Source organism: Pectobacterium sp. F1-1 (assembly GCF_025643735.1).
Lineage (GTDB): Bacteria > Pseudomonadota > Gammaproteobacteria > Enterobacterales > Enterobacteriaceae > Pectobacterium > Pectobacterium colocasium.
In genome coordinates, this window is the sequence record NZ_CP104733.1 from 2,191,514 (window position 1) to 2,249,184 (window position 57,671).

A 57,671-nucleotide genomic window follows, 5' to 3' on the forward strand; every position below is an offset into this window, starting at 1 on the left:
GAGCTGTTTTTTGAAGAAGTTCGTCGCGCTTTGGAAAATGGCGAGCAGGTCAAGTTGTCAGGTTTTGGCAATTTTGATTTGCGAGACAAGAACCAACGTCCGGGACGTAACCCAAAAACTGGCGAAGATATTCCGATTACGGCGCGCCGTGTGGTCACGTTCCGTCCGGGGCAAAAGCTAAAAAGCAGGGTAGAGAACGCCTCTCCCAAAGAGTAATCGTGTCACCCAAAAAGGCCGCGCAAGCGGCCTTTTCCTATTGAATTCGTCTTCATTTTATCTCTTTCAACGTTGGGTCGGTATCCGCGGGGGCAGTTTGCTGTGCGGCTAAGCGGGTTGCCCGCTCGGTTGGCGTTTTTGACGCGGTTTCTTTTTTTGGATAATCCGGCACTGGTCGATGATCGTCAATCAAGTGGCGTATTGCCAGAATTGGGTGACGTAACAGCATCCGTGGCCCTGACCAGCGCATAATCGCTTTTATCGCCTCGCGTCTGGCGGGTTGATAGCAGTGGATAGGGCAATGCTTGCAGGCGGGTTTATCTTCACCGAAATGACAGCGTTCCAGACGCTTGATGGCGTAGTTGACTAAGTCTTTATACTGCACGTTATCACCAGTTTCAGGATGATGCTTTTCATACAACTCGATCATCAATCCGACGGTACGGATCTCCCGCTGTCGGTATTTTCCCAGGGGCTTTCTCGCCATGTGCGACATGTCCTGATGAAATCATAATAGATGTATTTTAAATGCAATTTATTGCAAGGGGAACCACTGAAGTCACATCTATGCGCAAAAGGCAGAGAGAGAAAAACGGAAAGAAAAAGGCGAGGGTAAACCTCGCCGAAGGAAGAGAAAAATCAGGCCTGACCGAACTGTGCCTGATGTAACCGGGCATAGATGCCGCTTTGTTCTAATAGTACCTGATGACTACCTTGCTCAATGATGGTGCCGTTATCTACCACCACAATGCGCCCGGCATTCTGTATGGTTGCCAACCGGTGAGCAATGACCAGTGTGGTACGCCCTGCGGAAAGTTCGCTGAGCGACTGTTGTATTGCCTGCTCCGTTGCCGTATCCAGCGCGGATGTGGCTTCGTCAAGAATCAGAATCGGCGGGTTTTTCAGGAAGATGCGCGCAATAGACAAACGCTGTTTTTGCCCGCCCGACAGTTTAACGCCGCGCTCACCCACCACGGTATCCAGCCCATCGGGCAGATTCTCGATCAGTTCATCTAACCGTGCGCGTCGCGCTGCGTCCATGATGTCGTCATCGCTGGCATCCAGTTTGCCGTAGGCGATATTTTCACGAATGGTGCCGCCGAACAGGAAGACATCCTGCTGTACGATGCCAATTTGGCTACGTAGCGACGCCTGTGTCATCTGGCGGATATCCGTGCCGTCAATGGTGATGGCTCCGCGGGTTAAATCGTAGAAGCGGGGAAGCAGAGAACAAAGCGTGGTTTTACCTGCGCCGGATGGGCCGACAAATGCCACGGTTTCCCCGGCGCGAATCGATAGATCGATATTACGGAGAATAGGGCGCTCGGCTGAATAGCCAAAGCTCACCTGATTGAACCGGATATCACCTTTCAACGGCCCGGCATCGCGCGCATCGGGAGCATCGGTAATCTCAGGAACGGTATCGAGCAATTGGGTAAAGCGTTTAAAGCCTGCAATGCCTTTGGGGTAACTTTCCAGCACCGAAGTAATCTTGGCTACCGGGCGGAAGAACACTTCAATTAGCAGCAGGAAGCCGATAAAACCGCCGTAGCTGAGTTCTCCCTGAATGACATACCAAATACCTGCCAGCATCACAATAAGCTGTATCAGACGCGTGCTGAGGTAGCTGAGCGTCATGCTGGCGGTCATGATGCGATAGGCTTGTAATTTGGTTCGACGGTAGTTTTCGTTATCGTGGGAGAACAGTTTCTTCTCATGTGCCTCATTAGCAAACGCTTTCACGACGCGAATGCCCCCAACACTCTCTTCAATGCGGGCGTTGAAGTTACCAACCTGACCGAAGAGCTGACGCCATGTCTCCGTCATGCGGGCGCCATAACGGCTGACGAGATACGTCATAAAAGGCACGATAATGATCGTCAACAGCGCCAGATTCAGGTGAACGGTTGCCATCAGGATGAAGGCACCGATAAACGTCATGATCGCGAGAAAGAGGTCTTCCGGGCCGTGGTGGGCGATTTCCCCGACTTCCTCCAGATCTTTGGTGACGTGGGTGATGATATGCCCGGTCTTCATATTGTCGTAGTAACGGAACGGCAAATTTTGCAGGTGCTCAAAGGCCTGCCGCCGCATATCGGTTTCAATACCCACACCCAGTGCATGTCCCCAATAGTTGACGATGGCCATCAGCGCGGTATTCAGCAAATAGACCGCCAATAACGCCACCGACGCTAACAGGATCAGCGACCAGTCCTGAGCCGGTAGCAGCTTGTCGATGAACGCTTTAATCGCCATCGGGAACCCTAACTCAAGCAGCCCAGCGATAATGGCACAGCCGAAATCGAGGACGAATAACCCTTTGTAAGGGGAATAGTAAGAAAAGAAACGCCTTAACATGTGTGACTTTTTTTAGGTAACGAAATGTGCAGGTGACTATAACAGGTTAGCGCGAAGAATGTGACCGTGCGCAGATTAGGGTTTTATTGACCTGGAAGCGCGATCGCACATCAGGGTGATACAGCCTTCAACCAGTAGAAGAACGCGTCGCATACCAGCAGAGTAGTGAGCCAGCGGTGACCATGGCGACGCCTTGCCAGAATGAAATAGCGGGCGTGATGTTGAGCCAGATCGCGGCCAGCAAGGTGGAAAGCACGGGCGTAAAGTAGGAGGCGGTTGCCAGCAGCGTCAGATTGCCATGCTGAATGCCGGCATTCCAGGCAGAATAGGCCAGAGCCGTTGAGGCGCCCATAAAGAGCAGTTGCAGTGAACTGGGTAACGTGAATGAAATGGCGCTTTCAGCGCTCAAGGCATATTTTATCCATAGCACGAGGGATGTGATGAAAAAGAACAACGATACGCCGCTTTTTCCCTGTCCGTAACGTTTGGTGATATTGCAGTAGAGCGCCCAGGTCAAAGCCGCAGAAAACGCCAGACTGTAGGCGAGTGGGTTGGCAAGAATGTTGTTCCATAGGAGTGCTGGCGTCCAGTTGTTGTCGCCTTTCATAATCCACACAATGCCGCCCAGCGAGAGTGCAAGACCCGGCCAGAGCAGAAAACGGCTTTTCTGCTGATTGATAAAAAGTGAGAAGAAAATGGTCAAGCTGGGCCACAAATAGTTAATCATCCCTATTTCTATCGCCTGCATGCGGCTATCCGCTAACCCGATGGAGAGCGACAGAAAAATCTCATAGCAGACAAACATTGCACCGCCTGCGAACAAATAAACGCGGGGCAACGTTGTAATGCGGGGAAGACCATAAAAAGCCAGTAGGCAGAGTGTGCTGGTGGAATAAATCATCGCCGTGCCGCCGATGGGGCCAAGCGCTTCTGTCAAGCTGCGGATCAGCCCGACGGAGGTGCTCCATAGCATGATGGCCAGCAAGCCCGTGAGTGTGGCGCGTTGTGGCGTCATCTTTATTCCTGTCATCCTTCAAATTGCCTGTGCAGAAAAAACCAAGGGCAAACCGGACGCTGTCATCCGCGTCCGGTGGTGCTTACCGTGATGGTTTACCGCCAAAAATCATCAAAAACGGTAATCGGCGGACGGCGCTTGTGCTCGGTTTTGCGATACCAGTTTTCAATAGTGGCGGCATCCTTCGCATCGACCTGTTTGCCTTCCAGATAGTCGTCGATCTTTTCATAGGTGACGCCTAGCGCAACCTCGTCGGGGAGGGACGGTCGATTGTCTTCCAGATCGGCGGTAGGGGCTTTTGTATAAAGATGAGAAGGGCAACCCAGTTCACGCAGTAGCGCTTTGCCCTGACGCTTGTTCAGTCGGAAAATTGGGTTGATATCAGTACCGCCATCACCGTATTTGGTGAAGAAGCCCGTTACCGCCTCTGCCGCATGATCGGTACCGACCACCAGCCCAGCGTTCATCCCCGCAATACTGTACTGCGCTTTCATCCGCTCTCTGGCTTTTTCGTTGCCTTTGACAAAATCGGACAGCTCTACGCCAATGGCGTGCAAGGTGGCTTCGCTGGCTTCGATGGCGGGCTTGATGTTGACGGTCAACACGCGGTCCGGTTGGATAAAGGCGATGGCGTCCTGACAGTCGGCTTCATCCGCTTGTACGCCGTAAGGCAGTCGAACGGCGATGAACTGATAGCGCGCGTTCCCCGTTTCATTGCGTAATTCCGTGATAGCCGTCTGACACAATTTGCCGGTCAGCGTGGAATCCTGACCGCCGCTGATGCCCAAAACTAACGACGTAACGAACGGGTGAGCATTCAGATAATTCTTTAAAAAATCAACGCTAACGCGGATTTCCTGTGCTGCATCGATGCTGCTTTTCACTCCCAACGCACGGATAATGTCGTTTTGTAATGACATGCCATCTCCCTCCTGAACTTATTGATACTGCAAAAGAATTATTACGATTACCTGAGTGTAAAACGAATTGGTGTGAAGAAAAAGAACAAGCTGTCAGGTAGTCATTTTCCTTATAGATAACCGGTTTTGACTATCGACCAATATGTTACATACCCGCGTTATGATTTGAAAAAGTGGTCGCTGCCTACTAGCCTTAGGGTGACCCATAATAATGAGGTGATGAAATGAAGAATAACAGATTACTGGTATGTATTGCGGCAGCGGGTGCTGTCATGCTGGCGGGATGTTCGGCTTATAACAAAGCAGAAAGTTATGTCAATGAGCCCGTGGTGAAAGATGTGAAAGTGGGAATGACGAAGCAGCAGGTTCACCAAATTGCCGGGAGTGGCGGTACCGAAAAACGTCTGGTGAATGCCAAAGGAACCTGTAGCGATTATCTGCTGAAAAATCGCGATGGCACCGCGCAGAACTATTTTGTGAGTTACAACGACACGGGACATGTTCTCAATAAAGGCTTCCAGAGCTGTCAGGCTTACGACACTAACCCACAGCGTTAAGTCACCTGACTGTACAATATCGTCATTAGAAAAGTGTCATAAAAAACGTAGGGAACGTTTTTCAACGTTGTATAGCAACGGCCCGTAGGGTGACGAACCAGGATGTCCGTCATAAAAAAACGCCGACAGCATCAGCCGTCGGCGTTTTCTTTTGTATGACAAACGTGGCCTAGCGGTGTGTCAATTCAGCGTCATCCTGCGCATTGAAAACCGTTTTATCTGTCTGCTTCATCAACTGACTGGTGACGGTACCGGCTGTCATCGAACCGCTGACGTTAAGTGCCGTACGGCCCATATCGATAAGCGGCTCAATGGAAATCAGCAGCGCAACCAGGGTTACCGGCAGCCCCATTGCAGGCAGGACGATTAACGCGGCAAAGGTCGCGCCGCCGCCCACACCGGCTACGCCAGCGGAACTGATGGTGACGATACCGACCAGCGTTGCGATCCAGACTGGATCCAACGGGTTAATGCCGACCGTTGGGGCGACCATGACGGCCAACATGGCTGGGTAAAGCCCCGCACAGCCGTTCTGACCTATGGTTGTACCGAAAGACGCGGCAAAGCTGGCGATAGATTGCGGCACGCCAATACGGCGCGTTTGTGCCTCAATGCTGAGTGGGATCGTCGCCGCGCTGGAACGGCTGGTAAACGCGAACGTCAGCACCGGCCAGACTTTGCGGTAAAAACGTGCTGGATTGATACCAGTGAAAGACAGAATCAGTGCATGGACCCCGAACATAATCGCCAGCCCCAGATAGGAGGCGACAACAAAGCTGCCCAGCTTGAGGATGTCTTGCAGGTTAGAACTGGCGACCATTTTGGTCATTAACGCCATGACGCCGTAAGGGGTCAATTTCATCACCAGACGAACGAGTTTCATCACCCAGGATTGCAGCGTGTCAATGGCGGTTAACACACGCTCGCCTTTCACCGCGTCATCTTTCAGCAGTTGCAGAGCCGCAACGCCCAGGAACGCCGCGAAGACGACGATGCTGATGATGGATGTCGGGTTCGCGCCAGTCAGCTCAGCAAACGGGTTTTTAGGAATGAATGACAGGATAAGTTGAGGCACGTTAAGGTCTGCAACTTTACCCGCATAGTTGTTTTCAATCGCCGTTAATCGCGCGGTTTCCTGCGCACCTTGTACCAGCCCGGTCGCCGTCAGGCCAAACAGGTTAGTCACAAAGACGCCGACCAGCGCAGAAATCAGCGTGGTGATCAATAGGGTGGAAAGGGTTAATAGACTGATTTTCCCTAATGACGACGCATTATGCAGCTTGGCAACGGAATTCAGGATGGAGATAAAGACCAGCGGCATGACGATCATCTGTAACAGCTGCACATAGCCATTACCGACGATATTAAACCATGAGATGGACTGCTTAATGACCGGGTTGTCTCCGCCATAAATCAGATGCAGCGCCAGGCCAAACAACACCCCGACAACCAAACCCAGCAACACTTTCTTTGCCAGACTCCAGGAGGCATTACGGTTGGCGTAACCAAGCCCGAGTAGTAATACGACAAATAGCAGAATATTTATGAGTAGCGGAAAATTCATCCGGCTTTGCTCCCTATCAGTGAATCGTGCCACATTGCCCGCAACCCAGCACGGCAGCGTAAGTCGGTAGGGGCAGTGTGATTTTTTGCGATAAAAAATAACAAACGCGCACAGGATAGCAGGTCTTTTGCCATCATGTTACAGAGATATGTCCGCCACCAGGCAACGCGGTTATTTCACGTATTGGAAGAGGTAGGTTTGCGCGGATTGCAAAAAGCGAAATGACTGCTCGTAGGTGCAGCAATTTAAATTCTTCTGCGGTTGATACAGTGAAAAACCGATACAGACAATACACAGGAAGCGCTCTAGTTGATTGCCTTTTTGGCTGTTTAAGAGCGGTAAGCGGAAACGCCAGCGACAGGGCCAGAGCAGAGGAACGCCGGAGGGTGTCAGCATATCGGCAAGAATGTGGCTCAGATAACCGACGATCATGGCATGGTAGGCATCCGTCGGAATCGGCCAATCTGGCGGTAGGCGCGTCTGGATAAAGAAAATACCGGCGACGATGGCAAGAAGGCTGTGGGTAAATCCACGATGACCAAAGAGGCGGGCAATAGGCGCGGAAAGCCACTTCAGGCGCTGCCCGAGGACGGACTTGGGGTGGTCGATATCGGGCAGTAGCGCAGTAAGGAGTGCACCGGGGATAATGTGCCACCAGTCTCCGGTAGCCAGCGCTGGCGATAGCTCAACTTTTTTAGCCAGAATCGCGCAGGCAACAGAAAACAGCAGGTGTCCTTCCGCAGTCATGAAACGTCTCAAATAAAACTGTTATTTTATACAGTATAAGAGATTATTCCTGCCTGCGGAAGCGGTGACGGCGTAACGATTTATTTCGGCTAGAGTGTGTGACGCCTTTTATGGCGCGGCTTTCGGCTGTTCGTTGTTTACCGGTAAAACACGTAGCCAGTTGTCCAGCAGTTGAGGCCAGGCAGCGGCGGGCAGCCCTTTGGTACCGCGCAGGCCGAAACCGTGCTTACCTTTCTCAAAGAGATGCATTTCAACCGGAATCTGTTTTGCCCGCAGCGCGCTGAACATCACCAGACTGTTATCAACCGACACTGATGGATCGTCAACCGCATGCACCAGAAACGTAGGGGGCGTTTGCGCGGTAACCTGTTTCTCTGGAGAGTAACGTAGCACCTGCGCTTCCGTCGGCTGTTCGCCGATTAACTGTTTGCGCGAGCCTGCATGCGCAATATCCGCCTGCATCGAAATTACGGGGTACATCAGCACCATAAAGTCAGGACGTGCACTTACGCTATCAATCGCATCCATCGCAGGGTAAACGGATTGCGCAAAACGGGTTCCAAGGCTGGCAGCAACATGACCACCGGCGGAGAATCCCATAATACCGATGCGCTGTGGATTAATGTGCCATTTCTCAGCGTTGGCTCTTAGTGTTCTGATGGCTCGCTGCGCATCGGCCAATGGGGCGTCAGCGCCTTCTTTATGGCCTTCACCGGGCATACGGTAGGTCATCACGAAAAGCGTATATCCCTGCTGATTAAAGAAAGGGGCCAGATCGCTGCCTTCCTTATCCAACACGACGCGTTGGTAAGAACCGCCGGGCGTGATGAGCAATGCCATGCCATTAGGCTTCTCTGCGGGATAAACGGTAATTTCGGGGCTGCGAATACCGGTTGCTGCCCGATCGGGGAGAGAAGGATCTTTACTGCGTTCGACCACTTGTGGCTGTACCGTTGACGAAGAGGCTCCTGGCGCTTCACCGTGTGGCCAGACAGGAAAAACAGGTTGGGCGTAACTGAATCCATTTACAGACATCATAATGGCCCCGACAAGCAGAGAACGAACAATCATGATAGATCACCTGACAAAGGGAAGGAGGGGAGAAATCGTTGGGCGGTGGTAAAAAAATAGGGTAGCCATCACATCGGAGAAAAAATGACCACCCTGAACCGCAAATTTTAATAAAGAAATAACATTCATACACGAAGAGGGTAAATCAGACACAGCAATTCCAACAGCTAAAACGTATGTAGCTAAATCGCATTTAACGACACCACATGTAACAACGAAACGTAACTAACCTGCTAATTTACGACGGACATCTTAATAAAGGGATGTTAATGATAAAAATAAAACCGGTGAATCCATTAACACTAACATCCCTTTTGCTACCTCATAACGCTTATTTAAATAATAAGACCGTTATTAGAAGCTGTATTGCACACCAACACGGTAACGGGTTTGACGATGGTCTGTAGTACCAGATTCTGCAACGTTACCTACAGCCATATAAGGCTTCCAGTTTTTATCCAATTTGTAGGACAATTTTACATCGTGATCGAAATTATATGTTTCATTGTCGTATTGGTACTGACCTGCTTTATTCGCTTTTTTGTAATCCAGCTCATAATCAACCTGGAAGTCTTTCAGGAATTTATAGCTAACAACAGCAGTCAGGTTATAACCATTCTCTTGTGTTGATGAAGAGCTGCCGATTTTATCGCTATTACGCTTGTAGTATGGGCGGTAGCGCAGAGAAGTGGATAGATCGTCAGTGATATTGACTTTACCGCGCAGGTATGGGCGGTAGTTGTTGGAAGTAGAGTTTGAATCTAAAGAGAAACCTGGTTCCAGAGAGAAGGTTTTGTTGATGTTGTAAACATAGCTGGCAACAACTTCTGTACCGTTACTGACGGTTTCATTAAAGGGTTTGTTAGGTTTACTGTCTTTACCCGATTGTGCCCATTTAGCTTCAACAGACAAACCAAAACCATTAGCAAAACGGTGTGATATTGAAAGACGATCTTTATGTTCGGCTTTCGGGGTGTCTTTCATTTCATGACGGTAATCAATTGTCACAGCCATTGTATTCACACTAATTAATGACGTAACTGCCAGAGCTAGTAATTTAACTTTCATTGTTATATTCCCTATTGGTTAGGATATCTCTAATAAAAAACACGCATTATGCTTTTTGGGACAAGTTCTATTTTATTTATTATTAAACTACGTTCTGTGATCGAGATCGTCTTGGGTAAGAAAAAGTAAAATGGGGTTTCAAATTGTGAGGGAGATCGAATTGAATATCGTGGTTGTTTTAATTTAAATGAAAAATCCCTGCCGTCAGTGCGGCAGGGATGAATTACAGTCTAAAACGGGTACAACATTATTTCATTGCGCGTTTCAGAATACGCTCAGATTGACGCTGGAAGTATTTCGCAGCATCTTCCACAGATTTCTGACCGTAATCGATAGACTGGATGGTATCACCAAACAGAGAAACGATTTGCGGGTCATCGAAATAAGGGGAAACAGCAACTTCATGCGGCAGAGACAGCGCCAGTTTTAACCCGGCAACCGCTGGTGCATCGTCTTTGATGACGCCATCAGCAGTCAGCTGAGCAACAGCCGCTTTACTCAACGGAACACCACGTTCCAGACCCAGAGCCTGAGCACCTTCTTTGCTGTTCAGCAGGAAGTTGATCAACTGAGCAGATTCTTTAGGATACTTAGTCGATTTACCGATAGACAGCATCTGTGCAGGTTTGAAGAACAAGCCGGCATCTTTCGCACCTGGCAGCATTGGGTAGCTACCCAATTCCAGTTTTGCTGGTGGTTGCAGGTTGTCAGAGTACTTGGTAATGGTGGAGTTCCACATGTAAGTACCAGACCATTCGCCTGTGATCCATGGCTTCATTTCATACATGTTGCTCTTGCCGAAAGAGGCGTAGTATTTCGCATCAGGCATGACATGGCTGTCGATCAATTTCTTATACATGCCAAAGAATTCAGCCCATTGCGCATCGCTGTAGGCGAATTTTTGAGCTTTTACATCAATCGCTGGAATGTTGTATTTCTGAACCATATAAGAGTTCAGCAGCGCCAGAGAATCCTGATGTTCCAACACGATAGGATAGTATTGGTCGCCCAGTTTTTCTTTGAACACTTTACCGGCGTTCAGCAACTCGTCCCACGTTTTCGGATATTCCAGACCGGCTTTTTTCCAGCTTTCGGTGTTGAAATAGAACACGCGAGCCGTAACGGAAATTGGAATACCGTTCAGTTTGCCGTTGACCGTGGTGTTTTGCAGCTCTTTGGTTTCGAACTGGGTCAGATCCAGAGAATCTTTCACTTTGTTCAGATCGTAAAAACCATCGCCGTTTTTAGAGAAAATCGGCAGCCAGTTCCAGTTGGTCTGCATCACGTCTGGCTCGGTATTACCAGCGATCTGTGTTGTCAGACGAGACAGGTGACCATCCCAGCCAGTGTATTCCGCTTTCACGGTGATGTTTGGGTGCTGCTTATGGAACTCTTCAATGGCCTTGAGCGTCTGTTGGTGACGGCTGTTGCCGCCCCACCATGACATTCTCAATTCCACATTATCAGCGGCCAAAGACGGCATTGCCACTAACGCCAGAGATGAAGCTATTAACGTGTGTAGGATCGCTTTTTTCATCGGTTACTACTCCTGTTAAAGAGAGATATTTTTTTCTGTTTTTGCATCAAAAATATGGCATTTTTCCATATCAAACTGGAAATATACCGGACGATGCAGTCCCTTCTCGATAATCAGCCGACCTTCGTCATAAGGAATACGGCTGGTTAATTCAAAGCCATCGACTTTAATGTACATAAAGAATTCGTGGCCCATGTTTTCTACGCGAACCAGCTCACCCTGTGAGTGGCTGCCTTCAAATGGCGTATCTGACACGGAAACGTAGTCTGGGCGAACGCCGAAGAATACGTCTTGTCCGATATAGCTGCGGACTTTATCTTGTTTTTCAGCACTTAACACCAGTGCGTTATTACCCACAACAACGCCAACCTGACCGTCTTTCTCAACCAGTTTGCATGGCTTGATGTTCATTTCTGGTGAACCAATGAAGCCAGCAACGAACATGTTGACAGGGTAGTGGTACAGGTTATCCGGCGTATCGACCTGCATGATGTGACCGAGTTTCATCACGCAGATACGGTCACCCATGGTCATGGCTTCAGTCTGATCGTGGGTAACATATACGCTGGTTGCCGCTTTACCGCTTTTCTTCAACTGTTTGTGCAGATCGGAAATACGGATACGCATGGAAGCACGCAGTTTGGCATCCAGGTTTGACAACGGTTCGTCAAACAGGAACACATCTGGCTTTTTAACGATGGCGCGGCCTACGGCCACACGCTGTGCCTGACCACCAGACAGCTGGCGCGGCAGACGATCCATCAGTTCTTCCAGCTCCAGAATTTTGGCCGCTTCTGCTACCTGCGCTTCGATTTGCTCTTTAGGAATTTTGCTCAGCTTCAGACCAAACGCCAGGTTCTCTTTTACCGTCATGTGAGGGTAGAGGGCGTAGTTCTGGAACACCATCGCAATCCCACGCTCTTTTGGCGCCAGATTGTTAACAACGCGTTCACCGATGCGAACTTCACCGCCGCTAATGGTTTCCAGGCCTGCCAGCATGCGCAGCGTGGTGGATTTCGCACAGCCAGACGGGCCGACGATAACCATGAATTCGCCGTCTTTAATCGTCAGGTCGATGCCGTGAACGGCTTTGAAACCGTTGGAGTACACTTTTTCCAGTTTATTGAAAATAACTTCAGCCATGATAAATCCTCTATTAACCTTTAATTCCGCTGCTGGTCACGCCTTGTACGAAGTAGCGCTGTGCCAGGAAGAAAACAATAATGGATGGCAGAATGGAGATGCTGGACATGGCCAGGATTTCATTCCACGGAGCGCCTTCAGTAACGTCGATAGACATTTTCAGCGCCAGCGCAATCGGATATTTATCCACGCTATAAACATAAATCAGTGGACCGATGAAGTCGTTCATTGACCACATGAACTGGAACAGCGCAACAGAGATGATGGCTGGTTTCAAAATCGGCACGACCACATACCACAGAACCTGGAAAGAGTTACAGCCATCAATCTGGGCCGCTTCTTCCATATCACGTGGTACACCACGCAGGAACTGGATCAGCATGAACACAAAGAACCCTTGTGTTGCAAACGCTACCGGCAAGTACAGTGGCAGATAGCTGTTCAGCATGCCCATTTCACGGAACATGAGGTACTGAGGAATCAGTAACACGGTGCTTGGCAGCAGCATGGTGGCAATCAGCGTGGCAAACCAGAAGTTCTTCCACGGAATGTCAAAGCGAGCGAAACCATAAGCCACAATCACCGAGGAGATGACGGTCAGAACCACTTTCGGAATCACATACTGGAAAGTGTTAATCATGTAGTGACCGAAATTGTATTCCGTACCGGTTTTCCAACCGTTAACGAAACCATCCCAGGTGGCGTGGGCAGGCCACAGACCCAACGTTGTGAAGATCTCGTGGTTCGGTTTGAACGACGCCGAAAACATCCACGCTAATGGATAAAGCATCAGTAAACCAACAAACAGCAGTATCACGTAACGGATAGCGGCACTGAGTTTTTCTTTACGCAGCGTGCGGCGTACTTCTGCAGCAGCAACTTCTTGTGCTGTCGTCAGGTTTGAATGCATGTCAGCCATTTTTTCCTCCTTTATCAGCGGAGTAGAACACCCAGTATTTCGACGACTTAAAGGAAATAGACGCAAATACCGCAACAACCAGGAACAGAACCCATGCCAAGGCAGCACCGTAGCCCATATCGAAATACTTGAACGCCGTATCGTAGATATAGAGCGAGAACAGGTAGGTGTAGTGCGTTGGACCGCCGCCAGTGATGACGTAAGGTGCCGTAAACTCCTGGAATGCCTGAGTGGTCTGCATGATAAAGTTAAAGAAAATAACCGGCGTAATCAGTGGTACCGTTACTTTCAGGAACATTTGCCATTTAGATGCACCGTCGATCATGGCCGCTTCATACTGTGATTGCGGAACGTTCTGCAATGCAGCCAGGAAGATAACCATCGCTGAACCAAACTGCCATACGCGCAGCAAGGTTACCGACATCAGTGCCAGCGACGGTTCTCCCAGCCAGTTGATAGCGTCAAAGCCAAACACGCCGAGGAAGCTGTTTAACAAGCCATCGATAGCGAACAGTGCACGCCACAGAACGGCGATTGCCACGCTGCTGCCCAGAATAGAAGGCACATAGTAAGCAGTACGGAAGAAGCCGATACCACGTAATTTGAAATTAAGTACAAACGCAATTAACAGTGCGAAGATTAATTTCAATGGAATGGTCAGAAATACATAGGCGAAGGTAACGCCCATTGATTTCCAAAAAAGGTCATCCTCCAGGAACATACGGTGATAGTTTTCTAGCCCCGTAAATTCAGGCGAATTTATCAAATCATACTCAGTAAAACTGAGGATAAATGACGAAACAAAGGGGAAAGCGGTAAAAACTATCAGCCCTATAATATAGGGGGAGATATAGGCTAACCCCAGCATTCTGTTTTCATTCATAATGCTTACCTATTGATTAATTGTGAACCATTAAAAAAAATATAAAATTAAGCTGTTAATAACTCTGGATAAATTAATTCCACGTCATAAACAATTCTATTTTCCCCGTTAACGTGAAAATCACCGTGAACATATCCACCCTGTGTCAGATACGGCGGGATATCGTTTAATTTGTTGCGACAAGCGGCAACGAAAGTCAGTAAAGCCAGCGGATAGGTATCATCCAGACGAACATAACGATGCTGTGAGGAGCGAACAAACAGCCCACGATGGAAATGTTGTTCAAACAGAACGCCCGCCAGTTGCGCGGCGTAATGTGCCCAGGATTCTGATTGCTTGTGATCGGCCAGTTCGATGACGGTCAACAGCAGTAACGGGCTGGCGATGGATTGAATATCTTCTTTATTCAGTCGCGTCAGCATGGTGTTAACCAGAGCATACAGATCCTCATCACCGCTCAGACGATAAGCACGAACCAGCGGTAATAAGTAATCACCTTCTAACGCAAACGGTTTTAATTCGGTTCCTGCTTTGCCGTAATAACCATCGCGTTTAAAACGATAGCCTGTCATGTCCTGACCGTTATTCCACATCGGACGCAGCGTATTGCTGGTGACATCATAGGCGTACTGGTAGTAATTCTTTAACCCTGAAATAACCCAGTTCAGCATTTCCGCGTCGGGTTGTGTGCGCAGGATATCCAGCATTGCCAGAGGATTATCAATCAGCAGTGGGCGCATATCGCGGAACAGCACGTTGGCTTCGCGCGCGATTTCACCAAACTCTGGGCCAAACTGACGTTGTGCGCGATCGCCAAACCAGGACTGCGTCTGGTTATCATCTTCCGGCACGGGTTGGCGCTGCTGTGGTGAACTGAACTGATATACAGGCATACCGGTTTCTGGGTTGCGCGCCAACACGTATTGGCGATAAAGGTGCTTACCCCAGGCCGCGGCGTGGCTATCGCCCGTGTATTCGGCATATTTAAACGCGGCATAAATCAGGTCTGTGCCAGCATTAACAAAAGTTAGTCCCTTTGTTAACGGCAAAACAGGCCACTGTGCCGGATCGACGACATCATGGCGAGCATGCAGGAAAACATTGGGATCGCGTTTCTTGTTGTAGTCGCCATGGCGACCCAGATCCAATGAATCCCAGTCTTCAACGTGCGCATTCCAGAAACCCTGAAAGAAATTCAGCGTCTTTTCCGCATTAACACGGTGCAATAGCGCGTAATAGGGCAGGTGGTGCTTTAATTCATGCACCTGAGCTTTGGATTCTGGTCCTTCGCCGTCCAACGTATCCAGATTAATAAAACGGTGACCGCCCCAGTAGAACAGGCCGCTGTTATCATCAACGAAGTGATCCAGGAAATATTCGCTTTGTGCGATAGCGTGCTGCTGATAACTATCATTACCGGTAACCACGCTCATGGCGCACAGCGTTCTTAACCAATTTTGCTGGCTGGCGAAATTAGAAATAGGCGCGCTGTGTCCATCAGGGAATTGCCACACCACGGGGGCATAATTTTCCACATCAAAACCGTCAGCCAATAATAACGTCGGCTGAGTTTGGCTGCGGCCTTTATCCTGAACGCAGGCAATGTGGTTATCAAGTGCAGCAACCCATTCGTCGAGCTGCGATTTCCTGCTGGTGTATAAGTTTTCAAAAATACTCATGGAGTACCTTCTTATGGAACCGTGGAACAGTTCCTTATAAATAGAAACACTGTTTTGATTGATTATATTGCGCTATTAACCTTGTCGTCATGCACGCAATATCGAAAGTGTGATCAAAGTCGGAACGTTGTTTTGATTTTTTTTAAGAAAGGATTTTAGCAGGAGAAAGAATCGTAAAAAGATAAATAAGAACTTGAAAAATAAATAAAAAGCACAACCGAAAATTGTGCTTTTTATCGAAAGTTGGCGAAATGCCGCTAAGAAAAACTGCGCTTAGCGAGCCAGCCAGCCACCATCAACAGCAATCGTGTAACCGTTGATGTAGTCAGATGCGCTGGAAGCCAGGAATACGGCTGGGCCCATCAGGTCCTGCGGTAAGCCCCAACGACCTGCTGGGATACGATCCAGGATTTCTTTACTGCGTTCTTCATCGGCGCGCAGCTGCTGGGTATTGTTGGTCGCCATATATCCCGGTGCAATTGCGTTGACGTTGATACCGTGTTTTGCCCATTCGTTCGCCATCAAGCGAGTAACACCCATAACGGCGCTTTTTGACGCGGTGTAAGACGGTACGCGGATACCACCCTGGAAGGACAGCATAGAAGCGATATTGATGATCTTACCGCCTTTGCCTTGTTTGATGAACTGGCGTGCAACGGTCTGAGACATGAAGAACACGCTCTTAATGTTCAGGTTCATTACGTCGTCCCAGTTTTTCTCACTGAAATCGATCGCATCTTCACGACGGATGATACCGGCGTTGTTGACCAGAATGTCAACGTGGCCAAATTCGGCAACGGCTTTCTCTACCAGCTCTGCATGACCAGAGACATTGCTCATGTCGGCGGTCAGGCTAAGGAAACGGCGTCCCAATGCAGTGACTTTTTCGATGGTGTCTTTTGGCTCAACGATGTTGACGCCGACGATATCACAACCTGCCTGTGCCAGACCGATAGCCATACCTTGACCCAAACCCGTATCACAACCTGTGATAAGAGCGACTTTACCTTGCAAATCAAAAGAATTTAAAATCATATCTGTAATCTCTCTATAAGCGACAATACTTAGTCGTTAGCTGTTACTGTAGGGAACACCGGTAATTCCGGTAGAAAGCGATTAACGTAACTCGCTAACCTTGACGTGATCCATGTCACCGAAAACCTGATTCTCGCCAACCATGCCCCAGATGAAGGTGTAGCATCTGGTGCCAACACCGGAATCAATCGACCAGCTCGGTGAAATCACCGTCTGCTCGTTTTTATAACCATTTCATTTTTATCACTCAGTGATGGGCTTCCTACGGTGCCCATCATGCTCTTGACGCCAAAATTGTGTCTGGCGAAAGCGCCGGGCGAAACAGATGATGTCGCGTGGCAGTGACAACGTCACCTGTTCCTCAACATGCCCGGTTCTTTCGTGTTATGCGGGATGATAGTTTGGATGGGATGTGAATTCAATAAAAATGAAATAATGTTTTATTTATTTCTTGAGGGCCGTCATGGTTTTGCTTATTTTATGTTTCTTCTGGTACTGATGTGGCTAAAATGTCGCAATCCATAGTCATACACTCGTTGTCGTGCACGGTTTGTTGACGCAATAGAAGGTATGGGCAATACAAGCGTTAGAGGAGAGATGATGATGAGAAGATACTTTATTGATGATGAAACGCCATGGGAAGAGTTGGGCGGTGGCATTAAACGCAAGATCATGACTTGGACTGATGAACTGATGATGGTGCTTGTCCATTTTGATAAAGGTGCGATTGGTACGCCTCACTTCCATGAGATTCACGATCAGATTGCTTATGTTGCCGCAGGCAGCTTTGAAGTGGTGATCGAGGGCGAGAAGCGTATTCTGAAAACTGGCGACGCTTATCTGGCGGTGAAAAACGAGATGCACGGTGTCGTTTCGCTGGAAGACGGCAGCGTCTTGATCGATACGTTTTCGCCTAAGCGCGCTGACTTCCTGTAATACCTCAAAGCGTGGCCAGTTGTTGGCTGGTCACGCTTTCGTACTCTCTCACCACATCCGCTTTTCTATTTTCCTGCTTTTTATGCCTGCACTAAATGCTTTTCGGTTAGCTGAGTCAGCGAGTCCAGCTTATGATCTGCCAGTACCCAACGTGCGTCAGCGCGGAACTCCGCCTGTGGAATAACGATTGAACGCATGCGTGCTGCCTTGGTAGCGATCATCCCGTTCACTGAATCTTCCAGCGTCACGCATTGCGTAGGGGAAACGCCAAGTGCATCCGCGGCATTCAAATAGACTTCGGGATGAGGTTTGCTATAGGGCAGCGTCTCGGCGGACATTAAGACATCAAAGTAGTGCTCCAGATTAAACATTTTCAGCACCTGCTGCTGCATGTGGAGCGGCGAAGCGGAAGCCAGACCAATTTTGAGATTCTGCGCACGGCACAATTTCAGAGCATGTTCGACGCCGGGCAGAAGCGGGCGCTGTTCGGCAACGAGCTCGATGGCGCGATCGATAATACGGCGGACAACTTCATCCCGACTGAGTGTTGCCCAGGGGGAGAGCTGATACCACAGTTCGACAACCATATCGATGCGCAGGCCTAGCGTATCTTTCATTGACTGCCGTAACGAAATATCTACGCCCAGCGAGGCGATCACTTCCAGTTCTGCTTGATCCCACAACGGTTCTGAATCAATCAGCAACCCATCCATATCGAAAATCGCCGCGCGTAGAGAAGAATCAAAGGACATACCACTGGCTCCGTCAGCAAAGAAAAAGAAGATTTAGTGGTAAACTATACCCTAAAGAAGGTGGCCGATCAGGCGGTGTGGGAGATAAAGAGTTGACTGCACGCAAACTTACAGTAGGCTACCCGTCGTACTAAAACGATATATTACCGATGTTGCGTCGCTAAGAAGGGGTTCTCATGACGTATCAACAGGCTGGCCGTATTGCCGTCGTTAAACGCATTGCCGGATGGATCCTTTTTATTCCCGCGCTGCTTTCAACGCTCGTCTCGCTGGCTAACTATCTTTACGCGTATACACAGAAAAAACAGGGTATTGACGCGGTTCTCCTGGATTTTCTGCATTTGATGGTCGACATGGTGCGTTTTAATACGCCTTTCCTGAATATTTTTTGGTTCAACTCGCCGGTACCGGATTTTACGCGCTTTTTCAGTGCCGCGACGCTGATGTTTTGGCTGATCTACATCCTGATTTTTATTGGTCTGGCATTGCAGGTTTCGGGTGCCCGGATGTCTCGTCAGGCGAAAGCAATAAAGGAAGGCATTGAAGATCAACTGATTCTGGAAAAGATGAAAGGGGATGGCGGGAACACGCGTGAGACGCTGGAGTCACGTGTCATTGTTCCCGGACACACGATTTTTGTGCAATTCTTTCCGCTTTATATCCTGCCGGTGATTATTGCTGGCGTTGGCTATCTGGTATTGCGCTTATTAGGATTGCCCGTCTGAGTAATCGTCTGGCGCAAAGTCTGCGCCAGACGCTGAAACATCCTTCCTACCGTAGATCCAACGGCTTGCATTAACTCAAGAGTTGTCGCTCGATGAGCTGTTGCGCCTCAACGATGTGTTTACCGCCGAAAAGATTGGCGCGGTTAAGCAGGTAATAAATTTGGTAAATGGGTTGGCGATCGATAAAGCCTTTATCCAATGGCCACACGTTTTGGTAGCCATCATAAATCTGTGCGGGCAGGGCTGGGTAGCGCGGCAGCATCGCTAAGTCACATTCCCTGTCCCCCCAATAGCAGGCCGGATCGAACAGATAAGCACCATCTTGACTATTCGCGCAGTTATCTGGCCACAAGTCACCGTGCAAGAGCGACGGTTGTGGCTGATGCCCCGCGAGGCGTTCCTCAACGCGTGCGATCAGTGTTTCAATGTGACCAAAGTGCATCCCTTTTTCCGCAGCCAACTGTAACTGCCACCCAATTCGCTGTTCGGCAAAAAAGGTCGCCCAGCGCCGCTGCCAGCTGTTTGGCTGAGGCGTTGTTGAGAGGTCGTTGTCGAAATCCAGCCCAAATTGCGGCTGGTCGCTCCACTGATGCAGGCGAGCTAACTGTTCGCCCAGACACCAGGCGCTGTGGGCATCCAACGGTTTAACGGGCAGGTATTGCAGAAGCAGGAAGCTGTGATCGCGTGAACTACCGACACCGTAAACAGCGGGCACTCGCACGGTATTGCTGCGGCTCAGCAGGTGAAGCTGATCGGCTTCAGCAGTGAATTTGGCCAGCATTTCACGACTATCGCATTTCACGAAAACATCGTGCTCGCCATAACGGACATACCAGGCTGGATGTATTTCACCACCGGACAACTCGCGGTGTTCCTGAATTTCTGCAGTACCGTGATGCTCTTCCAAAAGTCGGCTGATAGCTTGCCACATAAGGTCATCCTCCCGTTGATGTTGCCCGATACCCTGCTATTCACTGGGGTGATTCGCTTACGGTAACCCATTGAGCGTAATAAAAATGGAATCTACAGCACAGTGATAACCGATAGGCGGTGATAGCGAAAAACAAGTATAGACGGAATTAAAAATAACGGAGTTAGGATGACGCTCAATCCGCAGGATGAAGCAATAAATCGGTATGAATGACGTAACCGATGCTTGATTTCCGGTTACGTCATGTTAAGCAGAAGAAAAACAGCGGGGATTACAGTGCGTCAGTGACAACCTGAGAGCTAGCCTGGCGACGTAGTTTAAGCTGGTGGTACGTCAGCGCCAGCGTAAAGAACAGAGCCTGAACGATGACGATACAAGGGCCGGTCGCGCCATCGATATAGAAACTGATCAGGGTGCCAGCAATACAAGAAATGACGGAAACCAGCGTAGCGACAAGCACCATACGCTCGAAGCGCTTACAGACCATGAAGGCAATAATGCCCGGCGCAATCAGCATCGCGATCACCAGAATAACGCCGACGGCCTGCAATGATGCAACGATAGTCATTGCCAACAGGCTTAATAACCCGTAGTGCAGCAGCTTAACGGGCAGGCCAATGACGCGGGCATGATTGGGATCGAAGCAGTACAGCATGAAATCTCGCCGTTTTAGCAACATGATGGCTAACGTCACCCCGGCAATCAGTAAGATTTGCGTCAGCTCTTGTTGAGTGATGCCCAGCACATTACCAAACAGGATATGGTTCAGGTGCTGATCGGTATCGATGCGCGCAAACATGACGAGCCCCAGCGCAAACATACCGGAAAAGATGATCCCCATTACCGTGTCTTCTTTGACTCGACTGTGCTCTTTCACGTATCCCGTTGCTATCGCACAAAAAATGCCGGAAACAAAAGCCCCGATAACCAACGGGATCCCCAGTAAAAAGGCGACAACGATACCGGGCAGCACGGCGTGGGAAATGGCATCACCCATTAGCGACCAGCCTTTCAGCACCAGATAGCACGACAGCACCGCGCAAACCGTACCTGTGACGACGGCGGCGAGTAGAGCACGCTGCATGAACGGATAGGATAGGGGATCGATTAACCAGCTTATTAGCGTCATAACGCATCTCCTGATTGATCGCGTAGCCGCAGGCGGCGCGAGGCCAGTAGCCCATGTTTTGGCGCAAAAACAAACGCCAGCAAGAAGACAAGGGTTTGCAGCGTGACAATCACGCCACCGGTTGCGCCATCGATGAAAAAGCTCAGATACGCGCCCACGGCGCTGGTGATCGCCCCAAGTGCAATCGATATCACCACCAGACGCCCAAACCGATCGGTGAGTAAATACGCGGTGGCACCCGGTGTAATCACCATCGCGATCACCAAAATCGCCCCGACCGTTTGCAACGCCGCGACAGTACAAGCACTCAGCAGCGTAAAGAACAAAATTTTCAGCTTCAGCGGAGAAAGGCCAATCGAACGGGCGTGGTTCTCATCAAAAAATACGGCCAGAAGATCTTTCCATAGCAGGCAAAGAATTACGAACGTCACGCCGATGATGATTTCAACTTGCAGGATATCTTCTTCGGCAATGCCCAAGATATTGCCGAAAATGATGGACTGTACATTAACCGATGTCGGGTTGAGCGAAATAATCAGCAGGCCGACAGCGAAAAACGTTGAGAAAATAAAACCGATAATCGCATCTTCGCGCAATCGGGTTATGTGACGGATCAGCGTCATTGCCAGTGCGGCGAGCATACCGGTAAAAAATGCACCGGCAGCGTAGGGGAGGCCTAATGCATAGGCACCGGCGACACCCGGTACGACGGAGTGAGAGAGCGCATCGCCCATCAGCGACCAGCCTTTCAGCATCAGGTATGCTGAAAGAAAAGCGCATACGCCGCCGACAATGGCGCTGACCCAGATCGCTTTGACCATGTAGTTATAGCTGAATGGCTGCAACAGGATATCGATCATCAGGGCTTTTTCTCCTCCGGTATGGCGCGTGACGCCGGAGGGTCGCTCTTGGTCGAACCATAGAATACAGCTGGACGCTCATCGTCTGTTAACACCGTCACTGAGCGGACGTCATCGTCATCATGCAGATGAGAGCCTCCGAGGTTGATGTGTCGTAGAACGCCACCGAATGTTTTTTCCAAATTGCTCTGAGTAAAGGTGCTGTGCGTGGGGCCTGCGGCTAATACGGTACGATTGACTAAAATAACGTTGTCACAAAACTCTGGAACGCTACCGAGATTATGGGTTGCCACCAGTATCAAATGGCCTTCATCACGCAAGGTGCGCAGCAGATCGATAATCGCGTTCTCCGTTTTAACGTCGACGCCGGTGAAAGGCTCATCTAGCAGTAATACGCTGCCTTGCTGAGCCAGCGCCCGCGCCAGAAATACGCGTTTTTTCTGACCACCGGACAGTTCGCCGATCTGGCGATGTTGCAGCGTCGATAGCCCGACGCGCTCCAGCGATTCCGCTACAATGGCGCGGTCTTGCTTACTCGGGATGCGCAGAAAATTCATCCGTCCGTAGCGCCCCATCATGACGACGTCGGAAACCAGAACGGGAAAATTCCAGTCCACATCTTCTGTTTGGGGAACATAAGCAACCAGATTCTGTTTCAGCGCCTGATAGATAGGTTGCTGGTTGAGCAATACCTGCCCTGAGGTTGGCTTGACCAACCCCATGATGCTTTTGAACAACGTTGATTTCCCACTGCCGTTGACGCCAACCAGGGCGCAAATCGTACCGCCGGTCAGGGAAAACGAGGCGTGGCGAATAGCCTGATGCCCGTTGCTGTAAGTAACCGAAACATCATTGACGTCTAATGACTGTACTGCTCGATCGCTACTCATTGATTAAATCCTTTCGCGATGGTTTCCACCGTCACTTGTAACAGGTCGATATAGGTTGGCACAGGGCCTTTTTCTGTAGACAGCGAATCAACATACAGCACGCCACCATATTTCGCCCCCGTTTCTTTACTCACCTGTTTTGCTGGTTTATCGGAAACCGTGCTTTCGCTGAAGACCACAGGGATAGCCTTTTCACGCACGGTATCGATAACCCGACGTACCTGCTGCGGCGACCCTTGCTCGTCGGCATTGATTGGCCAGAGATAGACTTCACTGAACTGATAATCCTTCGCCAGATAGCTGAATGCGCCTTCACTGGTGACTAACCAGCGTTGCTGTTCTGGGATGCGGGAGAGACGTTCACGTAGCGGTTCGTCGAGAGCCTTAATTTTTTCTGCGTAGGCTTTGGCGTTACGGTTATACGTCTCGGCATTGGCGGGATCGGCTTGCACCAGGCCTTTTCGGATATTTTCAATATAGATTAATGCATTGGAGGGCGACATCCAGGCATGTGGGTTTGGGTTGCCATTATAGGCACCTTCACGGATCGGAAGTGGCGTGATGCCTTCGGTTACCACGACGGCAGGCACATTTTTTACGTTTTCGAAAAAGCGCGTAAACCAACGTTCAAGATTCATGCCGTTCCACAGCACCAACTGCGCAGACTGTGTTTTTACAATATCGCGCGGTGTCGGTTGATAATCATGAATCTCTGCACCGGGCTTGGTGATGGACTCGACCGTTGCGGCATCGCCAGCGATATTCTGTGCGATATCCTGAATGATGGTAAAGGTGGTGATGACTTTAAGCTTTTCAGCCGCCTGAGCGGAGGCGTTGGCTAAAAGCAGTAAGACGCACGGTAGCGCGATACGGCGGAACAGGGCAGGTAAACGGGCGTGAAAACCAATCATGCGGATATCCTTACAAACCGTAGAAGTGTTATTTGAGAATAATTATCAATATCATTTAAGTCAAGAGGCAGAGAAGGGCGGAGAGTCAATAGTGGAGGGTGTCTCATGACACAAGAAATCACTGTTCGCAGGCTCGTCATACGTGCTTGCGCGGGTAAGGAACGCATCATGCTCCTTTAGTAACATAAATGTTGCTTTAATTTAATGAATCCTACTTAAGGTTACAACGAAAGTCTAACGGTAACAGTGGTGAACTGTCGTTCAGCTATATTTGATCATACGCATGGCGAAATTTACGCCAAAAAAGAGAGAAATCTGATGCAGCCTTAAGAAAATATCAACAGCTGCCGATAAACCATAAAGAATGTGAGAGATGTCTCTCGTTTATACGAAAGGATCGTAAGTGATATGAGCACAAAATCAGAACGACGCTGGAAGTTGGCAAGTTTAGTATTATTGACTTTTCTGGTGGCATTATTGGTGTTACTGGTTAAAACCAGTTAATTTCTGGCGTAACGAAAAGTTAGTCAATAAATAATTTCTATTATGTAATGTATTAATGCAAAAGATATACATAGCATAAAAATGACAATCCATTTTAAACATTGATATAAGCGTGGCCGCTGTCGGGCACGCTTGTTGTTAATGTTCAATATCCCTTCATCGACGCACACTAATTATAGCTTTTTGTTATGATTGCTGGTGCATGTGTGTCAGAAATGCGACGGCTGTCGCGTATTTTTTTGCATGATAGAATCTTTCGTGCGCTTATTGTGTGGTGCCAGATGCCGCCAGTGAATATAGGCATCAGCGAACGTTATCGTGTATTAATGAATCAGGGATGATGTGAATTTGTGCGGCATGTCCACGACTGATAAAAAAGGCCTTGCCATCGATTACATAGTGTGTAATAACGCTTCTGGGTAAAACGAGGTACAGTTCTGTATATGAATGGCATTTTCAGTAAAGAAGACTTAAGTACAACCTTTAGCGTTGCATGCTGCTTCTCTGCCGATCCTTATCTTAGTGCCTCAAGCAGTAACGACTTTGGTTTGTCTGTATAACGCCTTTTGGCGGTTTAAACAATTAAAGGAAATATTTGAAATGGCAAAGATTAAAGGTCAGGTTAAGTGGTTCAACGAGTCTAAAGGCTTTGGTTTCATCACTCCTGCTGACGGCAGCAAAGATGTATTCGTACACTTCTCTGCAATTCAAGGCAACGGCTTCAAAACTCTGGCTGAAGGCCAGAACGTAGAATTCGAAATTCAGGATGGCCAGAAAGGTCCTTCCGCAGTAAACGTCACTGCGCTGTAATTTTACAGCTCTGTTGCAAAACCCGCCATGGTGCGGGTTTTTTGTTGTCTGCGTTTTATTTTACCCGTGACGTAATAAAGATGTTTTTAATGAGGAAAATGTGCCGATGAGTTATCAGTGTCCGCTATGCCAGTTACCTCTGGAGCGACACCCGCGGCAATGGACGTGTGGTAAACATAGCTTTGACTGTGCGAAAGAAGGGTACGTCAACCTGTTGCCAGTACAGTTTAAGCGTTCAAAACAGCCTGGTGATAGTGCCGAAATGATGCAGGCTCGGCGTAGTTTTTTGGAAGCCGGTCACTATCAGCCGCTACGCGACATGGTGGCGCAACGCGTTGAGGCTATTGTGGCTGATGAGGCTGCTGCGCTGTTGGATATCGGCTGTGGCGAGGGGTATTACACCGCGGAGCTGGCGCAGCGTCTTGCATCGCACAGAACGATGACGATCTACGGACTGGATGTGTCCAAAGCGGCGATTCAGCGTGCGGCAAAACGGTATGAAAATGTTGAGTTTTGCGTTGCATCCAGCCAGAGACTGCCTTTTCGCGACGAATCCCTTGATGCTGTGGTAAAAATCTACGCGCCGTGTAATGACGCGGAGCTACAGCGCACCATTAAGGTTGGCGGTTGGGTAGTGACGGTGTCCCCGGGGCCTCGACATCTTTATCAACTAAAGGCGGAAGTCTACGATGAGGTGTTATTACACCAGAGCAAAGATGAAGCGCTCGTCGGCTTTCAGCTTATGGATCAGCAAACGCTCGCGTACCCGATGCAGCTATCCGGGAACGAAGCTGCGGCGTTATTGCAGATGACGCCTTTTGCCTGGCGGGCCACGCCAGATGTTAGCGAGCGATTGCGTGCGGCTGCCGTATTTCGTTGTGAAACGGATTTTATTATCCGCTTACATCAGCGTATTGATAGCGACGTCGTCGCTTAATCAAGATCGAGAAGAATAAAACGGGCAGCACGATAGTCGGGCTGCCCGTTGAAGTAAGATGAGTTTATCAGGCGGCGTAGCCGAGGTGCTCGTACAGGATATTGCAGCCGATACCAATCAGAACCAACCCACCAATCACTTCCGCTTTCTTGCCGAGAATCGGGCCGATGTAGCGGCCAATCATCATACCGATTGTCACCATGAGCATGGTGGCAAAACCAATCACCATCGCGGTATGAAAAATATTCACCTGAAGGAAAGCCAGACCGACGCCGATTGCCATGGCATCCAGGCTGGTGGCGACAGCGGTGCAGATCAATAACGCCAGACTATGATTTTTGACTTTCTCACAACGGCAGTCGTCAGAGCCTTTGAGTCCCTCAACGACCATACGGCCGCCAAGAATCAATAGCAGTGTAAACGCAACCCAGTGATCCCATTTGAGAATATATTGGCTGGCGAAAAAGCCAAGTGCCCAACCAATGAGAGGGGTGATAGCCTCGATGACACCAAAAATGAGTCCGGTACGGATGGCATCGCGGAAACGAGGATTATGCAGGACGGCACCTTTACCGATTGACGCGGCGAAGGCATCCATTGACATACCAAATGCTAAGATAAGTGTTGCTGTCATATTCATTGTAAATAGCCTCGGCTGGACGATTAACCATATACACGCAGATCATCCCCAACCCGAATGACGATCTTACGTGTCTATGGTCTCGCCTACCAATCACGCTTGGCCGCCCGCACCACGCTTATGCTCCTATAACAAGAGATAAACGAGTATGTTGATACGAGCATTTCTGATCAGTTATCGTGAATATTACTTAATCAGAAATCGGCTACTCCCCAATGACGGCGCAACCTTACCATATTATTTATGCGGCAAACAACACTAAAAGTTTTACGTGTTAATAATGCAATTGATAATTATTTTCATTTGATTGTCGAAATTGATTAATTGTATAAAATAACGTCAAAGTTATTGAGGTTAAAATACCACCAGAAAATGAGGTGTATGTTCGTGGTTATTTAAAATAATTCGCCTGATAAGTTTACCTCATTGATTCTCAATCATAAATTTATATATTTTTTCTAAATCATCAAGCTGAATAACCTGTATTAATAAACGCCGTTTCTCGAGGTCGATGACTAATATGCCATCCTCAGATAAATTCATATTTTTAATTCTGGTATAAGGAATGAATATATTCGCATAAAAGAAGCCGGCTGATTTAAACACCAGTTTAGGACGACGAATATAAGCCAGATAACACGCCATGAAGGCCAGAGAAATCAAAAGATAGGTAGTAAGAATAGCGCCATGGCTCATCACATTCTGATAAATAAGAATCCCCACTAAGCCGATAAAAATCAGCGTATCGAGCCGATTCATCCGTTTCAGAGGGACGAGGAGCTGGGTTTTCCCTTTGAGTTTATCCATGATGAACTCATCATAGATGGCATAAACCAGCGCTAATGCAATCAACACGACCAGCGTGATATCTGTCATTGTCATCCGTATTACCCTTGCTCGTTAAGCATCCAGAACCGTCATAAAAAATGGCCGGGCGTATTAGTACCCGGCCATTGGCTATTACACGCCGAGCAGGCCGATCCAGTATCCGAAGATACCAATGGCGAAGAAGCCCATAATCAGCCACAGTGCGTTCACCTTGCGCCGTAACAACCACATACAGCCGAACGTTAGCAGCAGGGGAACGAGTCCCGGCATAAGCTGGTCAAGGATAGATTGAACGGTGGTCACCGTGGTTGTACCGTTTTGGTTCGTCACCGTCGACACCACCATCGGAATGTTAACGTGAGTCCATTTATTGACCAAGGCTCCCATGACGAACAGGCCGAGAATAGAGGCTGCCTCGGTCATTTTTTGCAGGAAACCGCCGCCCATATCGCTGACGATATCGATCCCTTTACGGTAGCCGTAGGCGACGCCGTAGTAGCGTACCAGCAGGCGAACCAGGTTAAACAGGACGAAGAAGAGGACGGGCCCTAACAGGCTGCCGCTCATGGCAATCCCCGCACCGAGTGCGGCGAATACCGGACGGGCGGTGCCCCAGAATATTGGATCGCCGACGCCAGCTAATGGCCCCATTAGCCCGACTTTCAGGCCGTTTATCGCCGCATCGTCAATGGGGGCGCCGTTAGCGCGCTGTTCTTCCATTGCCATCGTTACGCCAAGTACCGGGGCTGCAACAAATGGCTGTGTGTTGAAGAACTCCAGATGGCGCTTGATCGCCTGTTTGCGCTCTTCCGAATTTTCAGGATAAAGACGGCGAATCACCGGCACCATGGAAAAACAGAAGCCGAGTGCCTGCATACGTTCAAAGTTCCAGGAACCCTGAAACAGGTTGGAACGGATAAACACCGCGCGGATGTCGCTGTCAGTGAGTTTTTTGACATTCGTGTTTTCGATCATTTTGCTCACTCCTGTTAATCCAGTTCGTTATCAAGGTCGTTATTGCCTGATGAAACCGGCTGGCCTTGAACCTTGTTATATTTCGGGCTGAGCTGGATATACAGCACCGCCATCACAATACCGATTACGCCCAGCGCTACCAGGTTGAACTGGGTGAACGCGGCGGTCACGAAGCCAAGATAGAAGAACGGCATCAGGTAGCCTGCACGCATCATGTTGATGACCATCGCGTAACCTACGACGACAATCATGCCACCGGCGATATTCAGACCGTTGGTGACCACTTCCGGGATGGAGTTCAGCATGGCGTGTACGGCATCGGTGCCGACGGAAATGGCCACAATGACCGCAGGGATCGCGATACGCATGGCCTGTAGCAGCAGGGCGGAGACGTGAATCCAACTAATGGCTGTGAGGTTACCTCGCTCTGCTGCGCTATCTGCCGCATGTTGGAATGCGACTGTGATGGTACGAACGATGATGGTTAAGACTTGCCCGGCTGCTGCGAGTGGAATCGCCAGTGCAATCCCGGCGCCGATCCCCTGACCGCCGGCAATAACCAGAATGGTTGAAATAATGGAGGCCAGCGCCGCATCCGGGGCGACGGCCGCACCGATGTTCATCCAGCCTAACGCGATCATTTCCAGCGTACCGCCAATAATGATCCCGGTTTTTAAATCACCTAATACTGCGCCAATCAGCGTACAGGCGACGAGTGGACGGTGGAACTGGAATTCATCAAGAATTGAACCCATCCCCGAAACACACGCGACGAGAAATATCAGCACAATTTGAAGTGTGGTAATCTCCATCGTACTTCTCCTATAAAACGTGTCTGAGTAAAAATTAATCGCCATCCCCGTTGTTTTTCAATGTCAACGTAGAGCCTTCAATGTCAACGTAAAGCTTTCTATGTCGGCATAACGCTTTTCAATATCGACATAAATACCTATCTTGAAAATCGCCAGGTCTATAAAGCTATTATTGATGGTGACGTTCGCGTTAATCACATTCGCATTGCGATAGATATCAGCGCGGCATTTTGTTAATTAAATCCATCATTTTAAGTCGAGTATCGGTTGAGACTTTCCGAACCTCCAATTCAATGCCGCGTTTATCTAACTCCCGGAATGCAGCGATATCCTTCTCGTCGATGGAAACGGCATTATTGACCTGCGTTTTCCCCTGTTTAAATGCCATCCCGCCAATATTAACCGAGGTGATTTTTACGCCATTTTCGATCAGCGTTAATACATCGGTCGGATTGGTGAATAACAGCATCACCCGGTCAGCGGCATATTTTGGGTTGTCGTAAACACGGACGGCTTTTGCGACATCCACCACGTGAGCGGTAACGCCCGGCGGCGCAACCTGAGTCAGCAACGTTTTACGCACGTTATCGGCGGCGACTTCATCGCTGACGACAATAATGCGCGAAACATTGGTTTCTTTCGTCCAACGGGTGGCGACCTGGCCATGAATCAGACGGTCATCAATACGCGCCAATCCGATCTTCATGTGTTCACCGGAACCGGCTGGTGTGGGAATGGCCTTGGCTTTTGGCGGCGGTGGAGGAGAAGAGGGCGCGGCTTTGGGCGTATCCTGATACTTCAGCGCCTTGACGCCATCCCTGCCGGCTTCCAGAGCGATAGCAACCAAATCGGAAAAGGACGGATTATCATCCCGAGCCATAAAGGTTTCCGCCAGCATGGGGATATTCACGCCGGCGATAACATCATGGTTTTCTTTGTTGGTGACGAGACGACTGGCCGCGTTGAATGGGCTACCGCCCCAGGTATCAACAAGAAACAGCACGCCTTGCGATGTGTCTAACTGCGTGAGTTTTTCCTGATATTTTTCTATCAATGTTTCGGCGTTTTCTCTAGGAACGAAATCGATCCAGGCGATATTGCTTTGCTCGCCAAGGATCATTTCTGCTGTCTTTAACAGCGGTCCCGCAGTGGCGCCGTGAGTGCATAACATGATTGCAATACTCACTTGCTACCTCCTCACGTTCACGATCATAAAGAGTCAATGTGTCAGGAAACCGGGTTAACGTTCAGTCGCTCAACGTCACCGTCGCGGTATTAGTATGGCTGCAAGAAAAAAATTTACCGTGGATTCATGACATTCACTGTGTTCCTCCAGGTTGTCAGGCGAGAAATCGTGACTGACAGATTTATTTTAGTTATCGAAAAAATAAATAGTGTGATGATCCTCTAATGCTGACCAGTTAAACGGGCGGCTAAAAGGATGCAGAAGCGGAAAATTTGAGCGTGTTATCAATGCGAAGCCGATCGACGAAATTCTTTGTGAAAATTGGTAACAACCTGTTAGAGTAAACGTCCCTTAAATTGCTTAGGAGCACCGGGCATCAGCCCTTCCCATGGACTGTCACCGACAAAACGTTCTCTGTTTCCCCGCTAATGCTGGCGGTTTTCTGTACTCAACTGGTCACTCAGACCACATTCATAATCTCTCTGATTCACATCAACTCTTTTTATTACCATTCAATGCGGCTCATGCATTGATGTCATCTGCTCGTTCATTTTCTGGAGTCTGACATGGAATTTTTGCTAGATCCTTCAATCTGGGCAGGCTTATTGACGCTGGTGGTACTTGAAATTGTTCTGGGTATCGACAATTTGGTGTTTATCGCCATTTTGGCGGATAAATTACCCCCCAAACAGCGAGATAAAGCCCGCATTATCGGTTTAAGCCTGGCGCTGTTAATGCGTCTGGGCCTGTTGTCTTTGATTTCCTGGATGGTCACACTGACGCGTCCACTGTTTAGCCTTGGTGATTTCAGCTTCTCGGGTCGCGACCTGATTTTGCTGTTCGGCGGTGTGTTCCTCTTGTTCAAGGCCACAATGGAATTGCATGAACGGCTAGAGAACAAAACGCACGATGGCAATGGCAATCGTGCCCACGCCAGTTTCTGGGCCGTAGTGGCGCAAATCGTCGTGCTGGATGCCGTGTTCTCGCTGGATGCCGTGATTACCGCAGTGGGCATGGTCGATCATCTGGGTGTGATGATGACGGCGGTGATCATTGCAATGGGTGTCATGCTGATTGCTTCTAAACCTCTGACCCGATTCGTTAACGAGCATCCAACGGTGGTTGTCCTGTGTCTCAGCTTCTTGCTGATGATTGGTCTGAGCCTGATGGCGGAAGGTCTTGGCTTCCACATTCCGAAAGGCTACCTGTACGCCGCGATTGGTTTCTCTATTCTGATCGAGCTGTTTAACCAGATTGCCCGTCATAACTTCATGAAGCACCAATCGCACCGTCCTTTGCGTGAGCGTACCGCAGAGGCCATTCTGCGCCTGATGGGTTCACGGAAAAACACGGATGATCTGGATGCTGATGAACCCCAGAAGAAACTCACGACAGAAGAGTTTGCTGAGGAAGAGCGCAATATGATCAGCGGCGTGCTGACATTAGCGTCGCGTTCACTGCGTAGCGTGATGACGCCACGTACTGAAATTTCCTGGGTGGATAGTGAAAGTTCCGTCGAGCAAATCCGTATGCAATTGCTGGACACGCCTCATAGCCTGTTCCCAATATGCCGCGGTTCTCTGGATGAACTTATCGGCATCGTCCGTGCCAAGGATCTGCTGGTGGCGCTGGAAACGCAGACGGATGTAGAAAGCTTCGCGGCGGCGAACCCGCCCATCGTCGTGCCTGAAACGCTGGATGTGATTAATCTGTTGCCCGTTCTGCGTCGTGCGAAAGGCAGTCTCGTCATCATCACCAATGAGTTTGGCGTAGTGCAGGGGTTGGTCACGCCGCTGGACGTGCTGGAAGCCATTGCAGGTGAGTTCCCGGATGAAGACGAAACGCTGGATATCATCCCAGACGGTGAAGGCTGGCTGGTGAAGGGCGGAACAGACCTGCATGCTTTGCAGCAGGTGGTGGATAGCAGCGATCTGGTTGACCCGAAGGAAGATTATGCTTCACTGGCAGGCCTGTTGCTGGCGCACAGTGATGAGTTTCCGAAAGTTGGCGATACCATCGAATTGCACCACCTGCGCTTCCATATCGTTGAGGTTTCCGAATACCGTATCGATCTGGTGCGTGTGGAACGCATTGTGGATGAGGAAGACGCTGAAGAAGCGTAATGCGATCCGCGTAAGTAGAACGTTTAAGCATATTTGAACGTTCCTGCGAGTAAGAGATAATCCGGAATCAGTTTTCTGATTCCGGATTTTTTATGCCTGAACAGAATATGGTTTCACTGTTGAGAGCTTGTTTCTAAGCGTGTCCAGAGGGTGAAGCGACAACAGAGGTCATGAAATACGCAGTATTGTATGATGAGGTGTAAAAGCCCTGAAATTATTGGTTAAGAGGATATTTTATCGCGACTTAATGCAAACCAATTGTCATAAAATTATATATTACCTGACATATTGAGCTTGGTAATTAACGGTTTTACTATGCCAAAAAAAATTATTATCATCAGGGATGAAACCATGCGTGGTTTTTTCAGGCTGATCCTTATCACGCCTGCGCTATTTTTTTGTACAGCATTTTCAGCATTCTCCGCGCAACTTAATCCGGCAGACCAAAAGGACATTCAGCAGTGGCAGGCCGAAGTGATCGATCAATCCCGGCAGCAGCGTGATTTATTATTGCAATTAAATCAGCCACAAATGACGATGAACCCAGTTGGTGAAAGTAATACCGGATACTGTTTGTCCATACAGGAAATTCATTATCACAAGAGTTCGCTGCTGCGTGAAAGCGATAAAGACCAGTTAAATAAAAGTCATATTAACCGTTGTATTAATGTTAATAACATTAATCTGCTGGTATATGACGGCAGCAATAAATACATCAAACAGGGCTATATTACCAACCTGACGACTCCATTGTGAGTCTTGCTAATAAAAACCGGATAGCGCCGTGGTGTATTACCGCGTTGGTCTGTCTTTTTAAGTATTCGTTTTTCATTGTTCGTTGTTAATCGTTACGACCGGGGATTCAGGGATGAAACCAGTAAAAACCACACAGCGCCTGCTGGCGTATACGCTGATCCACCTGATTGCGTTTCAGCCGCTGCTGCCGGCGATGGCGGCGGGCGTGCAGGTCGCGACGGGCAACACCGGGCTGGATCAGGCCGGCAATGGCGTGCCGGTCATCAACATTGCCACGCCGAATAGCGCGGGCATTTCCCATAACCAGTATCAGGACTTTAACGTCGGCAAGCCCGGTCTGATCCTGAATAACGGTACCGAACAGCTCAATCCGACCCAGCTTGGCGGGCTGATCCAGAACAACCCCAACCTGAAAGGCAAAGGCGCCGACGCGATTATCAACGAAGTGGTGTCCGGCAACCGCAGTACGCTGGCGGGCTACCTGGAAGTGGGGGGCAAACAGGCCAGCGTCATCGTGGCCAACCCCAATGGCATTACCTGCGACGGCTGCGGCTTTATCAATACCCCGCAGGTGACGCTGACCACCGGAAAACCCCAGCTGGATGCGCAGGGAAAGCTGCAACATATCGATGTGCAGCGCGGCGATATCACGCTGACCGGGCAGGGGCTGGATGCGAGCAAAAGTGACTACCTCAGTCTGATTGCGCGCACCGCGCAGATTAATGCCGGGCTGAATGCCAACGATACGCAGATTGTGCTCGGTGCCAGTCAGGTTGACGCGTCGGGCAAGGTGACGGCGCAGGCGGCGGATAGCGGCGTTAAGGTCGCGCTGGATACGGGCGCGCTGGGCGGGATGTACACCAACCGCATCAAGCTGGTGTCCAGCGACAAGGGCGTGGGCGTCAACGTTGGCAACCTGAGTGCGCGCAGCGGCGATATCACGCTGTCGGCCAACGGCAAACTCAGCCTCGGCGATACGGTGGCGCAGGGGAATATTCAGGCCGACGCGGACGCGCTGGCGCTGCGGGGCAAACAGCAGGCGGGTGACGCGCTGACGCTGAACGCCAGACAGGACATCACCTTGCAGGACGCGACGCTGCGTGCCGGGCAGGATATCGCTCTGCGGTCAGGCGGGACGCTTAACGCACAGAACAGCCTGGTCAGTGCGGGCGTGGATGCGCAGGGCACCGTCAGGTCAGCACATCAATTATCCGTAAAAGGTGACGCTGTCACGCTGGCGAATACCCAGCTTGCCGCCGGCAAGGTGACGGTCAACGCGGGGCAATCGCTGCAGCAGGATGCGAAAAGCGGCCTCAAGGCGGAATCGCTGCTCGATATGCGCGGCGACACCGTATCGCTGGCGGGGAGCGCGGGCGCTGAAAACGTGCGACTGGAAGCAAAGACCCTTACCAGTGCAGGCAGCGCGCAGCTTCAGGCAAAAGACAGCGCCACGGTACGCGTCACGCAGCAGGGCGACTGGCAGGGGAATCTGGCGGCGGGCAATACGCTGAGCGTGGAGGGCGGCCGTCTGGTGCAGCGCGGCACGCTGGCGGGGAAAACCCTCGCGCTGACGCTGGATACGCTGGATAACCAGGGCGATATCGCGGCGTTGCAGGCGCTGACGTTCAGCGGCGGCGACATAACGAACAGTGGCACGCTGGCCGCGGCGGAGCGGTTGACGGCTAACGCCCAGCGTCTGGACAACAGCGGATTACTCAGCGCCCGTCATGACGTGAAACTTGAGCTGCAAACGGTGCTGAACAATCAGGGCCATATTCTGACGGATAATCAGCTGTTCTTGCTGGCCGGCAGCCTCACCAATGGCGGCACGCTGCAGGCCGCGACGCTGAGCGCACAGGCTAACCGGCTCACCAATCAGGGCGAGGTCACCGCAAACGCCCTTGACCTGACCAGCCAGACGACCGAGAACCACGGCACCATCAACGCCCGGCAGATGCTGGCGCTGCACGGCGGCAGTCTGGTGAACCGCGGCACGCTCAGCACGGGGGAAAAACTGGCGCTGACGCTGGGTGAGTCGCTGGATAACCGCGGCCGGCTGCAGGCCGGCAACACCCTGCAGGTGACCGCCGACCGCCTCAGCAATGCCGGTACGCTCACGGCCCCTGCATTGCAGCTGCACACCGGTACGCTGGCCAATCAGGGGACAATTCAGGCAGACAACGCGCTGCAGTTGGACGCCACGCGCACCCTGACGCAATCCGCAACCGGTACGCTGCTGGCCGGCACGGACCTGACGGTGAACGCCGGACAGGCGGAGACCGAGGGAGCCATTCAGGCGCAGCAGTTCCTGCTGAAGGCCGAACGCTGGCTCAACGCGGGTAAAACCGGTATTACCGGTGACGGGCAGATTACGGCCACCCATCTGGACAACCGCGGCAGCCTGTTGACGGCGGGCAACTGGACGATTCACGGCGATGTCGTCAGCCAGGCCGGGGTGTTGCAGGGTAATGCACTGAATGTTCAGGCCACTACCCTCACCAGCAGCGGGCAGGCACAGGCGCGGGGCGCAGTGAACCTGACCGTCGCCGATACCTTTACCAATAGTGGTGACTGGCTCAGCGGAGAGTCGCTGCGTCTTCAGGCGGCGAACACCGAGAACCGGGGCACATTACAGGCGCTCACCCTGACGGCAGACGGGACGTCTCTCGACAACCGCGGCACGATGAGTGGTATCAATCACCTGTCGCTCTTCCTGAGCGGTAACCTGGATAACGCTGGCACCTTGCAGGGTAATCAGCTCAGCGTGGAAACCGTACAGCTCACCAATCAGGGTTCACTTCACGGCACCGACGCGCTGACGCTGGCGATAGCCGGCACCCTGTCCAGTCAGGGGGCGTTGCTGAGTGAGGATGACAGCACCATCACGGCCAAACGGTTCGATAATCAGGGCAGGTTGCAGGCGAAAAACGTCACGTTGCAGGTCGATGAACTGGATAACGCGGGGAACATCTTCGGGGTGTCCGCGCTGGCGCTGACGGCGACCCACGGGTTCACCAACCGGCAGGCGGGCAAACTGCTGTCTCAGGGGCTTGCGACGCTCACCGCGGCGGAGGTGGCGAATACCGGAGAGTGGCAGGCGAAAGCGCTGACGCTGACGGCGAATAATCTCACCAATGACGGGCAGATTCAGGGGGATGAGGCCTTGTCCGTGACGCTGCCCGCAACGGATGGCAAAGGCACATTCGTTAACCGCGGCACGGTGACGACAGGCGGGGACGCCACGCTGTTCGCACGCCTGATGGAGAATCAGGGCACGCTGTCGAGCCTGGGCAACACGGTACTGACGGGAACGTCGCTGATGAACGACGGTCGGGTAATCGCGGCGACAGGCCTGTCGCTGCGCGGCGACTATCAGGGCCGTGGCCTGCTGAATACGGCAGGGACATTGACGCTGGATGGCGACACGCTGGCGAATAACGGGCACTGGGAAAGCCGGGCGCTGTCCCTGCAAGGGAAGCAGGTGACCAATCAGGGCACGGTGCTGGGCAATACTGTCGCGCTTGCCGCAGAGCGTCTGACTAACCACGGCACCATTACCGGTGTCGAGACGCTGACGCTGTCGCTCGGCGACAGCCTGAATAATACCGGTGCGTTGCGCAGCGACAGCCTGTCGGTTGCGGCGGTGGACGTGAACAACCGTGGCGAGTTGCAGGGCACCAATCATCTGCAACTGAACACCACCGGGTGGCTGGATAACGCCGGGCTTATCAGCGCCAGCAATACGCTGACGGTCACGGCTGGCGACGTTAACCAGCGAGAGAAAGGCACGCTGGAAGGAAAAACCGTCACGCTGGAGGCGGCCTCGCTGGTCAATCAGGGTAACATCCTGGGCGTGGATGCGCTGACGCTGGCGATTGCCGGGAATATCACGAACCGTGGCAATCTACTGACGCAGGGCAACGCAACGGTGACCGCGCAGAGCACGGATAACAGCGGCCTGATGCAGGCCGCGTCCCTCTTGCTTGACGCGGATGAGGTCACCAATGCCGGGCAACTTCTCGGTATTCAGGCGCTGTCGGTAACGGCACAGCACGGGCTGACCAACCAGCAGACCGGCAAACTGCTGACGCAGGGCGCGGCGGTGTTGCAGGCGGCTCAGGTGGAAAACCACGGCGAGTGGCGGGCGGATAACCTGACGCTGCAGTCCACCCATTTCATCAACACGGGACGGGTGCAGGCCGAAGGCGATATCGGCATCACGGTCGCGCCTGCAAGCGCTGCACGTCAGGGTTCATTCCTGCCGATGGCGCTGTCGCTGGCAGCAGACATTCAGCAACTCAACGCGTCATCGTCACCTCAGGGACGTGAGGCGGGCGACGGTGTACTGGACAACCGCGGCACGCTGGTGTCTGGCGGCAACACGCAACTGCGCGCCACGCAGCTAGCCAATCAGGGCTCGCTTGCCAGCAACGGCGCGGCAACCCTTATTGGCGGGACGGTGGAGAATGCCGGAACCGTGCTGGCCGTCACCTCGCTGTCACTGACGGGCAATTATCAGGGCAGCGGGACGCTGCAGACTGACGGGTTGCTGGACTGGTCCGGCACCACGCTCACCAACCGCGGGCGCTGGCAGGCTAACACTATCCAACTGCAGGGACACGCGCTGGAGAATCAGGGCACGCTGCTGGGGCAGCGCACCGACATCACGACCAATACCCTGTTTAACGGCGGTGACATCGCCGGGACTGACACACTGCAACTGACGGTTGCCGATAGCCTGACCAATGCGGGTAACCTGTACGGTAAAACGCTGACGCTGTCGGCGACCGACCTGTTCAATCAGGGGGAGCTCTCCGGTGACGCGCTGCACCTGACGCTGCAGGACGCGGTTCGCAATAGCGGTCTTATCAGTGGCAGCCAGCGGGTGCAGCTTGAGGCGGAACAGGTCGACCAGCAGGGTTCACTGGAAAGCCGCCAGTTGCAGGTGCAGGCGGATGCACTCGACAATCAGGGCACGCTGCTGGGCGTGGATGCGCTGACGCTGGCGATTAACACCACGGCGCGTAACAGCGGAAAATGGCTGAGTCAGGGCGACAGCACGCTGACGGCCAGCCGACTGGAAAACCGCGGGCAATGGCAGGCCAACACGCTGACCCTGAGGGCGGATGCGGTTGAGAATGCCGGCCAGCTGCTGGGGCTGTCGGCGCTGACGCTGACGGCGAACAAGACGCTGACCAATGCGCAAACCGGCACGCTGCTCACTGAAGGCCTGGCGGTGCTGAAGGCCGTCGAGGCCGTTAACGACGGCGAATGGCAGGCAGACAGCCTGACGCTGGACGCGCAGCACCTGACCAATGCCGGTCATATTCAGGGTGACAAATCACTGACGATGACGCTGGCAAACGGCGACGTCACCAATCAGGGCACGCTGTGGAGCACGCTCGCCACTGTTGCTGCCCGGACGCTGACCAACGACGGCACCCTCACCGGCGTGAACGGCTTTCAACTGACGCTGGATGAGGCGTTAATCAATCAGGGCACGCTGAACAGCACTCAGCTGACCGCACAGGCCGACAGCCTGGACAACCGCGGGAAAATTAACGGCCTCGACCGTCTTGAACTGACAACCGGCAATAACCTCACCAACCGCGGCACATTGTACGGGGCGGCGGTGACGCTGAACGCGAACGACCTGACCAACAGCGGCGCAATCACCGGCGTCGACAGCCTGAATCTACATCTGAACGGGACGCTGAATAATACGCGTGACCTCAGCAGCAATGCGCTGACGATTAAGGCCAATGACGTCGTCAACCACGGCACCCTGACGGGGGTGAACGGGCTGACGCTGGAGCTTGGTAATCATCTTGATAATCAGGGCGCGCTGAACAGCCAGGCACTCACTATTGGTGCCAATGAGGTGACCAACGGCGGGCTGCTTAACGGAACGCGCAGCCTGCAGTTAACACTCAATGACACCCTGACCAACAGCGGTGACCTCACCGGTAAAAATATCAACGTCAGCGCGACGGATGTGCTGAACCGCGGGCAGATACTGGGCGCCGATGACCTGCAACTGAATGTGCGTAATCAACTGGATAACCGCGGGCTTATCAGCGGCAGCACCACGCTGGGTATCGCCGCGAACCATATCGACCAGCAGGGCACGCTGGAAGCCCGTAAGCTGAAGGTGAACGCCGGTACGCTGAACAATCACGGCAAGATGCTGGGCGTGGATGCCCTGACGCTGGCAATTGCGGGAACGGCACGCAATCAGGGCCACTGGCTGAGCCAGGGCAGCAGCACGCTGACGGCGGGTGAGGTTGACAATAACGGCCAGTGGCAGGCGGGCGATATCACGCTGCAGGCCGCTGACCTGACCAACCGCGGACAGATTTTTGGTATTAATGCGCTGTCACTGATGACCCTCAATACGCTGAATAACCAGCAGGGCGGGAAACTCCTGTCGCAGGGTATTGCTGTTTTACGCGCGGCGACGGTGACAAACGACGGCGACGCGCAGGCAGACCGCCTGACGTTTTACGCGCAGCAGCTGATCAACCGCGGACGCATTCAGGGGGATAACGGGTTAGCCGTTACGCTGGAACGCGCTAATCCGGCCAGCCTGCTCACCAATCAGGGCACGCTGCTCTCCGGCGGTGACAGCTGGCTGAGCGCCAGCCAGCTCGACAACCAGGGCACGGTCTCCGGCGTGGGTAAGCTGACGCTCGACAGCGGTGCGGTAAACAACGCGGGCAACGTAATTGCCGATGGGGCGCTGACGCTTGACGGCGACTATCAGGGCGCGGGATTGTTGCATTCTGCCGACACCCTGACGCTGCGCGGCAATCAGCTGCGCAACAGCGGGCGCTGGGAAAGCCGGGCGCTGACGCTGAACGGTGGTTCGTTCGACAACACCGGCACGGTTATCGGTGAGCGCGGTATCACGCTGGCACTGCGCGATGGCCTGACGGTCGGCGCTACCGGTCAGTTGCTGACCAACGGGGTGTTGTCCGCACAGGCGGGTACGGTCACAAACGACGGGGTCTGGCAGGGCAACACGCTGGCGCTGACGGCGAACGCCCTGACCAACGGCGGGGTGCTGCTCGGTCAGGACGGACTGCGTCTTGATTTGCCGGGCACCTATCAGGGGAATGCGCAGTCTCGTCTGCTGAGCGACGGCGACGCCGTTATCACGGCCGACCGCCTGAGCCAGAGCGGTGAGATAGCCGCGGGCACGCTGAGCCTGACCACCGGCACGCTGGATAACGGCGGGCGCGTGCTGGGCAGCCACGGCCTGACGGTCACCAACCGGGATGAGCTGATTAACCGCGCCGGGGCCGAGCTGCTGACCAACGGCACAGGAAAACTCGACAGCGGTACGCTGAGCAATGCCGGTACGCTACAGGCCGGTGACCTGCAACTGCGCGCCCGTGAGATGGAGAATCAGGGCCGTATTCAGGGTACTGACGCGCTGCGCCTGCTCGATGTGCTGCGCTATGTCGGTAATAAGGGCAGCCAACTGCTCAGCAAAGGCGCGGCTACGCTCCAGGCTAAACAGGCGGATAACGCCGGGTTATGGCAGGCGGGCACGCTGACGCTGAACGGCGACACGTTCAGCAATAGCGGCACCGTCGCGGGGCTGAACAGCCTGTCGCTCAACGGCGACGTGCTGAACAATCAGGGCGAGCTGTTCTCGCAGGGCAGCGTGACCGTGGTTGGCCAGACGCTGGAGAACGGCGGCACGCTGACGGGCGTCGGCGGCTTTACGCTGGATCTCACTGAGCGCGTCGATAATCTGGCTGCGGGGCGGCTGCTCAGCGGCGGCACAGGGGAACTGACCACCGGCGTGCTGCGCAATCAGGGACTGTGGCAATCGGACGATCTGCGTTTGATCGCTCGCGATCTCGAACAGCAGGGCAATCTGCTGGGCGTCCAACGCGGGACGCTGCAGCTGACCGGTGCCTATCAGGGCGCGCAGAGCAGCCAACTGGTCAGCGGCGGTGAGCTGAGCCTGACGGCCAACAACCTCATCAACCGCGGTCAGATACAGGGCAGCACCTTGACGCTGGGCGCGGAGTCACTCACTAACCACGGCACCCTGCGCGGTGACCGTGCGCTTAACGCCACCGTCATCGGCCAGTTCACCAATGCGCCGCAGGCGCGTTTAAGCAGCGACGGCACGCTGAGCGTGCAGGCGGCCGCGTTGAATAATCAGGGCGACATCAAAGCCGCGAACACCACGCTGATGGGGAGCATCATCGCCAATGGCGGCACGGTACAGGGCACCGCCGCGCTGCAACTGGACGCGACCGACCGGATTATCAACCAGCAGGGCGGACAGCTGTTATCCGACGGCACCACCACGCTCAACGCGGCGGTGGTAGACAATCACGGCTGGCTGCAGGGGCGCGGGCTGGCCGTCAACACGGCGCAGTTTACCCAGCAGGGCAGCCTGATGGCGCAAGATAAGCTGACGCTGAAAATTCCGCAGTGGGTGAATAACGGGCTGGTGCAGGCCGGTGAACTGGAGATTATCGCCGACGAACTCGACAACCACGGCACGCTGCTGGGGCTGACACAGCTGGCGCTGCAGACGCAGCGGCTGATTAACCGTCAGGGCGCGAAGCTCTACAGCGCGCAGGATTTGCGCCTCAAGACGAATGAGCTGCAGCAGGACGGGCAACTGGTGGCGCTGGGTAACCTGACTGCCGAACTCACCGGACCGCTGACCTTTACCCAAACCATGGCCGCCGGGAAACAGCTGACGCTGAACGTGGCGGGCGACCTTGACCAGCGCGGCACCTTGCAGGGTCAATCCGTCCAACTGGCCAGCACTGGCACGCTGAACAATCAGGGCCGTATTCTGGCAGGCGGCGGGGACTCGCGGATCAGCGCAAAAGACATCGTGCAACTGGAAGCGGGCAGTGTGCAGGCGGGCGGTAATCTGAGGCTGATAAGCGACAACACGCTAAATAACAAGGGGCTGATTGGCACCACGGGTGACCTGCTGGTGCAGGCCGGCGGTTTGCTACACAACAGCAGCATGTTGTATGCGGGCGGCAATATGCGCCTGCTGTCGGATTCCCTGACCAACGTGTTCGGCACCATACTGGCGGGCAATAACCTGCTCATTCAGCGTGACGCGCAGGGCAACGCCAGCACCTCGCTGCTCAACAGCTCCGGCACCATCGAAACGCAATCCGGGGATATCACCATTAACACCGGCACGCTGACGAATCAGCGTGAAGGGTTGGTGGTGACGGAAACGGAATTGGCGGGGGACTCGGTGCCTGAGTGGGCGGGGAAAACGATAGCGAATATTCCGATTGGGTGGTTTAAACCTGAGGATTATGGGATTTATGTATCAGAAGAGGAGAGTGGTGGAGGTGGGCACGGTGCTCCTAGGCGCTGGAAAAGCTACGCATATCTACCATTTAAAAATGCTGATATACAGAAGGTTGTAATTGAACATAAAACTATAGAAATAAAATCTGATAATCAGTCTGGTATTATCCGTTCAGGGAAAGATGCTTTCTTATATTCTAATGATTTGGTAAATCAATCATCTATATTAGAAGCGATTAAAAACATCAATCTACAAGGTGAGAGGTTAAATAATCTTTCATACACATCAGGAAGTTTTATTAAGGCTTTGATTTATAATCATATTTCCTTTCAGGAAAATGGGGAGGTTGCTCGGCCTAGTAGATATATAGATAAACATGATCGTGTGATGAACCGATATATGTCTTATAGATTATCAGGCACCCCAACCTACGAAAAAACAGTTGGCGAAAGTTATAACGCGTTAATTCAGGCGGGTGGCACCATTACCGCCGATGTTAAACAGGATATCAGCAATACCACGCTGCAGCCGGGCAGCGGCGGGTTTATGCCTGCGTCCACTAAACCGGTGCTGGATGCCATCACCACGCTGTCACCTTTGCAGAAGCAGACCTCGCGCCAGTTGGCCAGTCAGGATTCGTCGTTTAACGCCAGTGCGGTAGACGTTACTAAAGCAGGGAACGAACAGGCGGCGCTGGCAGGTAATGCAGCAGGCGTGAATGCGACGGGCAAAGCGGTGACGCTGGCGCAGCAGGCGGGCACCGCGCTGCAAGCGGGCGCACAGGCGGATAACATCACCACGGCCATCGCGGCGCCGAATACTGCCGGGCCGCTGACGCTCAACACCGGCGACGCAGTGGTGTTACAATCTTCTACTTCCAGCCACGTCAGCAATCCTGATGCGGTCGAATTGACGCAGCAGGCAGGCACTGCGCTGCAAGCAGGGGCACAGGCGGAGAACATCAGCGCGGTCATTACGGCGCCGACTACCAGCGGGCCGCTGACGCTCAACACCGGCGACGCCGTGGTGTTAGCGCCTTCAGCTTCCGGTCACGTCAATAACCCCGATACGGTCGCACTGACGTCGACGACTCAACGGCCTGATGCCGGGAATAACCTGACGCCGGTCAACGTGAACAACACCGCCGCGGGCATCACGATAGCGGGCACGGTGGGCACGCCTGCTGTGTTGACCACACCGGGCATGGTGGCGGTTGATGCACCGAAGCCTGCGGCCAGTACAGATACCCTGCCGGGCGGGAGTAAACCTGCTGCGCCACAGCCTCTCTCTGCCGCCGCGCTGCTGAGCGCCATCGGCAACGGGCTGCAAAATCTGAGTACCAATCCGCTTGCTGAGTACCCGCTGCCGACGGGCAATAACGGGCTGCTGGTTGTCGATCCAAATGCCGACAGCCGCTATCTGATCCACACCAACCCGAAACTGGAACAGCTGGGACAGGTGGATAATGCGCTGTTCAGCGATCTGCAGACGTTGCTGGGGCAGCAGCCGTCAACGGTGGTGCCGGTCGAAACGCGCTCTCAGTGGACGCAGACTGACCGGGTGCTGGGGTCGTCCTATCTGCTGGACAAGCTGGGACTGGATGCAGACCACGACTACCGCTTCCTCGGGGATGCGGAGTTTGATACCCGCTACATCAGCCAGGCGGTGCTGAAACAGAGCGGGCAGCGTCACCTGAACGGCACCGGCTCCGATTTGGCACAGATGCAAATGCTGCTGGATAACGCCGCGGCGGCGCAGAAAGGCATGAGCCTGCAACTGGGCGTCAGCCTGACGCCGGCGCAGGTGGCCAACCTCAGCCAGAGTCTGGTCTGGTGGGAAAATATCGAGGTCAACGGGCAGACCGTGCTGGCACCGAAGCTGTATCTGGCGCAGGCGGATAAAAGCAACCTGCAGGGCAGCGCGATTGTCGCGAACAGGGTCGAGCTGAACGCGGGCGGCAGCGTCACCAACAGCGGCACGCTGAAGGCCGTTGAGGTACTGGCAATCGCCAGCGGCGACAAGATTGATAACCACGAGAGCGGCCTGATCAAATCAGACGGCGGCCTGAATCTGGTGGCGCTGAATAACATCACCAACAGCGGCAGCCGGATTGAGGGCAACACGCTGCAGCTCGCCAGCATTAACGGCGATATCATCAACCACACGGCATCCCGTGACTGGCAAACGACACAGCCAGCCTCCTTACGCGATGGTATCGGTTCACTTGTGTTCACCGAGTTGGGCAAAACTGCCGAGATTGTTGCAGGCAAAAGCCTGACGCTCAGTGCAGGCAAGGATATCCGCAACGTGGCGGCTACACTCAACGCCGGACAGGACATGGCGCTGAATGCCAAAGGTAATGTGGCGCTTGAAGCATTGACTTTGAAAAACAACCATTTCGATATCGAATGGGGTCGTACTGATAATATAAATAATTCGTCTACTCAACATAGTTTAATCAGTGCTGATGGCGTACTGAAAGTAGTGGCTGGTCAGGATATTCAGATTGATGCCAGCCGGCTTTCTGGTGGTTCTGCGATGTCACTGACTGCGGGCAATGACATCCGCCTTATCGCGCAGGACACGCTGAAAGATACGTTAAGCCATACAGGTAGTGGCATCATACAGCGCCGCACGCAGGCGGTGGCAAACAGCCAGCTGCTGAGCGGGGGCGACCTGAATCTGGTGGCCGGACGGGATGTGCTGTCGGAAGCGGCCAGCCTGAACGCCAAAGGCAATGCGACACTGGCGGCCGGACGCGACCTGAATCTGCTGTCTGAAACCGAAGAAACCTACAGCGGCAACTGGTGGAACCGCCACGCCGACTGGCAGCAAAACATCACCCGGCAGAGCACCGAACTCACGACAGGCAACGGCCTGAGCCTGCAGGCGGGCAGAGATATCAACCTGCAGGCGGCGCAGGGCGTGGCGAGCGGTGCGGTGACGGCGCAGGCGGGCAACAACATCAACCTGCTGTCGGCTACGGAAACGCAGCATACCTTCTTTGAAGAAACCCAGGTTAAGAAGAAGCGGTTTTCGAAGACGGTGATGCATACCCTGCAGGAAACGTTGCAGACCAATGAGAAAGGCAGTCTGCTGTCGGGTGACAGTGTCACGCTGGCGGCCAGTCAGGATATCAACCTGCAGGGCTCCTCGGTGGTCGGTGACAAACAGGTGACGCTGCTGGCGAACAACGACGTCAACACCGCGGCCAGCGTCGAGAACTACCAGCACTATGAAGAGCACAGCAAGAAAAAGAGCGGCCTGTTCAGCGGCGGCGGCATTGGTTTTACCCTTGGTTCAACCTCGACCAGCCAGAAACTGCGTGACCAGGCGGCGACCCAAAGCCAGAGTATCAGCACCCTGGGCAGCACGACCGACTCGGTGACGGTGAAGGCCGGGAACGATGTCACGATTAGCGGCACCGATATGGTGGCCGGGAAAGACATCCTCCTGCAGGGCAACAACGTCACCATTGACCCGGGCTACGACACCCGCAAACAGCAGCAGGAGTTTGAGCAGAAAAGCGCGGGTCTGACCGTGGCGCTGTCCGGCGTGGTGGGTTCGGCGCTCAACAGCGCGGTGCAGAGCATTCAGGCGGCAAAAAGTGAAAGTGATGGCCGGCTGGCGCTGCTTCAGGGCATGAAGGCCGGACTGGCCGGGTATCAGGCCTATCAGGGCAGCCAGTCCGAACTGAACAATAAGGGGCAGTCGTCTTTTGTCGGCGTCAGCGTTTCGCTCGGGGCGCAGAATTCACGCTCCAGCCAGACCAGCGAGCAGAAACAGAGCTTTGGCTCGACGCTCAATGCGGCGGGGGATATCGGCATCGAATCGCGTACCGGGGATATCACGGTTGCGGGCAGCCAGCTTAAGGCGGGCGGCGATGTCCTGATGAACGCGGCGCAGGATATTCACCTGCTCTCGGCACGCAACAGCGAGGACATCAGCGGCAAGAACAGCAGCAGCGGCGGCAATATCGGCGTCAGCGTGGGACTGAGCAACGGCAGCGCGGGGCTCAGCATTTTTGCCAACGTCAATGCGGCGAAAGGGCGGGAAACCGGGACGGGCAACAGCTGGTCAGAAACCACGGTGGATGCGGGTAACCACGTCACGCTGAAAAGCGAGCGCGACACGCGGCTGACTGGCGCACAGGTGAACGGCGAGCGCATTGATGTTGATGCCGGACGTAACCTGCTGCTGCAAAGTCAGCAGGACAGCGAGCGTTATGATTCCAGACAGGTGAGCGGCTCGGCAGGCGGCAGCTTTACCTGGGGCGGCGGAGGCGGCAGCGGCTATATCAGCCTCAGCAAAGACAAAATCCACAGCAATTATGACAGCGTGCAGCAGCAGACCGGGCTCTTTGCGGGTAAAGACGGCTTTGGTATACAGACCGGTGAACATACCCAGCTTGACGCTGCGGTCATTGGCTCTACTGCCAGCGCCGAGAAAAACCGGCTGGACACGGGGACGCTGGGCTGGAGCGGGTTAGATAATAAAGCCGAATTCAAGGTGGAGCACAGCGGCGCCGGGTTCAGTGCCAGCCCGTCCCTGAACGGCAGTATGCTCTCGACGCTGGCGATGAACGTGCCGTCGGCGCTGATGTCGCTGGGGAGCCGCGGCAATGCGTCCAGCACCACCTATGCGGCAGTGAGCGACGGCACATTGTTGTTGCGGGATACGGCGAAACAGGTGCAGGATATCACTACGCTGAGCCGTGACGTTGAACATGCGAACAACGCGCTCAGCCCGATCTTTAACAAAGAGAAAGAGCAGAAACGCCTGAAACAGGCGCAGCTGATTGGTGAGATTGGCGCGCAGATGATGGATATCGTGCGCACGGAAGGCGAGCTGAAGGCGCAGAAAGCCGCGGAGGCTAAAGGCGATGCCACCGTCAAACGTCCGCAGGACGGTGATTCGGCGCAGGAATGGGAAGTCTATAAAAAGGCGCTGACGGAGTCACCGACCTACAAGGCCGAGATGCAGAAATACGGCACGGGCAGTGACTTCCAGCGTGCGGCACAGGCGGCGACGGCGGCGATTCAGGCACTGGCGGGCGGGGACATCCAGAAAGCGATTGCCAGCGGGGCATCACCGTATCTGGCGCAACTGGTGAAAGACGTCACGCTACCGAAGGATGAAAGCAAAATCACGGCGTCGGATATCGCGGCGAACGCGATGGCGCACGCGGTGGTGGGGGCGGTGGTCGCCCAGCTGTCGGGTCAGGATGCGGCCGCGGGGGCCATCGGTGCCTCCAGCGGTGAACTGGCTGCCCGCGCTATCATGGCGGAGCAATACCCGGGCAAGACGGCAAACGACCTGACGGAAGAGGAAAAGCAGTCGGTCAGCGCGCTTTCCACGCTGGCCGCCGGGCTGATATCCGGTCTGGCGAGCAACAGCACGGCTTCCGCCGCCAGCGGCGCGCAGTCCGGGCGTAATGCGGTGGAGAATAACTATCTGAGTGATAAGGATATCACTACGTTCACCGAAAAATATGCGAATGCGAAGACGGATGAGGAAAGAGATCAACTTAAAGCTGAACTTAGCCAGTTAGATAAAGATAAACAGCATCAAGCCTTATCGACCGGTATCCCGTTGAAGGAACAAAAAGCGGAACTGGAAAAACTGAAGTTGCTTGCTGCCTCACCGGATTGTGTCGGTCAATGTCAGGAGTTAGTGAGTTACTCGATTTCTCAGCTCGAACCAGTGGTTAACAACCCTCAATTACATCAGGATAATATTAACAAAGGGATATTGGCTGCAGTTATATCTGGTATAGCGCTTGAAAGACCTATCGGTGGAAGTTCTAATGCATCGCCGCTGACAAGAGAGCAACAGGAATTAATCAGAAAGGCTGAATCTATCTCAACAGCAAAGGGGATACAGAATCCGTTCCCGAGGGATCTGAATGAGCAAGTATTATGGAATGGAGTTAAGGCTAATCCATCGGCTGGATATCCACTGACGGGATTGAATAATGATCCTAAATTTCCTTCATCAGCAGGGTTCCAGAAAATGTCAGTCAATCATACACTCCCAGATGGTAGGAATATTGAAGTTCATTATCAATATAACTCATTGACTAATAAGGCTTATGATATGAAAGTTATCACACCACAACGTCAAGGCGCTTCATTTAAGGAAAAACAATGAAAATAATAACTCAACGAGGGGGATATCTCGTTGATGTTTATGCAGTCTATTGGGTTGGAGGCAACACTTACTTCTATGGTCTATCTAAGGGGAATGGTGGTTTGTCTGCTTATAAGCTAGGAGATGGCATAGATATAGTTGACTCGGATTTATCAGGTGAGTTTATTTATTTTAACCAAGGTATTTTTTATAAACCTTTGATAGAAGAAAAACTCCTTGATGATCTTCTTGAGTATGATGAAACAGCCTACAAACGGTTCCTTGAGATCCTGAAAGCGGAAGGACGAATAGATCCCGACTTCTATTAGTCATTATAAATCCCGGCCTCACAAACAGGCCGGGATTTTTGTTATCTGTCACTCAGTCACAATACGTATCAGCAACTGACCGTGCTCAACAGTGACAGTCACCGGGGTATCGGTGCCAAATCCCGCCGCTTCGAGCCAGTTGCCGGTAAGGTGCAGGCTGGGGCTGCGGCTGTAATAGCGCGTCATGTCATTGCGGTCGGCGTGACGGCGGCTGACATAGCCGACCTTCAGGTGTCGTAATGCTTGGGGTGTGGCGGGTTCTGACTTATGATGCTGCTTAGCCATATCAACTACTCCTAACTAGTTGTTGTGGTGAGCGTCGCTGATGGGCTGCAACCCGTCGGTGACGCGCTAAATCCTGTCTATGCTACTCTTCTTTAACCGCCTTCCTGGCGGAGTCCCAGCGGCGGGACTGGTACTTGATAATCAGACTCTCCAGCACTTCCCTGACAATCGCCTGCTCGTTCTCGGGTAACTGACTGACGGCCTCAAACTGAAGCGTCAGCGTGTCACTCGGGCCACGTTCATGTTCTTCAAATAGCAAATAATCGGTACTGACATGCAGCGTGGTTGCAATCTTCTTGAGTGCATCCAGCGACGGCATGGCCTGTCCGCTCTCGTACTTCTTCCAGCTGTTAACATGCAGGCCGACAGCATCAGCCATTGCCTGCTGGGACAGGCCGAGCTTTTTACGTAATGCGTTTAACCGAACAGGTAATGACATAGTGAGCAGATACCAGTGAGATGTCGTGCGCATGATATTACCCCCTCGAAAAAACAGCACTTGCTAAATATACATCATGATGTACCATATTAAAACATATGTGTGGTCTTGACGTGTTTTTTACAGGAGCGACGGAATGGGACGAATGACACCGGCAGAACTGGCGCAGCTCAAGCATGAGGTGTCATTGCTGACCGTGGCGCAACGTCAGGGTCATGCACTGAAAAAGCAGGGTGACGACAGCTATGTGTGTCTGTGTCCGTTCCATCGGGAGAAAACGCCGTCCTGTGTCATTACGCCGTCAAAGAACCTGTATCACTGCTTTGGCTGCGGGGCATCGGGGTCGGTGCTGGACTGGCTGCAACACACCGAGAAACTGACCTATCCGCAGACGCTGGTGCGGCTGCGGGAGCTGGCCGGAACCCCGTCTTCTTTAGCCGCCGTCCCTGTACTGGCTTCGCCGCCAGTGGCACGGACGCCGCTGTCTGACCTGGATGATGACGGTCAGGCGCTGCTGCATCAGGTTATCGACTTCTATCACCATAACTTGTTGAACAGTCCGGAGGCGCAGCAGTGGCTGGTCAGTCGCGGGCTGAACCATCCTGAACTGGTAAGCCACTTCCGCTTAGGGTTCGCGGGGCATCACGGTATCGGCGGCAGCGCGGGGCTGTTGCCGTCGACGTCAAGCCTTGAGGGAAAACGGCTGCGCGAGCGGCTGGCCGGGCTGGGGGTATTGCGGGCGAGTACGCGACAAGACCACTTCCGGGGCTGTGTGGTGATGCCGGTTATCGGCTGGTCGGAATCGGCGAACGTGGCGCAGCGCGGGCGGGTGTTGCAGTTGTATGGTCGCCGGACCACGGCGGACTACGCGGTGAAGAAAGGCTCACCCAAACACCTCTACTTACCGTCACCGCTGGCCGGGGTATGGAACGAGGAAGCGCTGAAAGCCTCGTCTGAAATTATCCTGTGCGAAGCGCTTATCGACGCCATGACCTTCTGGTGTGCGGGGTTCCGCCATGTGACCACGGCTTACGGGTCGAACGGTTTTACCGCTGAGCATCTGGCGGCGTTGCAGTACCACGGGGTCAAGCGGGTGTTAATCGCCTATGACCGGGATGAGGCAGGCGACCGGGGTGCGGAAGCCGTGGCCGCTGACCTGCTGGAAAGCGGTATCGAGGCGTGGCGAGTGCCGTTCCCGCAGGGGCTGGATGCGAATGCCTATGCGCTGAAAAGTGGTAATCCTGAAGCGGCGTTAGGGCTGGCGCTGGAGCAGGCACAATGGATGGGTAAAGGGGTTGTCCCCGGCGTGGTGTTCAGTCATGAAACGCCGGTGTCTGACGTGGGTGAAAATCCTTCTTCTTTAGCCGCCTCTGCACCTGCGGTTGATGTGGTGCCGTGCGAACAAACGGATACCGGTGAGCTGCTGTTACGCGCCGGACCACGGGTGTGGCGGGTGCGCGGCTGGCAGAAGAACAGAGTGGCGGAAGTGATGAAGGTGAACGTGCAGGTGCGGGATGAGAGTGCCGGTACGTTCCATGTGGACTCACTGGATATGTACAGTTCACGTCATCGTCAGGGCTATATCAGTGCGGCGGCGGTTGAACTGGGCTGTGAGTCCTCGGTCATCAAACGTGAATGCGGTCGGGTGCTGCTGATGCTGGAGCAGAAGCAGGATGAAGCGCGACAATCTACGGTGCAGTCGGATGTTACAGCGGCGGTGACGGTCAGCGCGGAAGACGAAGCGGCAGCGCTGGCGCTGCTCAAATCTCCCCATCTCACCGAGCGTATCGTCAATGACCTGGCAGCCTGTGGCGTGGTGGGGGAATCAACCAATCTGCTGACGGGGTATCTGGCGGCGACGTCGCGCAAGCTGGATAAACCGCTGGCCGTGCTTATCCAGTCATCATCAGCTGCAGGTAAATCCTCGCTGATGGACGCGGTGCTGGGGCTGATGCCGGAAGAAGAGCGTATCCAGTACTCGGCGATGACCGGGCAGAGCCTGTACTACCTTGGTGAAACCTCGCTGCAACACAAGATACTGGCTATCGCGGAAGAGGAAGGGGTGCGGCAGGCGGCGTATGCGCTGAAGCTGTTGCAGTCGGACGGGGAGCTGAAAATCGCCAGTACCGGCAAGAACGAGCAGAGCGGCGAACTGGTCACACGGGAGTACAAGGTACAAGGGCCGGTAATGCTGATGCTGACCACCACGGCTATCGACGTGGATGAAGAGCTGCTGAACCGCTGTCTGGTGCTGACGGTCAACGAGAGCCGTGAACAGACGCAGGCGATACACGCGATGCAGCGACACGGGCAGACGCTGGAAGGGCTGCTGGCCGCGAGTGAGAAAGGGTATCTGACTAAGTTGCACCAGAACGCGCAGCGGCTGCTGCGGCCACTGAAGGTGGTGAACCCGTATGCTGACCGGCTGACGTTCCTGAGTGATAAAACCCGTACCCGACGCGACCATATGAAATACCTGACGCTGATACAAAGCATCGCGCTGCTGCACCAGTACCAGCGAGCGGTGAAACGGGTCGAGCATCGGGGCGCGGTTATCGAGTATATCGAGGTGGCACAGAGTGATATCGCGTTAGCCAATCAACTGGCGCATGAGGTACTGGGGCGAACGCTGGACGAGATGCCGCCACAGACGCGGAAGTTACTGGTGTTGTTGCGTGAAATGGTGCGGGATGTCGCAGTGCGTCAGGCGCTGAAAGCGGAAGAGGTTCGGTTCTCACGGCGGGATGTCCGGGCAACCCTGCGCTGGGGTGATACGCAGCTAAAAGTGCATCTCTCAAGGCTGCTGGAAATGGAATACCTTGTGCTTTACCGGCGCGGGCTGACGTATGAGTACGGCCTGCTGTGGGACGGCGAAGACAGCGGTCAGCCACACTTATGCGGGTTACTGGACGTGGAAGAAACCGTTCCGGCCAGCGAGAGCAACGATAACCGGTCGGGGTCAGATGAATATCGGTCGACCACGGGTCGGGGTGTGGTCGGTAGTCGGTCGGAGAGTGAAAAAGTAGCGTCAGACCAGACAGTACAAGGGCTGGGTGCCGAAGCGGCCGGGGTTGCTGAAAACGCAGTAATAAAGGGAAAAAAGAAAACGTGCTGCTGCCATCGCCTCCGATGCTAACAAGGTGGTGACGCATGGCCAACCGTAAACCACGGTCGGGTGCGCTGCTGACGGTGGATGAGGTCTACCGTAAACCCATCGGTCCGGCCAGCGACCCGAAGAGCCTGTATGCGCTGCTGCTGCGGTTCGTGGTGTGGCGTCGGGAGCGCAACGGGTCGGAGGCGACGCTGAAGGTGCAGACGCATCACCAGTACCGGTTCATCCTGTGGGCAGCAGAGCGGGGAGTGCATTATGTCCGTGACGTAACCCGCCCCATCCTTGAACGCTACCAGCGGCATCTGTACCAGTACCGCAAAAGCAACGGTGAACCCCTCTCCACCCGGACCCAGCGCACGGCGTTACAGCCGTTGCAGGTGTGGTTCAGCTGGCTGACGAAACAGCATCTGATACTGGCGAACCCGGCGGCCGACCTGGAGCTGCCGAAACTTGAAAAGCGACTGCCGCGCACGATACTGAGCGTGGAGGATGTGGAGCAGGTGCTGGCGTTGCCCGACCTGACGACGCTTCAGGGGCAGCGTGACCGGGCGCTGATGGAGCTGCTGTGGTCAACGGGGCTGAGGCGGGGTGAGGTGGCAAAGCTGGACGTCTACAGCGTGGACGGGAGCCGTAAAACGGTGACGGTGAGGCAGGGCAAGGGAAGAAAAGACCGGGTTATCCCGATAGGAAACCGGGCGCTGCGCTGGCTGAGTCACTACCAGCAACAGGTGAGGCCGCAACTGCTGGTCAGTCAGGACATTACCGCGCTGTTCGTGGCGCTGGATGGAATCGCGGGACTGACGGCGAACGGCATCACCCACATGGTCGGCCACTACATCCGGGCATCGGGACTCGCGCCGTGGGGAAGCTGTCACCTGTTCCGGCATGCGATGGCGACGCAGATGCTGGAGAACGGCGCGGATATCCGGTGGATACAGGCGATGTTAGGTCATGCGAGCGTGGAGAGCACGCAAATCTATACGCAAGTCTCCATCAGGGCGTTATCCGCAGTCCATGCGAGTACGCACCCGGCAGAGCGTGAGGCTGAAGAAGAAACCGGGCTGCTGGCTGACCTGATAGCGGACGAGGAGGCGGACACAGCGGAGCCGCACGACATACCTGTGTTGCCGGACAGTCACAAAAGTTAGCTCGTTCTCTTCAAGGCCGCAGGGTACGGCGTCGGGCAAAAGCTGCGCCATCCGTGGCGCACCTATTGCCTTGTTCAGCTAAGCGCTCCGGCGGTAAATGTCGCCCGGCCAGCGTTAACCCAAGCCGTTCTCTGTCATTAACGTTGCTGGCCGTTCGTCATTCAACATAATGTGGCATTACGCGAAAGCCGCTGAACGCGGCCAACGCGTAACGAACATTATGTCGGCGCCGTCTACCGCAAGGGCGCGCTGCGGTCTGCTTCGGCATCGGTGAGCGGCTGGCCGCCGGGGTTCGGCTCTGTGGTGCGGTGTGGCGCACAGCTCGCCAGCTCGCTCTGCTACGAACCTCAGCGTGCTTCCCTGGCTCTGACGGTGTGGCCGCCCTCCCTGGCGGCGCAGGCTCCGGCGTCAGCCTTCAAAAAACGTCAACAGAACAAGGGTTGTCGGCCTGCTGCCTCCGCTGAAGGGCTTCACCTCGCCCCCGCCCCAACCCCGCTGCACTGGCTGTGCCCGGCTCGCAGTCGCAGGCTCCTTGCTCGTTGCCGTGCTCGCCATCTCCGCCCCGTGCGGCCCCCGCCGGGGGCCTCCCCGCTAACCCGTTCTCTTGCGGGCTTCGCCAGCCCGCACCCGGCAGACGCTTCACCGTCCCACAGGCAAGCTGCGGAACGGCTCGCGCCGCGATAAACCCGGTTCAACAACAAAACGACTACTGGCAGCGACTTGGGCTGCTGCTATGATGTGGCGGTTGCAGGCGGTAAGGTCACGGCGGGGCGGTAGCGTGCCGGGATGAAAAAGTGCGTATCGGGGCTTGGGTGTGCTGTTATCGAAACGCTTCAGGAAAAACCGGCTGTAACTGGCTGACTGTACAGGGAAAAATGGTGTTCGCTGGCTGAGTCCGCACCGGAAAACGTTGTTGTGGAGAATAACTATCTGAGTGATAAGGATATCACTACGTTCACCGAAAAATATGCGAATGCGAAGACGGATGAGGAAAGAGATCAACTTAAAGCTGAACTTAGCCAGTTAGATAAAGATAAACAGCATCAAGCCTTATCGACCGGTATCCCGTTGAAGGAACAAAAAGCGGAACTGGAAAAACTGAAGTTGCTTGCTGCCTCACCGGATTGTGTCGGTCAATGTCAGGAGTTAGTGAGTTACTCGATTTCTCAGCTCGAACCAGTGGTTAACAACCCTCAATTACATCAGGATAATATTAACAAAGGGATATTGGCTGCAGTTATATCTGGTATAGCGCTTGAAAGACCTATCGGTGGAAGTTCTAATGCATCGCCGCTGACAAGAGAGCAACAGGAATTAATCAGAAAGGCTGAATCTATCTCAACAGCAAAGGGGATACAGAATCCGTTCCCGAGGGATCTGAATGAGCAAGTATTATGGAATGGAGTTAAGGCTAATCCATCGGCTGGATATCCACTGACGGGATTGAATAATGATCCTAAATTTCCTTCATCAGCAGGGTTCCAGAAAATGTCAGTCAATCATACACTCCCAGATGGTAGGAATATTGAAGTTCATTATCAATATAACTCATTGACTAATAAGGCTTATGATATGAAAGTTATCACACCACAACGTCAAGGCGCTTCATTTAAGGAAAAACAATGAAAATAATAACTCAACGAGGGGGATATCTCGTTGATGTTTATGCAGTCTATTGGGTTGGAGGCAACACTTACTTCTATGGTCTATCTAAGGGGAATGGTGGTTTGTCTGCTTATAAGCTAGGAGATGGCATAGATATAGTTGACTCGGATTTATCAGGTGAGTTTATTTATTTTAACCAAGGTATTTTTTATAAACCTTTGATAGAAGAAAAACTCCTTGATGATCTTCTTGAGTATGATGAAACAGCCTACAAACGGTTCCTTGAGATCCTGAAAGCGGAAGGACGAATAGATCCCGACTTCTATTAGTCATTATAAATCCCGGCCTCACAAACAGGCCGGGATTTTTGTTATCTGTCACTCAGTCACAATACGTATCAGCAACTGACCGTGCTCAACAGTGACAGTCACCGGGGTATCGGTGCCAAATCCCGCCGCTTCGAGCCAGTTGCCGGTAAGGTGCAGGCTGGGGCTGCGGCTGTAATAGCGCGTCATGTCATTGCGGTCGGCGTGACGGCGGCTGACATAGCCGACCTTCAGGTGTCGTAATGCTTGGGGTGTGGCGGGTTCTGACTTATGATGCTGCTTAGCCATATCAACTACTCCTAACTAGTTGTTGTGGTGAGCGTCGCTGATGGGCTGCAACCCGTCGGTGACGCGCTAAATCCTGTCTATGCTACTCTTCTTTAACCGCCTTCCTGGCGGAGTCCCAGCGGCGGGACTGGTACTTGATAATCAGACTCTCCAGCACTTCCCTGACAATCGCCTGCTCGTTCTCGGGTAACTGACTGACGGCCTCAAACTGAAGCGTCAGCGTGTCACTCGGGCCACGTTCATGTTCTTCAAATAGCAAATAATCGGTACTGACATGCAGCGTGGTTGCAATCTTCTTGAGTGCATCCAGCGACGGCATGGCCTGTCCGCTCTCGTACTTCTTCCAGCTGTTAACATGCAGGCCGACAGCATCAGCCATTGCCTGCTGGGACAGGCCGAGCTTTTTACGTAATGCGTTTAACCGAACAGGTAATGACATAGTGAGCAGATACCAGTGAGATGTCGTGCGCATGATATTACCCCCTCGAAAAAACAGCACTTGCTAAATATACATCATGATGTACCATATTAAAACATATGTGTGGTCTTGACGTGTTTTTTACAGGAGCGACGGAATGGGACGAATGACACCGGCAGAACTGGCGCAGCTCAAGCATGAGGTGTCATTGCTGACCGTGGCGCAACGTCAGGGTCATGCACTGAAAAAGCAGGGTGACGACAGCTATGTGTGTCTGTGTCCGTTCCATCGGGAGAAAACGCCGTCCTGTGTCATTACGCCGTCAAAGAACCTGTATCACTGCTTTGGCTGCGGGGCATCGGGGTCGGTGCTGGACTGGCTGCAACACACCGAGAAACTGACCTATCCGCAGACGCTGGTGCGGCTGCGGGAGCTGGCCGGAACCCCGTCTTCTTTAGCCGCCGTCCCTGTACTGGCTTCGCCGCCAGTGGCACGGACGCCGCTGTCTGACCTGGATGATGACGGTCAGGCGCTGCTGCATCAGGTTATCGACTTCTATCACCATAACTTGTTGAACAGTCCGGAGGCGCAGCAGTGGCTGGTCAGTCGCGGGCTGAACCATCCTGAACTGGTAAGCCACTTCCGCTTAGGGTTCGCGGGGCATCACGGTATCGGCGGCAGCGCGGGGCTGTTGCCGTCGACGTCAAGCCTTGAGGGAAAACGGCTGCGCGAGCGGCTGGCCGGGCTGGGGGTATTGCGGGCGAGTACGCGACAAGACCACTTCCGGGGCTGTGTGGTGATGCCGGTTATCGGCTGGTCGGAATCGGCGAACGTGGCGCAGCGCGGGCGGGTGTTGCAGTTGTAT

45 protein-coding genes and 1 pseudogene (2 of these 46 running past the window's edge) are annotated in these 57,671 nt (G+C 53.1%); 16 read left to right on the top strand and 30 right to left on the bottom strand.

Features of this window, described 5'->3' with window-relative positions:
- Positions 1-216 carry the 3' portion of an integration host factor subunit alpha gene (gene ihfA / locus NAL19_RS09645; protein WP_009112984.1) on the top strand. Its footprint begins 81 nt before the window's first position, so 216 of the gene's 297 nt are visible here — the last part of the coding sequence; its start codon lies off the left edge, out of view; its stop codon occupies positions 214-216.
- A 52-nt stretch (positions 217-268) separates the two neighbouring features.
- Here the strand turns inward: ihfA and NAL19_RS09650 are convergent, their stop codons facing one another.
- From NAL19_RS09650 to nadE, 4 genes are all read right to left on the bottom strand, one after another.
- On the bottom strand, positions 269-703 hold the full coding sequence (locus tag NAL19_RS09650) for a nitrous oxide-stimulated promoter family protein (protein ID WP_225087963.1): 435 nt from the start codon (positions 701-703) through the stop codon (positions 269-271).
- 152 nt (positions 704-855) lie between these two features.
- Positions 856-2,574 carry an ABC transporter ATP-binding protein gene (locus NAL19_RS09655; protein ID WP_263059541.1) on the bottom strand — a complete coding sequence of 573 codons (1,719 nt, stop codon included), beginning with the start codon at positions 2,572-2,574 and terminating at the stop codon, positions 856-858.
- A gap of 127 nt (positions 2,575-2,701) precedes the next feature.
- Entirely contained in the window at positions 2,702-3,589 is an 888-nt protein-coding gene (gene yddG, locus NAL19_RS09660) for an aromatic amino acid DMT transporter YddG (protein ID WP_263059542.1), read from the bottom strand.
- A 95-nt stretch (positions 3,590-3,684) separates the two neighbouring features.
- Positions 3,685-4,509, bottom strand: a complete 825-nt coding sequence (nadE, locus tag NAL19_RS09665) for an ammonia-dependent NAD(+) synthetase (RefSeq protein ID WP_263059543.1) — start codon at positions 4,507-4,509, stop codon at positions 3,685-3,687.
- A gap of 224 nt (positions 4,510-4,733) precedes the next feature.
- Between nadE and osmE the strand changes: the two genes are divergently transcribed.
- A complete protein-coding gene (osmE, locus tag NAL19_RS09670) occupies positions 4,734-5,066 on the top strand; it encodes an osmotically-inducible lipoprotein OsmE (protein ID WP_225087967.1) in 333 nt (110 codons plus the stop codon).
- Positions 5,067-5,235: 169 nt separating this feature from the next.
- Here osmE and NAL19_RS09675 read toward each other — a convergent pair whose 3' ends face one another.
- The 11 genes and pseudogenes from NAL19_RS09675 to NAL19_RS09725 form a co-directional block, all read right to left on the bottom strand.
- On the bottom strand, positions 5,236-6,630 hold the full coding sequence (locus NAL19_RS09675) for an L-cystine transporter (RefSeq protein WP_263059544.1): 1,395 nt from the start codon (positions 6,628-6,630) through the stop codon (positions 5,236-5,238).
- A gap of 171 nt (positions 6,631-6,801) precedes the next feature.
- A complete protein-coding gene (locus NAL19_RS09680) occupies positions 6,802-7,377 on the bottom strand; it encodes a metal-dependent hydrolase (protein ID WP_263059545.1) in 576 nt (191 codons plus the stop codon).
- A 108-nt stretch (positions 7,378-7,485) separates the two neighbouring features.
- A complete protein-coding gene (gene paeX / locus NAL19_RS09685) occupies positions 7,486-8,448 on the bottom strand; it encodes a pectin acetylesterase PaeX (protein WP_263059546.1) in 963 nt (320 codons plus the stop codon).
- 354 nt (positions 8,449-8,802) lie between these two features.
- Positions 8,803-9,516: an oligogalacturonate-specific porin KdgM family protein gene (locus tag NAL19_RS09690; protein ID WP_263059547.1), complete on the bottom strand. Its 714-nt coding sequence runs from the start codon at positions 9,514-9,516 to the stop codon at positions 8,803-8,805.
- A 247-nt stretch (positions 9,517-9,763) separates the two neighbouring features.
- Positions 9,764-11,053 (bottom strand): ABC transporter substrate-binding protein, encoded by a 1,290-nt coding sequence (locus NAL19_RS09695; protein WP_263059548.1) that lies wholly within the window; start codon positions 11,051-11,053, stop codon positions 9,764-9,766.
- A gap of 15 nt (positions 11,054-11,068) precedes the next feature.
- The gene (locus tag NAL19_RS09700; RefSeq protein ID WP_015840145.1) at positions 11,069-12,196 is read right to left on the bottom strand and encodes an ABC transporter ATP-binding protein; all 1,128 of its coding nucleotides are present in this window, start codon (positions 12,194-12,196) and stop codon (positions 11,069-11,071) included.
- Between the two features lie 13 nt (positions 12,197-12,209).
- A complete protein-coding gene (locus NAL19_RS09705) occupies positions 12,210-13,115 on the bottom strand; it encodes a carbohydrate ABC transporter permease (protein WP_010299968.1) in 906 nt (301 codons plus the stop codon).
- Positions 13,108-13,998, bottom strand: a complete 891-nt coding sequence (locus NAL19_RS09710) for a carbohydrate ABC transporter permease (RefSeq protein ID WP_180741115.1) — start codon at positions 13,996-13,998, stop codon at positions 13,108-13,110. The genes NAL19_RS09705 and NAL19_RS09710 overlap by 8 nt, the downstream gene beginning before the upstream one ends.
- 47 nt (positions 13,999-14,045) lie before the next feature.
- Complete coding sequence (gene pelW / locus NAL19_RS09715; protein WP_263059549.1) at positions 14,046-15,677, bottom strand: pectate disaccharide-lyase PelW; 1,632 nt, start codon at positions 15,675-15,677, stop codon at positions 14,046-14,048.
- A 273-nt stretch (positions 15,678-15,950) separates the two neighbouring features.
- Positions 15,951-16,712, bottom strand: coding sequence for a 2-dehydro-3-deoxy-D-gluconate 5-dehydrogenase KduD (kduD, locus tag NAL19_RS09720; RefSeq protein ID WP_180741113.1), 762 nt, complete (start codon positions 16,710-16,712; stop codon positions 15,951-15,953).
- Positions 16,713-16,793: 81 nt separating this feature from the next.
- Positions 16,794-16,934 (bottom strand): annotated as a pseudogene (locus NAL19_RS09725) (5-dehydro-4-deoxy-D-glucuronate isomerase); the annotation flags it as partial.
- 381 nt (positions 16,935-17,315) lie between these two features.
- Between NAL19_RS09725 and NAL19_RS09730 the strand changes: the two are divergent.
- Complete coding sequence (locus NAL19_RS09730; protein ID WP_180741437.1) at positions 17,316-17,648, top strand: cupin domain-containing protein; 333 nt, start codon at positions 17,316-17,318, stop codon at positions 17,646-17,648.
- 80 nt (positions 17,649-17,728) lie between these two features.
- Here the strand turns inward: NAL19_RS09730 and hxpB are convergent, their stop codons facing one another.
- A complete protein-coding gene (hxpB, locus tag NAL19_RS09735) occupies positions 17,729-18,400 on the bottom strand; it encodes a hexitol phosphatase HxpB (RefSeq protein ID WP_225087976.1) in 672 nt (223 codons plus the stop codon).
- Between the two features lie 176 nt (positions 18,401-18,576).
- Here hxpB and NAL19_RS09740 point away from each other — a divergent pair, with 176 nt between their 5' ends.
- On the top strand, positions 18,577-19,125 hold the full coding sequence (locus NAL19_RS09740) for a YniB family protein (RefSeq protein WP_263059550.1): 549 nt from the start codon (positions 18,577-18,579) through the stop codon (positions 19,123-19,125).
- A 70-nt stretch (positions 19,126-19,195) separates the two neighbouring features.
- On the opposite strand, the gene NAL19_RS09745 is transcribed toward NAL19_RS09740, so the two are convergent.
- The 5 genes from NAL19_RS09745 to NAL19_RS09765 all read right to left on the bottom strand — a co-directional run bounded on the left by NAL19_RS09745 (position 19,196) and on the right by NAL19_RS09765 (position 23,846).
- Complete coding sequence (locus NAL19_RS09745; protein WP_225087979.1) at positions 19,196-20,056, bottom strand: fructosamine kinase family protein; 861 nt, start codon at positions 20,054-20,056, stop codon at positions 19,196-19,198.
- Positions 20,057-20,327: 271 nt separating this feature from the next.
- Positions 20,328-21,185: a metal ABC transporter permease gene (locus tag NAL19_RS09750; RefSeq protein WP_225087980.1), complete on the bottom strand. Its 858-nt coding sequence runs from the start codon at positions 21,183-21,185 to the stop codon at positions 20,328-20,330.
- Complete coding sequence (locus tag NAL19_RS09755; RefSeq protein WP_263059551.1) at positions 21,182-22,045, bottom strand: metal ABC transporter permease; 864 nt, start codon at positions 22,043-22,045, stop codon at positions 21,182-21,184. The genes NAL19_RS09750 and NAL19_RS09755 overlap by 4 nt, the downstream gene beginning before the upstream one ends.
- Positions 22,045-22,935 (bottom strand): manganese/iron ABC transporter ATP-binding protein, encoded by an 891-nt coding sequence (locus NAL19_RS09760; protein WP_225087985.1) that lies wholly within the window; start codon positions 22,933-22,935, stop codon positions 22,045-22,047. Before NAL19_RS09760 ends, NAL19_RS09755 begins: the two co-directional genes overlap by 1 nt.
- On the bottom strand, positions 22,932-23,846 hold the full coding sequence (locus NAL19_RS09765; RefSeq protein WP_263059552.1) for a metal ABC transporter substrate-binding protein: 915 nt from the start codon (positions 23,844-23,846) through the stop codon (positions 22,932-22,934). Before NAL19_RS09765 ends, NAL19_RS09760 begins: the two co-directional genes overlap by 4 nt.
- A 947-nt stretch (positions 23,847-24,793) precedes the next feature.
- On the opposite strand from NAL19_RS09765, the gene NAL19_RS09770 reads away from it, so the two are divergent.
- From NAL19_RS09770 to rlmA, 3 genes are all read left to right on the top strand, one after another.
- On the top strand, positions 24,794-24,910 hold the full coding sequence (locus NAL19_RS09770) for a DUF2627 domain-containing protein (protein WP_085996916.1): 117 nt from the start codon (positions 24,794-24,796) through the stop codon (positions 24,908-24,910).
- Positions 24,911-24,950: 40 nt separating this feature from the next.
- Entirely contained in the window at positions 24,951-25,160 is a 210-nt protein-coding gene (gene cspE, locus NAL19_RS09775; RefSeq protein ID WP_005968829.1) for a transcription antiterminator/RNA stability regulator CspE, read from the top strand.
- Between the two features lie 106 nt (positions 25,161-25,266).
- A complete protein-coding gene (rlmA, locus tag NAL19_RS09780; RefSeq protein ID WP_263059553.1) occupies positions 25,267-26,097 on the top strand; it encodes a 23S rRNA (guanine(745)-N(1))-methyltransferase in 831 nt (276 codons plus the stop codon).
- 67 nt (positions 26,098-26,164) lie between these two features.
- Here rlmA and mntP read toward each other — a convergent pair whose 3' ends face one another.
- The 5 genes from mntP to manX all read right to left on the bottom strand — a co-directional run bounded on the left by mntP (position 26,165) and on the right by manX (position 30,538).
- Positions 26,165-26,737 (bottom strand): manganese efflux pump MntP, encoded by a 573-nt coding sequence (gene mntP, locus NAL19_RS09785; protein WP_263059554.1) that lies wholly within the window; start codon positions 26,735-26,737, stop codon positions 26,165-26,167.
- Positions 26,738-27,160: 423 nt separating this feature from the next.
- Positions 27,161-27,619, bottom strand: a complete 459-nt coding sequence (locus NAL19_RS09790) for a DUF986 family protein (RefSeq protein WP_263059555.1) — start codon at positions 27,617-27,619, stop codon at positions 27,161-27,163.
- Positions 27,620-27,697: 78 nt separating this feature from the next.
- Positions 27,698-28,540, bottom strand: a complete 843-nt coding sequence (locus NAL19_RS09795) for a PTS mannose transporter subunit IID (RefSeq protein WP_263059556.1) — start codon at positions 28,538-28,540, stop codon at positions 27,698-27,700.
- Positions 28,541-28,554: 14 nt separating this feature from the next.
- Positions 28,555-29,352, bottom strand: coding sequence for a PTS mannose/fructose/sorbose transporter subunit IIC (locus NAL19_RS09800; protein WP_180741101.1), 798 nt, complete (start codon positions 29,350-29,352; stop codon positions 28,555-28,557).
- Positions 29,353-29,569: 217 nt separating this feature from the next.
- The gene (gene manX, locus NAL19_RS09805) at positions 29,570-30,538 is read right to left on the bottom strand and encodes a PTS mannose transporter subunit IIAB (protein ID WP_263059557.1); all 969 of its coding nucleotides are present in this window, start codon (positions 30,536-30,538) and stop codon (positions 29,570-29,572) included.
- A 566-nt stretch (positions 30,539-31,104) separates the two neighbouring features.
- On the opposite strand from manX, the gene NAL19_RS09810 reads away from it, so the two are divergent.
- The 4 genes from NAL19_RS09810 to NAL19_RS09825 all read left to right on the top strand — a co-directional run bounded on the left by NAL19_RS09810 (position 31,105) and on the right by NAL19_RS09825 (position 49,185).
- Positions 31,105-32,661 (top strand): TerC family protein, encoded by a 1,557-nt coding sequence (locus NAL19_RS09810; RefSeq protein ID WP_225087990.1) that lies wholly within the window; start codon positions 31,105-31,107, stop codon positions 32,659-32,661.
- A 294-nt stretch (positions 32,662-32,955) separates the two neighbouring features.
- Complete coding sequence (locus NAL19_RS09815) at positions 32,956-33,417, top strand: POTRA domain-containing protein (protein ID WP_263059558.1); 462 nt, start codon at positions 32,956-32,958, stop codon at positions 33,415-33,417.
- Between the two features lie 112 nt (positions 33,418-33,529).
- Positions 33,530-48,877, top strand: coding sequence for a hemagglutinin repeat-containing protein (locus NAL19_RS09820; protein WP_263059559.1), 15,348 nt, complete (start codon positions 33,530-33,532; stop codon positions 48,875-48,877).
- On the top strand, positions 48,874-49,185 hold the full coding sequence (locus NAL19_RS09825; RefSeq protein ID WP_263057368.1) for a hypothetical protein: 312 nt from the start codon (positions 48,874-48,876) through the stop codon (positions 49,183-49,185). The genes NAL19_RS09820 and NAL19_RS09825 overlap by 4 nt, the downstream gene beginning before the upstream one ends.
- A 48-nt stretch (positions 49,186-49,233) precedes the next feature.
- On the opposite strand, the gene NAL19_RS09830 is transcribed toward NAL19_RS09825, so the two are convergent.
- Positions 49,234-49,470, bottom strand: coding sequence for a type I toxin-antitoxin system SymE family toxin (locus NAL19_RS09830; protein ID WP_263057367.1), 237 nt, complete (start codon positions 49,468-49,470; stop codon positions 49,234-49,236).
- Between the two features lie 82 nt (positions 49,471-49,552).
- Positions 49,553-49,909 carry a helix-turn-helix domain-containing protein gene (locus NAL19_RS09835; protein ID WP_306797792.1) on the bottom strand — a complete coding sequence of 119 codons (357 nt, stop codon included), beginning with the start codon at positions 49,907-49,909 and terminating at the stop codon, positions 49,553-49,555.
- Between the two features lie 136 nt (positions 49,910-50,045).
- On the opposite strand from NAL19_RS09835, the gene NAL19_RS09840 reads away from it, so the two are divergent.
- From NAL19_RS09840 to NAL19_RS09855, 4 genes are all read left to right on the top strand, one after another.
- Positions 50,046-53,045, top strand: coding sequence for a CHC2 zinc finger domain-containing protein (locus tag NAL19_RS09840; protein ID WP_317630312.1), 3,000 nt, complete (start codon positions 50,046-50,048; stop codon positions 53,043-53,045).
- A gap of 14 nt (positions 53,046-53,059) precedes the next feature.
- Complete coding sequence (gene xerC / locus NAL19_RS09845; RefSeq protein WP_263059560.1) at positions 53,060-54,169, top strand: site-specific tyrosine recombinase XerC; 1,110 nt, start codon at positions 53,060-53,062, stop codon at positions 54,167-54,169.
- Positions 54,170-55,084: 915 nt separating this feature from the next.
- On the top strand, positions 55,085-55,795 hold the full coding sequence (locus NAL19_RS09850) for a hypothetical protein (protein WP_263059561.1): 711 nt from the start codon (positions 55,085-55,087) through the stop codon (positions 55,793-55,795).
- Positions 55,792-56,103: a hypothetical protein gene (locus NAL19_RS09855; protein ID WP_263057368.1), complete on the top strand. Its 312-nt coding sequence runs from the start codon at positions 55,792-55,794 to the stop codon at positions 56,101-56,103. The genes NAL19_RS09850 and NAL19_RS09855 overlap by 4 nt, the downstream gene beginning before the upstream one ends.
- A gap of 48 nt (positions 56,104-56,151) precedes the next feature.
- Here the strand turns inward: NAL19_RS09855 and NAL19_RS09860 are convergent, their stop codons facing one another.
- Together NAL19_RS09860 and NAL19_RS09865 are read right to left on the bottom strand one after the other, a co-directional pair.
- On the bottom strand, positions 56,152-56,388 hold the full coding sequence (locus tag NAL19_RS09860; protein ID WP_263057367.1) for a type I toxin-antitoxin system SymE family toxin: 237 nt from the start codon (positions 56,386-56,388) through the stop codon (positions 56,152-56,154).
- A gap of 82 nt (positions 56,389-56,470) precedes the next feature.
- Positions 56,471-56,827 (bottom strand): helix-turn-helix domain-containing protein, encoded by a 357-nt coding sequence (locus NAL19_RS09865; RefSeq protein ID WP_306797792.1) that lies wholly within the window; start codon positions 56,825-56,827, stop codon positions 56,471-56,473.
- A gap of 136 nt (positions 56,828-56,963) precedes the next feature.
- Here NAL19_RS09865 and NAL19_RS09870 point away from each other — a divergent pair, with 136 nt between their 5' ends.
- Positions 56,964-57,671: the 5' end (the start) of a CHC2 zinc finger domain-containing protein gene (locus NAL19_RS09870; protein WP_263057366.1), read on the top strand. Its footprint extends 2,544 nt past the window's final position; the window shows 708 of its 3,252 coding nt (coding positions 1-708); the start codon lies at positions 56,964-56,966; its stop codon lies beyond the right edge, outside the window.

Bases quoted from the DNA above. Each gene is read 5' to 3' on its own strand.
- NAL19_RS09810 (WP_225087990.1), top strand. From the start codon at position 31,105: ATGGAATTTTTGCTAGATCCTTCAATCTGGGCAGGCTTATTGACGCTG.
- NAL19_RS09700 (WP_015840145.1), bottom strand. From the start codon at position 12,196: ATGGCTGAAGTTATTTTCAATAAACTGGAAAAAGTGTACTCCAACGGT.
- rlmA (WP_263059553.1), top strand. From the start codon at position 25,267: ATGAGTTATCAGTGTCCGCTATGCCAGTTACCTCTGGAGCGACACCCG.
- yddG (WP_263059542.1), bottom strand. From the start codon at position 3,589: ATGACGCCACAACGCGCCACACTCACGGGCTTGCTGGCCATCATGCTA.
- xerC (WP_263059560.1), top strand. From the start codon at position 53,060: ATGGCCAACCGTAAACCACGGTCGGGTGCGCTGCTGACGGTGGATGAG.
- NAL19_RS09695 (WP_263059548.1), bottom strand. From the start codon at position 11,053: ATGAAAAAAGCGATCCTACACACGTTAATAGCTTCATCTCTGGCGTTA.
- NAL19_RS09800 (WP_180741101.1), bottom strand. From the start codon at position 29,352: ATGGAGATTACCACACTTCAAATTGTGCTGATATTTCTCGTCGCGTGT.
- NAL19_RS09765 (WP_263059552.1), bottom strand. From the start codon at position 23,846: ATGATTGGTTTTCACGCCCGTTTACCTGCCCTGTTCCGCCGTATCGCG.
- NAL19_RS09690 (WP_263059547.1), bottom strand. From the start codon at position 9,516: ATGAAAGTTAAATTACTAGCTCTGGCAGTTACGTCATTAATTAGTGTG.
- NAL19_RS09710 (WP_180741115.1), bottom strand. From the start codon at position 13,998: ATGAATGAAAACAGAATGCTGGGGTTAGCCTATATCTCCCCCTATATT.
- NAL19_RS09760 (WP_225087985.1), bottom strand. From the start codon at position 22,935: ATGAGTAGCGATCGAGCAGTACAGTCATTAGACGTCAATGATGTTTCG.
- NAL19_RS09675 (WP_263059544.1), bottom strand. From the start codon at position 6,630: ATGAATTTTCCGCTACTCATAAATATTCTGCTATTTGTCGTATTACTA.
- kduD (WP_180741113.1), bottom strand. From the start codon at position 16,712: ATGATTTTAAATTCTTTTGATTTGCAAGGTAAAGTCGCTCTTATCACA.
- osmE (WP_225087967.1), top strand. From the start codon at position 4,734: ATGAAGAATAACAGATTACTGGTATGTATTGCGGCAGCGGGTGCTGTC.
- hxpB (WP_225087976.1), bottom strand. From the start codon at position 18,400: ATGTCCTTTGATTCTTCTCTACGCGCGGCGATTTTCGATATGGATGGG.
- NAL19_RS09820 (WP_263059559.1), top strand. From the start codon at position 33,530: ATGAAACCAGTAAAAACCACACAGCGCCTGCTGGCGTATACGCTGATC.
- NAL19_RS09835 (WP_306797792.1), bottom strand. From the start codon at position 49,909: ATGTCATTACCTGTTCGGTTAAACGCATTACGTAAAAAGCTCGGCCTG.
- NAL19_RS09825 (WP_263057368.1), top strand. From the start codon at position 48,874: ATGAAAATAATAACTCAACGAGGGGGATATCTCGTTGATGTTTATGCA.
- NAL19_RS09655 (WP_263059541.1), bottom strand. From the start codon at position 2,574: ATGTTAAGGCGTTTCTTTTCTTACTATTCCCCTTACAAAGGGTTATTC.
- NAL19_RS09790 (WP_263059555.1), bottom strand. From the start codon at position 27,619: ATGACAATGACAGATATCACGCTGGTCGTGTTGATTGCATTAGCGCTG.
- nadE (WP_263059543.1), bottom strand. From the start codon at position 4,509: ATGTCATTACAAAACGACATTATCCGTGCGTTGGGAGTGAAAAGCAGC.
- NAL19_RS09860 (WP_263057367.1), bottom strand. From the start codon at position 56,388: ATGGCTAAGCAGCATCATAAGTCAGAACCCGCCACACCCCAAGCATTA.
- NAL19_RS09705 (WP_010299968.1), bottom strand. From the start codon at position 13,115: ATGGCTGACATGCATTCAAACCTGACGACAGCACAAGAAGTTGCTGCT.
- NAL19_RS09795 (WP_263059556.1), bottom strand. From the start codon at position 28,540: ATGATCGAAAACACGAATGTCAAAAAACTCACTGACAGCGACATCCGC.
- NAL19_RS09740 (WP_263059550.1), top strand. From the start codon at position 18,577: ATGACGTATCAACAGGCTGGCCGTATTGCCGTCGTTAAACGCATTGCC.
- NAL19_RS09730 (WP_180741437.1), top strand. From the start codon at position 17,316: ATGAGAAGATACTTTATTGATGATGAAACGCCATGGGAAGAGTTGGGC.
- pelW (WP_263059549.1), bottom strand. From the start codon at position 15,677: ATGAGTATTTTTGAAAACTTATACACCAGCAGGAAATCGCAGCTCGAC.
- NAL19_RS09745 (WP_225087979.1), bottom strand. From the start codon at position 20,056: ATGTGGCAAGCTATCAGCCGACTTTTGGAAGAGCATCACGGTACTGCA.
- mntP (WP_263059554.1), bottom strand. From the start codon at position 26,737: ATGAATATGACAGCAACACTTATCTTAGCATTTGGTATGTCAATGGAT.
- NAL19_RS09855 (WP_263057368.1), top strand. From the start codon at position 55,792: ATGAAAATAATAACTCAACGAGGGGGATATCTCGTTGATGTTTATGCA.
- NAL19_RS09840 (WP_317630312.1), top strand. From the start codon at position 50,046: ATGGGACGAATGACACCGGCAGAACTGGCGCAGCTCAAGCATGAGGTG.
- NAL19_RS09755 (WP_263059551.1), bottom strand. From the start codon at position 22,045: ATGATCGATATCCTGTTGCAGCCATTCAGCTATAACTACATGGTCAAA.
- NAL19_RS09830 (WP_263057367.1), bottom strand. From the start codon at position 49,470: ATGGCTAAGCAGCATCATAAGTCAGAACCCGCCACACCCCAAGCATTA.
- NAL19_RS09770 (WP_085996916.1), top strand. From the start codon at position 24,794: ATGAATGGCATTTTCAGTAAAGAAGACTTAAGTACAACCTTTAGCGTT.
- NAL19_RS09865 (WP_306797792.1), bottom strand. From the start codon at position 56,827: ATGTCATTACCTGTTCGGTTAAACGCATTACGTAAAAAGCTCGGCCTG.
- NAL19_RS09750 (WP_225087980.1), bottom strand. From the start codon at position 21,185: ATGACGCTAATAAGCTGGTTAATCGATCCCCTATCCTATCCGTTCATG.
- cspE (WP_005968829.1), top strand. From the start codon at position 24,951: ATGGCAAAGATTAAAGGTCAGGTTAAGTGGTTCAACGAGTCTAAAGGC.
- NAL19_RS09650 (WP_225087963.1), bottom strand. From the start codon at position 703: ATGGCGAGAAAGCCCCTGGGAAAATACCGACAGCGGGAGATCCGTACC.
- NAL19_RS09680 (WP_263059545.1), bottom strand. From the start codon at position 7,377: ATGACTGCGGAAGGACACCTGCTGTTTTCTGTTGCCTGCGCGATTCTG.
- paeX (WP_263059546.1), bottom strand. From the start codon at position 8,448: ATGATTGTTCGTTCTCTGCTTGTCGGGGCCATTATGATGTCTGTAAAT.